This is a genomic window from Enterobacter sp. SLBN-59 (assembly GCF_024807915.1).
Lineage (GTDB): Bacteria > Pseudomonadota > Gammaproteobacteria > Enterobacterales > Enterobacteriaceae > Enterobacter > Enterobacter asburiae_B.
Genome location: NZ_JANUFI010000001.1, coordinates 4,418,051 through 4,475,721, shown reverse-complemented (window position 1 = coordinate 4,475,721; position 57,671 = coordinate 4,418,051). Strand labels below are relative to the sequence as shown.

Here is a 57,671-nt window from a genome sequence, read left to right as displayed (position 1 = left end):
ATCATCAAAGCGGCGCAGGAGGTGAAGTGATGCCTAACCCATTCGACGCGGTAATGTTCGTGCTGCTGGTCATCGGTGCACTTCAGGGCATGGGGTGGCTGCCATGGTGAGCAAACTCAAAGAACGTCGCCTGCGCCGCCTTAAAGCCGACGTGAACTGGTGGCGCGAGGAAGCAGAGGATTGCCGCTCACGCCTGCTGGAACTGGCCGGTGAAATCGACAGGCTCAAAAAGCTGGTTATTCGCGTGCCTATGCCGGTTCTCATGCCAAAGGAAATGGTCCACCAGCTCTATTACACCGAAACAAAAAGATGTCGTACCTGCAATGATGGGCTCCGTGGTGGTTGTTCATCATGCATTTTCTATAAAAGATAGCCGGGTGCAGCCGGTTAAGTGGAGAACAGCCATGGCCAAGTTGATGAAAGCGAGTCTGTGGGGAAAGCGAGAGTTTGAACCAGGCTCAGTTCCAGATAACAGAACTATCCGACGCTGGATTGAAAACGGTAAGCTTCAGGGCCGTATCGTAGATGGTACGATCCTTGTTAGCTCCTCAGAGAAATGGGGCGTTGACTCAATGATCAGTGAAAGAGTTCGTCAGTTAATTCAAGAGGATTAACATGGCCGCAAGACCACGTAAAAGGGAGAACCGCAATCTCCCTGATTTCCTGCTTTTTGATAAAGCTACCGGGCAATATCGTTTTACGCTTATAACCGGTAAGCGTAAAAGCATTGGAACTGATCGCGTAATGGCAATCGCCATTGCCAAAGAATATAACCTCAGAATGAGACCTGAAACGGTGCCGTCAGTAGAAAGCTTGATTAGAGACTCGGGCGGAATAAATGGCGAAGCTCAACCATTCAGTGACCATGTTGATCGAATTATGGCGCGCGCCGTTGCCGATGAAAAACCATCACCAAGCACCCTGGATGATTGGAATAATGACGTGCTCAGGGTAAAGGAATTTTTTACCGACATCCCGGCTTGTGACATTGAGCTTGAGCACGTGAACCAATTTATTAATCGGTACCATGCTGATGCATCCGCTAACGTTCAAAACAGAAAGGTAAGCTTTCTCAAAAAACTTTTCTCTTATGCAGTTGATGAATCATTAATGATGGATAACCCGGCAGCGCGTAAAAAAATGCGTCGTGTCGAAGAGAAGAAACGTAAACGTCTTCCTTTAGATATCTTCATTACCATGAGAAACGCAGCTAACCCATGGTTAAGAACAGCAATGGATTTAGCGCTGCAAACAACACACGCGCGGCTCGAAGTTTCGAGAATAAAATATTCGATAAGGGAACCGAAAAACGGTGTTTGTGGATGTGTGTGGCTGGACGAACCTGAAAACGGAATTTACGGTACTTTGTACATCCATCGCCAGAAGGTTCAAAAGAAAGAGGCATCACACGTAGCGATCCCAATTGGAGGGGAGCTGAAGAGGATTATTGACGATAGCCGGGATAGTGTTGCCAGCCCGTATGTCGTACACCGAATACCTGAACGAAATAACAAACGTAGTAAAGAGGTTTCACACCCTACTCAGGTAGCACCTGATTACCTTAGCCGTTCGTTCTCTGCATTACGTGACAAGCTGGGATTATGTGATCATCTTCCGTTGGATGAGCGGCCAACATTTCACGAGATAAGGGCACTGGCAGCGCATTTGTTTGATAGTCAGGGTATCGATCCTCAAGGGAGAATGGCCCATAGTGACGCCAAATCAACGAAGATTTATACCAGTAATCATATCGACTGGGTTATGGTCCCACACGGTGAGATCAAGGCAGGCTAGCTAATGGCGAAACTACCCCCTAACTCATTGATGTGTATAGTGCAGATAATGCATAAAAACCACTGTTTGTTTACACAGTCGAAAAGCTTACAAGCCAGTAGTGGTGCGGCTTAGAAGCATTTTACGCAGGTGTCATGGGGTGTCGGGGGTCGGAGGTTCAAATCCTCTCGTGCCGACCAAAAACATATTGAAAACCAGCCTGATGGCTGTTTTTTTTATTTCGCCTCGTCCGGCGTTTTGCGCAGATACACAAGCGTAGTCAGACAAATCACCGCTCCGGCATAAAACGTATATTCCGCGCCAAACGTTTCCCATATCGCGCCGGCTCCCACGCTGGCGATTAATAATCCCACGCCGCTGACCAGACTAAAAATACCGAAAGCCGTGCCGCGCAGATCGGGCGGTGCGGTTTTAGCGATCATTGCCGCCAGTAGTCCCTGGGTCATACCCATATGTATTCCCCAAAGCGCGACGCCTAAAATGACCCCCATCCAGTGGCTGCTCAGCGCCAGAACAATATCTGCACCAATCAGCACCATTAGCCCCCACTGCAGAAGCCGGGTGTGGCTCATGCCATCAGAAAGTTTGCCAAAAGGGTAAGCGGAAAGGGAATAGAGTACGTTCATGACCACCATCACCAGCGGAATAAGGGCCAGAGGAACGCCCGACTGCTGCGCACGAAGGACGAGAAAAGCCTCGCTAAACCGGGCAAGCGTGAACACTGCACCAAGGCCAATCACCCACCAGCACGCTTTACCCAGCCGCCTTAAATTCTCTCGTTTAATGGGGTTTGTGCGTTTATGTTCGAGGGGAGTTTTCGGCTCCTGAAGGCCAAAATAGAGCAAGGCAACTGAAAGCAGACCGGGGATAAGGGCTATCCAGAAAACAGTGCGAAAGTCGTTGTCCAGCAACAGCATTAAGCTTACGGCCAGTAATGGGCCAAGAAATGCGCCTGTGGTATCCATTGACTGACGCAGACCATATGCCGCACCACGCATTTCCGGCGGCGTGACGTCTGCAACCAGCGCATCCCGCGGTGCGCCCCGTAGCCCCTTCCCCGTACGATCTATCAGACGTGCGCCTAAAACCATCCCGGAAGAGGACGCTAATGCGAAAAGGGGTTTGCTTAACGCCCCCAGGCCATACCCTAGCAGGGCCAGCCCCTTACGTTGACCCAGGTAGTCGCTTATCGCCCCCGAAAAGACCTTAATAAAAAGCGCGGTGGCCTCCGCCAGCCCTTCAATCAGGCCGATAAACAGCACGCTCGTACCGAGGGTGGTCATCATAAAAAGTGGCAGCAGGCTGTGAATACTCTCTGACGAGATATCCATCAACATACTGACGCCTCCCACAACCCAGACGCCTTTGGGGATCTGGCTGAGCACTGGAAATCTGGAACGCATCTACCGCTCCTGCTTTAAAAACAGTTGCCTGAATGCTTACAGGATAGGATATCGCGGATTAAAAAAACCTGAGGAGAGTGGGATGAGACCATAAAAAAAGCCATCCGGCAGGATGGCTTAGTTATCGCAGGTCGACGCTTAATGCTTCTCACGTCCGCCCAGGAAGAAAATGCCCAGCGGGATGGCCAGCAGAACGGTGAACACCAGGCTGTAGACGAAGATCATCGCCGACTGCAGGACATACATGCTGGTTGTCCAGGCTGAGAGGGGAATATTGTACTGTTCGATAACGCCAACAATGGTTGCCCGCCCCACGCACGCGGCGGCAATCATAAATACGACCAGCAGCGCCAGGAGGAACTTGCGGCCTTCAGGCGTTTTCAGTTTTGCACGAACCATCTCTCTTCCCTTTTACAGATGAATAACAATATATAGGGTCTAAAAATAACACGAACTGGCACCTGACTCCACACCAGCACAAACAACCACTAAACAGGTAAATTAAAAGCGTATAACGCTACCCATAGTGAAAATGTAAGTAAATAACACCAGTCATTCATCGTTGTTATGTTAACCTGCGCAGGATCGTTTTGACATAAAGGAATGACAATGAAAAACGCACCTAAATTTGCCATCGCCCTCATCGCCGCCGCGTGCGTCAGCAGCAGCGCTTTCGCCAGCGAAACCCCAAAACAGCAGCCGCTGGAAAAAGTGGCTCCGTACCCGCAGGCGGACAAAGGGATGAAGCGTCAGGTGATTCAGCTGCCGGTTCAGCAGGATGAAGCGAACTTTAAAGTGGAACTGTTAATTGGCAAGACGCTCGAAGTGGACTGCAACCAGCACCGTCTGGGCGGTCAGCTGGAAAGCAAAACCCTGGAAGGCTGGGGTTACGACTATTACGTCTTTGACAAAGTGACCTCTCCGGTCTCCACCATGATGGCCTGCCCGGACGGCAAGAAAGAGAAGAAATTTGTAACGGCGTATCTGGGCGACAACAGTCTGTTGCGCTACAACAGCAAGCTGCCGATCGTGGTCTATACGCCTGAAAACGTGGAAGTGAAGTATCGCATCTGGAAGGCTGATGAGAACATCGGACAAGCCGTAGTACGTTAAAAATAAGTCGGGTGGCGGCTTCGCCTTACCCGACCCGGAAAGGGTGCGCTCTGGTGCCCTCACCCCAACTCTCTCCCACCGGGAGAGGGAGAAAACACTTAAAACGGTAACGGATGTTACCGTTTTGCTTTTACCTTACAGTGCGATATCCGCAACCGGTTTGTTTTCCGGCTGAGGCTTCAGCTCCGCTTTTGGCGCAGCATCCGCAGCCTGTGGCTTGATGTACTGCAGCTGCAGAACGCGGCTGGTGTATTCCAGCTCCTGCTCCGTCGCGCTCACGTTGCCGTTCAGCTTCGTGCCGTAGGATGGAATAATGGTTTTCAGCTTCGCCTGCCATTCCGGGCTGGCGACTTTATCTTTAAACACTTTTTCCATCAGGTGCAGCATGATTGGCGCAGCGGTAGACGCGCCCGGCGACGCACCCAGCAGCGCGGCGATGGTGCCATCCTTATCGCTTACCACTTCGGTACCCAGACGCAGCACGCCGCCCTCTTTCGGATCGCGCTTGATGATCTGTACGCGCTGACCCGCCTGCCACAGACGCCAGTCTTCTTTCTTCGCCTGCGGATAGTACTCTTTCAGCGCCTCGAAACGGTCGTCGTCAGAGAGCATCACCTGGCTAATCAGGTATTTCACCAGGTCGAAGTTATCCAGACCCACGTCCATCATCGGCTTGACGTTAGAGGTGGTCGTGGCGCTGAGCAGATCCCACAGGGAGCCATTTTTCAGGAACCTGGTGGAGAAGGTCGCGAACGGCCCAAACAGCACCACGCGTTTGCCGTCAAGCATACGGGTGTCGATGTGCGGAACAGACATCGGCGGTGCGCCAACGGAAGCCTGGCCGTACACTTTTGCCAGATGACGATTCACCACTTCCGGGTTATCGGACACCAGGAACTGGCCGCCCACCGGGAAGCCCGCGTAGTCGTCCGCTTCCGGAATACCGGACTCCTGCAGCAGCTTCAGCGCCGCGCCGCCCGCACCGATAAAGACAAATTTCGCCTTGATGACGTGCTCGGCTTCGTTGTTTTTCAGATCGGCGACGGTCACGCTCCAGCTGTTATCCGCGTTGCGCTTGAAGCCGCGCACTTCGGTGCTGAGCTGCAGGTTGAAGTTCTCTTTTTTCTTCAGAGACGTCACCAGCTGACGGGTAATTTCACCGTAGTTAACGTCGGTACCAATTTCGGTACGGGTCGCCGCCACTTTCTGGTTCGGGTCACGACCTTCCATGACCAGCGGAGCCCACTCTTTAATCTGCGCGTGGTCTTCAGAGTATTTCATCCCGCGGAACAGCGTGCTCTGCTGCAGAGCGGCGTAGCGCGCGCGCAGGAAGTTAACGTTCTGTTCGCCCCACACAAAGCTCATGTGCGGCACGGTGTTGATGAAGGAGTGCGGGTCGTGCATCACGCCGCTGTTGACCTGATGAGACCAGAACTGGCGAGAAACCTGGAATGCTTCGTTGATCTCTACCGCCTTCTCGATACTAATGGAACCGTCCTTTTTCTGCGGCGTATAGTTCAGTTCCATGAGTGCCGAATGTCCGGTACCGGCGTTATTCCATCCGTTCGAACTCTCCTGCGCCACGCCATCAAGGCGCTCGACCATGGTCATAGACCAGTCCGGCTGCAGTTCTTGCAGATAGGTTCCCAGCGTGGCGCTCATGATACCGCCACCAATTAAAAGGACGTCCGTTTCCTGCTCTTTTGGTGCGTCAGCTTTCGCCGCCATGGAGACGGTGTTAAGCCCCACGGCCAGAGAAAAGAGCATGGCAGTCATTTTTTTCATAATTTATGCCTTAGTGTAAAAGTGCTTGATGCGTGGAAATTGCAGGTGAAAAAAGCTGCGGGGGCACGGTAACAACTTTTAAATATTGTTTAAAGGTTACGAAATTATTGTAATTGTGAAATTTAATGATGGATTGTTTGTGAGGAATTATCGATGCGTCTGGTAAAGCGCGGTTTTACTGGATAGTATGTTGCGTTTTGCGATCGCGCGCACGGAAGCCTGCCCTAACCAGCGAACTGTTATGTCCCTACCCCATTCTGCTGTATCCCCCGAAGACCGCGTAGCCAACGTGTTGCGTTCCCCAAAGCGGCTGACGCGTGAAACGCTGGCAGGCGTGATTACCGCCCTGGCGCTGATCCCCGAGGTTATCTCATTTTCGGTGGTGGCGGGCGTTGACCCGAAGGTCAGCCTGATCGCCTCCGTGGTGCTGTGTCTTGCCCTGTCTGTACTCGGTGGTCGCCCGGCGATGGTCACGGCAGCGGCCGGGTCCGTGGCGCTGGTCATTGGCCCGATGGTGCATCAGCACGGCGTACAGTACATACTTCCCGCCGTGCTGATGGCGGGCGTGATTCAGATTCTGTTTGGCGTGCTGGGCATGGCAAGGCTGATGCGCTTTATACCCCAGTCGGTCATGACCGGATTTGTTAACGCCCTGGGCATTTTGATCTTCTTCGCTCAGGTCCCGCATTTCTGGAGCCGAAGCCCGCTGATTGTGGGCCTGTTCGTCCTGACGCTACTGATTGTGCTGTGGGTGCCGCGCTATATCAAAAGCATCCCTTCCCCGCTGATTGCGATTGTTGTGCTTACCTTGTTCACCGTTTCAACCGGTCAAACCCTGCCGACCGTGGGCGATGAAGGCTCCATGAGCGGCGGTTTGCCGGGCCTTACCGAACTTATGGTCCCGCTCAATGTGCAGACGCTGAGCATTATCTGGCCGTGCGCGTTGAGCATCGCCTTTGTCGGCCTGCTGGAATCCCTGCTGACGGCAAAGCTGGTGGATGAGCTGACCGCGACACCGTCAGGTAAACGCCGCGAAAGCATTGGACTAGGCGTCGGCAATATTCTGGCCGGTTTTTATGGCGGGATTGCAGGCTGCGCGATGATCGGACAAACCATCGTCAACGTGGAGATGGGGAAAGGTCGAAGCCGCATTTCAACGATTGCGGCGGGCATTGTGCTGCTGATCCTGGTGACGGCGCTCAGCGACGTGATGGCCAACATCCCGATGGCGGTGCTGGCGGGTATTATGGCGATTGTCGCCGTCAAAACCTTCAGCTGGCACAGCCTTCAGCCAGCCACGGTGAAAACGGCCCCGATAGCAGAAACGGTCGTCATGCTGGTCACCGTTGCCGCCACGGTATCAACCGGCAATCTGGCGATTGGCGTGCTGGGCGGGATTATCGTCATGGCACTCCTCCCCGCCCCCATTAAGCGTCGGCTTAAAGCAGAAAAATCGTCGCCAGCCCAAGAAAAATAAAGAAACCGCCGGTATCGGTGATGGCGGTGATCATCACGCTCGACCCCACCGCGGGGTCGCGCCCCAGTTTGGTCATCGTCAGCGGGATAATGACCCCCATCATTGATGCCACCAGCAGGTTCAGCACCATCGCCAGCATCATCACGCCGCCCAGGGCCATATCGTCGTACAGCCACCAGGTGATGCCGCCCATAATCCCGCCCCACACCAGGCCGTTGATCAGCGCCACGCCCATCTCCCTGAAGATCAGAAAGGCGAAGTTACCGGGCTGAATATTTTCCAGCGCCAGGGCGCGGACGATCATGGTGATGGTCTGGTTTCCGGTGTTGCCGCCGATTCCGGCCACAATCGGCATCAGCGAGGCCAGCGCCACCAGCTGAGAAATGGTGTGTTCAAACCCGTCGATCACGCGGGAGGCGATAAACGCGGTACACAGGTTAATGGCCAGCCACGCCCAGCGCGTTTTCACCGCCTTGCCGACGGAGGCATGGACGTCATCTTCGGCGCTGATCCCCCCGAGCGCGCGAAGGTCGTTGTCGGTTTCTTCGTAGACCACATCAACGATCTCATCGATGGTCAGACGCCCCATCAGTTTGCCGACTGAATCCACGACGGCGGCACTCACCAGGTCGTCACGTTCGAAGGTACGCGCCGCTTTCTCCGCGTCGTCTTCCGGGGAGAAGACCATCGGCTCGTTTTCCATCACCTCGCTCACCTTCCGCTGGGTGCTGTTGAGCAGGATGGTTTTCAGCTCCAGCTCGCCAAGCAGGGTTTTATCCCGGGAGGTGACAAACAGTTTATCGGTGTTGTCCGGCATTTTACCCAGGCGACGCAGATAGCGCTGCACGGTACCGAGCGTCACGTCCGGTCGCACCGTGATAACGCCGAACTCCATGATCGCGCCGACGCTGTTTTTCTCGTAGTGCATCACCTGGCGCACGCGCGCGCGTTCATCGGCAGGCAGCGACGCCAGCAGGCGGCCGGTCAGGTTTCGCGGCAGGTGCTGAACGAGGTAAATCTGCTCGTCGATATCCAGGGTTTGCAGAGCGTCGAGAATATCCCGATCGCTCATCTCGTCGATCAGGTCGTCCCAGACGTTTTCGGAGGCCTCAAGCAGCACCTGCCCGCGCTCGTGATCCTGCACCAGACGCCACAGGGCGTGGCGTTCTTCCGAGGGCAGCGCTTCAAGGGTATCCGCCAGATCCGGCGGGGGTAAATGAGCAACCAGCGCACCTACCTCAGCAATATCGTCGGCCAGGGTGCCGACATCATATTGCTCAGCCAGGGTGAGTTTGCCTAAAAGCGTAGAAGTGACCGCTTTATCGGTCGTGAGAAGCCAGATGAGTCGCGCGCGCTCCTGGTCACGCTGTCTGGCGCTGTTTTTCTTTAATACCGACATCAATCATAAATCCATTAAATGAGTTGGGGTTAAGCATAGCGCGGGGATATGTAAATAAGAATAAACAACGCGGCGGGATGGAGAAAAAAGCGGCATCGCGGCCACGATTTATCCCCTCTCCCAGTGGGAGAGGGCCAGGGTAAGGGCATCAGGCCGTGCGCGCTACCGCGTCACGCGAGGCCGCAACGCGCTCTTCACCGGTCAGCTCGCTCAGCTTGCCGTCACGCATCTCCAGCAGGCGGTCAGCATGAATGAAGTAGTGATCGTCGTGGCTGATGGCGAAAATGGTTTTGCCCATCTCCTGCATCAGCGGCAACAGCACCTGATAAAACTCGCGGCGGAAATGCGGGTCCTGATCGGCCGCCCACTCGTCCAGCAGGATAATGTCACGCTCTTCCGCCAGCGCCAGCAGCAGCGCCACGCGCTTTTTCTGCCCTTTGGAAAGCTTCAGGTTGAGGATCTTCCCGTCCTGTAACTCCAGCTTGTGCGACATCTGCAGCTGCGCCAGCCATTTTTCCACCAGCGCAGGATTGGCCTGTTGCCCTTCCGGCCCCAGGAGCCGATCGAACAGCCAGACGTCGGTAAACACCGCCGAGAAAAGCTTGCGGTAATCCTCGGGCTTCTCCGCGCTCAGCGCCCTGCCGTCCAGCAAAATTTCGCCAGACTGCGGCTGATAGAGTCCAGTCAGCAACATCGCCAGCGTAGATTTACCGCTGCCGTTGCCGCCAATGAGGAACAGCAGTTCACCGCGGCGGATTGTCAGGTTGACCGGCCCCACGGAGAAGGCGCTGTCCTGATAGCGGAACGTGACGTTACGCAGCTCCAGCGTCTGCCAGTTAGGGAAGGCCTGCGGGCGCGGGAATTCGGCTTTAAACGGCGCGAGATCGAATTTTTTGAGCTTATTAAAAGCCACCTGCGCACTCAGCAGGGTGGGCAACGCACCGACCGCTGAGAGCAGCGGCGTGCGTAAAAACAGCAGCGTCAGCGAGTAGGTTGCCGCGACGTTGGTGTCCGCCCAGCCCAGGCCGTTTGCCATCCAGAATACCAGGCCAATGGCACCCAGCATCATAATGTTTGACCAGTTCACGGCGCTCAGGTGGAAGGTGTCGGCGCGAATAATATGATGACGGTATTCGCGCGCGTCCGGGATATAGAGATGATTAAAAATATGCTCGGCGCGCTCGCGGTTCAGGGTGAGCTCTTTGCGCCCTTCCAGCACCGTCTGGTAATCGTTATAAAGTTTATCTTCGGTTTCGCGCAGCACCGCCATGTGTTTATAGACGCGCGACACCAGCATAAAGCCGCCCCAGATGGTAATGGCAATCCACAGGGCGGTCACCGCCAGCATTTTGCTGGAGAGCCAGGCGAGATAGGCAGCCGATCCAAAGGTCAGAACGATCCCCTGCACCAGCTCCGGCAGCCGAACGAACGCGATGGTGATGGCGCGCACGTCGCTGGTCAGCCCCGCCAGCAGGGATGCGCTGCCGAGCTGCTCAACGCGCTCAACCTGGGTGTCCAGGATCCGCTTGATAAACTCACTGCGCAAACGGAAAACGAAATGGTGCCCGAGCGCGGTCAGCGCCAGCTGGGAACCGAGCGTAACCGCCATCAACAGGAGCAGCAGGCCGAGAAACTCCGGCAGAACGGAGAGCGAGGTATCGACCATTTCAATCAACCGCACGTTAATAAACGCGATCAGGCCAATACCCAGCGCGGCGCTGGCGAGGCTTAACGCCATTACTGCAATGAAGGGCCAGCGATACTGACGCCAGACGAGGAGAAGTAGTTGCATGCAGGCAATCCGGACAATAAAAATCAGCCAGCAGTGTAAACTGCCCTGCGTGTACATCAAGAATAATTCTTATTTTAGTTTACCGTGCCCCGCCTGACGGAAGGTCAGGTTATAACGGTACTCGCCCGTGAGCGGGTGAACCCCGGGCTTCAGCGGCTGAATGCCGTGATAATACAGCCGCGACTCCCTGCCCCACACCACCACATCGCCATGTTCCAGCATTATGCGCTTGAGCGGGTCGTTGCGGCGTAATCCCCCAAACTGGAAGACGGCAGGCAGACCTAACGATACCGAAACGATAGGCGCGCGCAGATCGGGTTCATCCTTGTCCTGATGCAGCGAGAGCTTCGCGCCAACGGCGTAGCGGTTGATCAGGCAGGCGTCCGGCCGGAAGTCAGGATACTGCGCTGCTACGGCGGCCTCGTGGCAGAGAGCCTGAAAAACCGCAGGCATCGGGGGCCACGGCTGGCCGGTAGCGGGATCGTTCGGGGCATACAGATAGCCCCGCTCGTTCGTCGCCCAGCCCAGTTCCCCGCAGTTGGCCATGGCTACTGACATGGTGTAGCCGCCCGGCGTCACCATATGGCGAAACGGCGAAACCGCCGTCACCTCGTCGATACCGGCCAGCAGCGCCGCCGCACGGGAGAGCGCAAAGCGGCGCAGGATCACAGCCCCCGGCGCAAGCGGTTCCTGCCAGGGTTCAGCATCCGCAAAAAGATCGAGCATTATCCCTCCTGGCGTTTCGCCTCGCGTTTCAGTAATAGCGCTTTTCGCGCCGTCCCCCAACGGTAACCCGACAGCGCGCCGTCGTTACGAACCACGCGATGACAGGGGATCACAATCGCCAGCGTGTTTGCCGCACAGGCTCCGGCAACGGCGCGTACCGCACTGGGCTGGCCAATCGCCTGCGCCACCTGCTGGTAACTTGCCGTTTCGCCGCAGGGAATGTTGCGAAGGGCCTGCCAGACGCGCTGCTGGAACGCGGTTCCGCGAATATCCAGCGGCAGCGCAAGCGGTACGTCGCGATTATCGATACTGGCAATCACCTGCTGGACCCGCTGCGCGAAATCCTCTTCCAGCGGCGCATGCGCTGCTTTTGGAAATTGCGCGGCAAGCTCTTCGGCTAATTCTTCATCGCTGTCACCCAGCAGGATCGCGCAGATCCCCCGCTCGCTTTCTGCCACCAGACAGCGTCCTAACGAACAGTCGCTGATGGCATAACGCACCGCCACATCCCCTTTGCGGTACTGCTTCGCCGTCATGCCCAGCGCATCGTTGGCTTTACGATAATAGCTGCTGCTGTCGGGAAACCCCGCTGCCAGCACGGCGTCGGTAATTTTGTCTCCCTGTGCAAGCGCGGTGCGCAGGCGCTGGCCTCGCGCCGCCTGCTGCCAGGCTTTTGGCGTCATGCCGGTCACGGACTTAAACAGACGGTGGAAATGGAAAGGGCTCATGGCCACCTGCTGCGCCAGCCCCTCAAGGGTTAGCGTGGGATCCTGCTCCAGAAGACGGCAGGCGTGTTCCACTTTTGCCAGCTTCTGCTCCTGCGGATCGCGTTTGTCCGGCATGCAGCGCTTGCACGGGCGAAACCCTGCCTGTACGGCGTGGTGGGCATCGGGATAAAAGCGGACGTTTTTACGCAGCGCGTGGCGGGCACAGCATGACGGACGGCAGAAAATTCCCGTCGTCTGCACGGCGAAGACAAACCGCTCGTCAGCGCGCGGATCGCGGGCCAGCACGGCCTGCCAGCGATCCTCATCGGTAATAAAGGTCGGGTTTCTCATTATCGGCTCCTCATGTAAGCATACATAGAGCGTGCCTGAGCGCCAGTGATAAAAAACCCGTAACCTTGCTTTTTAATTTTTGTCGTGCACCAGGAAACTCTTGAACTGCGGCGAGCTCCAGGTTTTGAACCCGTCGCCCTCTTTGGTGATCATATAAACGGCCAGTCCTTCCTGGCGAACCACCTCTTTGGCTTTTTCCGGGCCGAGAACCATTAATCCGGTATCCCAGGCATCCGCTTCCAGCGCGGTGGGGGCAATGACCGTCACCGAGACCAGATTATGCGTGATGGGACGGCCGGTCTGCGGATCGATAACATGCGAAATACGCTTCCCGTCAAGCTCGTAATAGTTACGGTAGCTTCCGGAAGTACTGATGCCGTGACCGTTGATATCCACTATCGCCTGCACGGCATTTTGCCGATCGGTCGGTTTTTGAATCGCTACGCGCCACGGCTTATCGCTGGCGTTCATCCCCCGGCTGACTAACGCGCCGCCCACGGAGACCAGATAACGGGAAATGCCTTCCTGGGCCATCAGCGCAGCAAGATGATCCGCCGCATAGCCTTCCCCAACCGTCGACAGATCGACAAACAGATCGGGGATATCTTTTTGCAGGTACTGTTGCCCGTACTGATTGATCACCGTCAGATGCTGCAGCCCTGTCCGGGCGCGGGCGTCATCAATGGCCGCCTGTTCAGGCGTGGTCACCGGCTGTTTGTTAGGGCCAAATCCCCAGAGGTTCACCAGAGGTCCGACGGTCACATCCATCGCCCCGTTGGTTTTGTAACCCACGCGTATGGATTCGGTCACGATATCGGCCATCGCTTCGCTCACCGGCCACAGGGAGGTACTGGTGGAGAGATTAAAGCGCATCAGCGCCGAATCATTTTTATAGGTTGAGAGCAGCTGATCGTCGGCATCCAGCTGAGACTGGATTTTGCCGCGAAGTTCATCTGTGCGCGTTTTATCGAGGTTCATCACGCTGACGCGCCAGAAGGTGCCCATCGTTTTGCCTTCGAGCACCGTCGCGGCGGGTGCGTCGGTTTTCGCCACGGGTGTGGGATCGTTACACGCGGTCAGGAAAAAAAGCATAGCCAGAAAGCTGGCGCGTAAAAAAGTCATGTCCATTCATTATTATCCTCATGCCAGGGCGGCAAGAGTACACCAAAACGGGTGAGTTGTGAGAATCCGGGAAGCACAAAAAAGGGGCCATCAGGCCCCTTACGTCACACGGTGAAGCGATTAGAACTGGTAAACCAGGCCCAGCGCGACGATATCGTCAGTACCGATACCCGCCTGACGGGTGAATTCATTTTCATCAACCAGGTTGATTTTGTAATCCACGTAGGTAGACATGTTTTTGTTGAAGTAGTAAGTCGCACCAACATCAACATATTTCAGCAGATCCTGATCGCCGTAACCTTCGATGTCTTTTCCTTTAGACTGCAGGTAAGCCACGGATGGACGCAGGCCGAAGTCGAACTGGTACTGAGCAACCACTTCGAAGTTCTGCGCTTTGTTAGCGAAGCCGTAAGCGGTAGTCGGGCTGCTGCCGTTAGAGGTACCGAAACGGGTTGCGTTGTAGGTCTGGGAGTACTGCGCTGCCAGATAGATGTTGTTGGCATCGTATTTCAGGCCACCAGAATAGACTTCTGCGTTATCGCCATGACCGTAAACGCTTGCGCCGTTCTGATCGGCGGTACGTTTGGAGGAGGACATTGCGCCGCCCACGCTGAAACCTTCGCCCAGGTTATAGGTCACGGATGCACCGTAGCCGTCGCCGTTCTGTTTCAGCAGGCTACGGCCACCTACGTTTTCACCGCTTACGCTGCCGTTTTTACCCTGATACTGCAGGGCAAAGTTCAGACCATCCACCAGACCGAAGAAGTCCTGGTTACGGTAGGTCGCTACGCCGTTAGCACGGGACTGCAGGAAGTTGTCTGCGCCGTAGGTATCGCCGCCAAATTCTGGCAGAACGTCAGTCCAGGAGGTTACGTCGTAGATTACGCCGTAGTTACGACCGTAATCGAAAGAACCCGCGTCACCGAATTTCAGACCCGCGAACGCCACACGCGTCCAGGCATCGTTTTCGCTTTCGGAGGTGTTGCCCTGGATCTGGTATTCCCACTGGCCGTAACCGGTCAGCTGATCGTTAACCTGAGTTTCGCCTTTGAAGCCAAGACGCATGTAGGTCTGGTCGCCGTCGGCACCCTTGTCGTCAGAGAAATAGTGCAGACCATCGACTTTGCCGTACAGATCTAATTTGTTGCCATCTTTGTTATAAATTTCGGCCGCATTTGCTGCGCCTGCCACCAGGAGTGCTGGTACCAGGAGGGACAGTACTTTAACTTTCATTTTATTAACCCTCTGTTATATGCCTTATAATTGCCACTGCTTACTGGTTAACCCTCATTAACCAGTCGGCAATTTCATTCTCCTCAAAATTACAGAATAATCCAATGCGAATATGATACGAAAACTTTGAAGATGTTTCATTTATCTATCAACATGTTTCAAAATGTAAATATCAAGGAACTTTTACAAAGCACAAATAGCTTATAAAATTAGCACTTATAATCAAACGAAAAAATCACCACATAAATATCAGTAAGTTACAATAAAATCCGTTACAGCACTGAATGACAAAACAAGATCGCAGCTAATCTCTAAAATAACTCTCGCTATCATCATTAACTTTATTTATTACCGTCATTCAGTTTTGAATGTCTGTTTATCCCTAATTGAACCGGATGCTTCGCATTCGGTTTTTTTTTACCTTTCTTTACGTAACTTCTCTTTTTTTTGTGCTACCGCACCGTAATTGTAACGACTATTAACTAAATTCTCGTCGGGTATTCTTCGAAGTCCATAAATTGGTGCAAAAACTTAATTTCTTGTTAATTCGTGCTATTTATTGACGGAGTGGGTCGATTATTTGTACGCGCATGGCGAGTTTGTACATGTTTTCCGCACTCCCCGCCGCCGATATTGCCCGGAGAAAAAGTCGCCTCTTCCCGGACAGTCGAGCTGGAAATTCAGTTATTACCCTTTATACTGCCCTATCGCCACAGAGCACGACCATAACGGGTTAAAGATATCAATGAGTCAGACTGAAACTACCGCCCCGAGCAAATTCTCCCTCCTCCCCGGGAGCATCACCCGTTTCTTTCTTCTTTTGATCGTTGTGCTGTTAGTCACCATGGGGGTGATGGTACAAAGCGCGGTTAACGCCTGGCTGAAGGATAAGAGCTATCAGGTCGTTGATATTACTCATGCCGTGCACAAGCGCATAGACACCTGGCGCTACGCCACCTGGCAGATTTACGACAATATCGCGGCTGCCCCGACCTCCTCATCCGGGGATGGACTTCAGGAAACGCGGCTTAAGCAGGATGTCTATTATCTCGAAAAACCGCAGCGTAAGACCGAGGCCCTTATCTTTGGCTCTCACGACAGCGCGACGCTTGAGATGACGCAGCGTATTTCGACCTATCTGGATACCCTCTGGGGTGCCGAAACGGTACCGTGGTCGATGTATTATCTGAACGGTCAGGATAACAGCATGATCCTGATCTCAACGCTGCCGTTAAAAGATCTCTCGTCCGGCTTTAAAGAGACAACCGTGGGCAGCATCGTCGATTCCCGCCGGGCAGAGATGCTGCAGCAGGCGAACGCCCTTGATGAACGTGAGAGTTTCTCTTCCCTGCGTCGTCTGGCCTGGCAAAACGGCCATTATTTTACCCTGCGTACCACGTTCAACCAGCCCGGACATCTGGCGACGGTAGTGGCCTTCGATTTACCGATTAATGATTTAATTCCGCCGGACATGCCGCTCGACAGCTTCCGCCTGGAGCCAGACAGCAGCACCCAGAACATGCGTGCGGCGTCCGACAAAGAGGCCGCAGAGAGCGTATCGATCTCCTTTAACGGCTCGAAAATCGAAATTGCCTCATCGCTGAACTCGACCGGTATGCGCCTGGTGTGGCAGGTACCGTTTGGCACGCTGTTGCTCGACACCCTGCAAAATATCCTGCTGCCTCTGCTGCTGAATATCGGTCTGCTGGCGCTGGCCCTGTTTGGCTACAGCACCTTCCGTTTCCAGACGGGTCGTCAGAGCGACGCCTCTGCGGTTCCGGCTGGCACCAGCAATGAGCTGCGCGTATTGCGTGCACTGAATGAAGAGATTGTTTCCGTGCTGCCGCTTGGGGTCCTGGTTCACGACCAGGAAGCGAATCGTACGGTGATGAGCAATAAAATTGCCGACCATCTGCTGCCGCACCTTAACCTGCAGAACCTCACCACCATGGCGGATCAACACCAGGGGGTGATTCAGGCAACCATCAACAATGAACTGTACGAGATCCGTCAGTTCCGCAGCCAGGTGGCTCCCCGCACGCAAATCTTCATTATTCGCGACCAGGATCGCGAAGTGCTGGTCAATAAAAAGCTCAAGCAGGCACAAAGGCTGTATGAGAAAAACCAGCAGGGGCGCGCCGCATTTATGCAGAACATTGGCGATGCCTTCAAGCAGCCGTTAAAAACTCTGGCGACCCAGGCGGCGGCGTTAAACACCTCTGAAAGCCACCAGCTTGCCTGCCAGGCCGATTCGCTGGTCAGAATGGTTGATGAGATCCAGCTGGCGAACATGCTGGAGAATGATTTCTGGAAGGGAACGCCAGCCCTCTTCTCCATTCAGGATCTGATCGATGAAGTGGTGCCTGAAGTGCTGCCCGTCATCAAGCGCAAAGGGCTGCAGCTGCTGATCAATAACAATCTCCCTGCGAATGACGAACGCCACGGCGATCGCGAAGCGCTGCGCCGCATTCTGCTGATGATTATTCAGTATGCCGTGACCACCACGCAGATCGGCAAAATCACCCTTGAAGTCAGCACCGAGGAGTCGGCAGAAGACCGTCTGACGTTCCGCATCCTGGACACCGGGGAAGGCGTCACAACGAGCGAAATTGATAATCTGCACTTCCCGTTCCTGAATGACACGCAGAGCGATCGCTACGGCAAGGCCAATGCCCTGACCTTCTGGCTGTGCGATCAGCTGGCGCGTAAGCTCGGCGGCCACCTGAATATCAAAGCTCGTGAATCCCTCGGCACCCGCTATTCTCTGCACGTGAAAATGGCGGCCAATCCGCAGGAAGAAGATGAGGAACGTCTGCTGGATGATGTCGTGGTGATGGTCGACGTGACCTCGAACGAGATCCGCAATATTGTCGTTCGTCAGTTAGAAAACTGGGGAGCGGCCTGCATCACGCCGGATGAAAGACTTGCAAGTCAAGAATTTGATCTGTTTTTAACTGATAATCCGTCTAATCTTACTGCCTCCGGCTTGCTTTTAAGCGATGATGAGTCAGGCGTGCGGAAAATCGGCCCTGGCCAGCTGCGCGTCAACTTTAATATAAGCAATGCGATGCAGGAAGCTGTACTACAACTAATAGAAGAGCAGCTGGCGCAGGAAGAGATAACGGAGTCACCGTTAGGCGGCAATGAAAATGCCGAGCTTCACGCCAGCGGATACTATTCACTCTTTGTTGATACAGTACCAGATGATGTTAAGCGGTTGTATACTGAGTCCGCTGCGAATGATTTTGCAGCGCTGGCACAGACAGCACACCGGCTTAAAGGGGTGTTTGCCATGCTTAATCTGGTTCCCGGCAAGCAGTTATGTGAAACGCTGGAACATCTAATTCGTGAGAAAGATGCCTCTGGCATTGAAAAATACATCAGCGACATTGACGCCTACGTCAAAAGCTTGCTGTAGCAAGGTAGCCTTATACATGAACAATATGAACGTAATTATTGCCGATGACCATCCGATTGTACTGTTCGGTATTCGCAAATCACTTGAACAGATCGAGTGGGTGAATGTAGTCGGTGAATTTGAAGACTCTACAGCACTGATCAATAACCTCCCAAAGCTTGATGCACACGTGCTCATTACCGATCTCTCCATGCCTGGAGACAAATACGGTGATGGGATCACGCTCATCAAATACATTAAGCGTCACTTCCCGGATATCTCGATCATTGTTCTGACCATGAACAACAACCCGGCGATCCTGAGCGCGGTGTTGGATCTGGACATCGAAGGGATTGTGCTGAAACAGGGCGCCCCGACCGATCTGCCAAAAGCGCTCGCTGCGCTGCAGAAAGGCAAGAAGTTCACGCCTGAGAGCGTCTCTCGTCTGCTGGAAAAAATCAGCGCGGGTGGCTACGGTGACAAACGCCTGTCCCCGAAAGAGAGTGAAGTTCTGCGCCTGTTCGCAGAAGGTTTCCTGGTAACCGAGATTGCCAAGAAGCTGAACCGCAGCATTAAAACCATCAGCAGCCAGAAGAAATCAGCGATGATGAAGCTGGGCGTGGACAACGATATTGCTCTGCTGAACTATCTCTCCTCCGTTACGCTGAGCGCAACGGACAAGGATTGATCCCGGACGGGTGTGTGGCCTGATGCCCTCACCCCGTCCCTCTCCCACGGGAGAGGGTGAAAAAACGAAAAGGCCCTTACGGGCCTTTTTTATATTCTGGTTTTTCTCACGCGATCCGCGTAAATCGACAACGTCTGCTTCAGCACGTCCAGCGTCACCGGTTTCGACAGACAGCTGTCCATGCCTGACTCCAGACAACGCTGTTTCTCTTCCGCCAGCGCGTTCGCCGTTACGCCCACTACCGGCAGCGTCAGGCCAAGCTGTCGGATGCGCTGCGTCAGACGGTAGCCGTCCATGTTTGGCATGTTGACGTCGCTAAGCACGATATCAATATGATTTTTACTCAGCACATTCAGCGCATCCACGCCGTCATTGGCGGTTTTGCACTGGTAGCCCAGCGATCCAAGCTGGTCAGCCAGCAGGCGACGGTTAATCGGATGGTCATCCACCACCAGAATCATCATATCGTCATTCACCGACGCCAGAGACTCCGGTGACGGCAATCCGCCCGCGCCGTCGCGCTCTTCCAGCTCCACTTTGTAGATGCGCGCCAGCAGGCTCAACAGCTCGTGCGGCGTTGCAACACTGTGTACCCATTCCCCGGGCGCGCGCTCGACAGGAATGCCGATGTGGCGACGGCAGAAGAGCACCGACCCTCTCCCCTGCCACGGTTGCTCCGGCATCTCGTCGGCGATCAGCACATCGTCCACATCCGGTGTTTGACCTTCATAGAGACACACCCTGACTCCACTGTGGGCAAGCAGCGCCGTCAGGTAGTCATTCAGCGAGGCGTTATGCACCGCCAGCCAGCAGCGCTTGTCGCTCAGACCGTCCAACGTCGCTTTTGCCGGATACTGCGCCGAATAGAGCGGAATACGGATGGTGAACTGGCTGCCCATACCGGGCTCGGTATCCACAGAGATATCGCCGTCCATCATGCTGACGAGCTTCTCACAAATCGCCAGCCCCAGTCCGGTGCCCTGGAAGTTACGCTGCACGCCGGTCCCGACCTGGAAGAACGGGTCGAACAGGCGGACCACTTCCTTCGCCGGGATGCCGACCCCCGTGTCGCGCACGCGAATGCTCAGGTAATCCCCCGCCCGGCAGACGTGCAACACGATACAGCCAACGTCGGTGAATTTGATGGCGTTGCTGAGCAGGTTAGAAATGACCTGCTGCAGGCGCATCGGATCGCCGTGCAGCGTCAGCGGCACGTCAGGTTCAATAAAGCAGTAGAGCCCCAGCTGTTTACGCACCACCAGCGGCAGATAGTTGGCGCTGATGTGGTTCATCACCTCGCGCGGCGAGAACTCCCGCGGTTCGATTTTCAGCTGCTCAGACTCAATTTTAGAGAAGTCGAGAATATCGCTGATGATTTTCAGCAGCAGGCTGGAGGAGTTGTTCATTGCCGTCACCAGCCTGTCGACCCCTTTCGGCAGCTCTTTGGTCTGCAGCAGGTCGAGGTTACCGATGATCCCGTACAGCGGCGTTCGCAGCTCGTGGCTGACGGTGGCAAGGAACATGGATTTCGACTGGCTGGCCTGCTCCGCGGCCTGCGCCATCTCCTGCAACGACTCTTCCATCTTCACGCGCGCGGAGACATCCACCAGCACGCAAATCGCCACGTTTTCATTGCGATAGCGGGAATGCACAAAGCTGATCTGCAGGTTGGTGTGCGTGCTGGTGAGCACGTCGACAAAGTTAACCTGCTGACCGCAGATAATTTGCGTCAGCCTCTGTCGATCTTCGTGCGTCAGCATGTTCAGGTAGTTATGCGCCAGCTCGTTACTCAGGATGTTGGTTCCGTCCTGGGTACGCAGAATGCAGATCCCCACCGGCGCCGACGCGACAATCTTCCGGTTAAACTGCTCGTGTTCCTCCAGCCGCTGGGCGTCGCTTTCGGCCGGAATAAAGATTTTCCGCTCATACATGCGCGCCAGGGTAAACAGCGCCCCGCCCGCGATCAGGTTCAGCAGAATCGCATTCATGATGAGAATACGTATCCGCTCAAGCACCATATCCACCGGCAGCGAATAGACAATACTCAGCGACGAAGGCGGCAGGCTCTTCTTCAGCACCAGCTCGCGGAAGCCAGAGGTATAGCCAAACCACGACCGCTCCTGCATCCAGTGAGGTTCAACGTTTAACCGGTTATCCGGCCCGGCGAGTGAGATCAGCTGATGACCGTTTTCATCCAGAATGGTCACCCCCATAGGCAGGCTGCCCGGAGTGAAAAAGTTTTCCATACGAATGGTCTGCTCAATCCCCAACAGCGCCTGCAGGCGATTGCCCAGATACACCGGCGTCAGGGCATAGAAATAGCCCACGCCCGGTCGCGGGCCCTGGCTAACCCAGAAGATGTTATTCCCGCGCTCGTCCTGCGGCGCATTGCGGTATTTCACAATACGTTCATGCAGGCTTTTCAGCGCATCGTCACGCTCAACGGGCACGTCGCGCAGGCCAAAGTCAGCCATGCAGAGATTTTCACTGCCAATCAGGAATACGCGGTTCAGGTCATAGGCGGCGGAGAAATTGTCGCGCCAGTAGCGCATAAACCAGGCAAGGGATTCCAGCGACCCGCGCCAGGTATTGCTCATGGTGGAGCAATCGGAATCCGGGAACAGCGGCTGGAAGTCCGGGACTTCGGTTTTGTCGTTACGCCCGCGAAGCGCAAGAATGCCGTTTTCCGCCGTCAGACGATTTTCGGCAATATACTTCAGCTCCTTCATCACGTCAGACGTTCGCTGAATGTAGCGCTGGGCCTGGTCGGAGCTTAAGTTAAACTCCTGGCGGATCTCCGCTTCTTTCTGGTGTAGCGCGTTAACGATGTAAAACACCGAGAACAAGGCCACCAGCAGCCAAAGCAAGAGCGCCAGCGCCCGAAACAGATAGCGAGAAACTTTCAGCGTAGTACGAAAGGAGACGAGGTATTTCAAGGGGGCGAGGCTCCGCCGTCGGGGTCAAAAGAATGTGGTTAAGGTAGCGGTAAACGCGCCAGGTCGCAACGTTGACTTATCTGCTTGTGCAAAAGAAAAGGGCCGGAATCCGGCCCTTTTTTGCATCAGGAGACATTACTCGTCAGCGTCATCCGCTACGTCATCGTCGGTGTCGGCTTCCGGCGCGATATCATCATCGCCTTCCGCAACGCTACCGTCGATGGAATCGAGCTCTTCGTCATCCACCGGCTCAGCAACGCGCTGCAGACCCACCACGTTTTCATCTTCCGCTGTACGGATGAGGATCACGCCCTGGGTGTTACGCCCCACCACGCTGATCTCAGAGACGCGGGTACGCACCAGCGTACCGGCATCGGTGATCATCATGATCTGATCGGCATCGTCTACCTGCACCGCGCCCACAACGGAACCGTTGCGCTCGGTCACTTTGATAGAGATAACGCCCTGCGTGCCGCGAGACTTGGTTGGGTATTCCCCTTCCGCCGTACGTTTACCGTAACCATTCTGCGTCACGGTCAGGATAGCCCCTTCACCGCGCGGAATAATCAGAGAAACAACGCTGTCTTCGCCAGCCAGTTTGATACCACGAACGCCCGTAGCGGTACGACCCATTGCACGAACGGCGTTCTCTTTAAAGCGCACCACTTTACCGGCCGCAGAGAACAGCATCACCTCATCAGAACCGGAGGTCAGATCCACACCGATCAGCTCGTCGCCTTCGTTCAGGTTCACCGCGATGATCCCGGCGGAACGTGGGCGGCTGAACTCGGTCAGCGCGGTTTTCTTCACGGTACCGCTGGCGGTCGCCATAAAGACGTTCACACCCTCTTCGTACTCGCGTACCGGCAGGATGGCGGTGATACGTTCATTCGCTTCCAGCGGCAGCAGGTTAACGATTGGACGGCCACGCGCGCCACGGCTCGCTTCCGGCAGCTGATAGACTTTCATCCAGTACAGACGACCGCGGCTGGAGAAGCAGAGGATCGTGTCATGGGTGTTCGCCACCAGCAGGCGGTCAATAAAGTCTTCTTCTTTAATGCGTGCCGCAGATTTACCTTTACCCCCACGACGCTGTGCTTCGTAGTCGCTCAGCGGCTGATACTTCACATAGCCCTGGTGAGACAGGGTGACCACCACGTCTTCGCGGTTGATCAGATCTTCAATGTTGATATCAGAGCTGTTCGCGGTGATTTCGGTGCGGCGCGCATCGCCGAACTGATCGCGGACCAGCTCCAGCTCTTCACGGATCACTTCCATCAGACGCTCTGCGCTGCCCAGGATATGCAGCAGTTCAGCAATCTGTTCCAGCAGCTCTTTGTATTCGTCGAGCAGTTTCTCGTGCTCAAGGCCGGTCAGTTTCTGCAGACGCAGATCCAGAATCGCCTGAGCCTGCTGTTCAGTCAGGTAATACTGACCGTCACGCACGCCGAACTCAGGTTCCAGCCACTCAGGACGGGCTGCGTCATCGCCCGCACGTTCCAGCATCGCGGCGACGTTACCCAGATCCCACGGACGGGAAATCAGGGCGGCTTTCGCCTCCGCCGGGGTTGGCGCACGACGGATCAGTTCGATGATCGGGTCGATGTTGGCCAGCGCAACCGCCAGCGCTTCAAGGATGTGCGCACGGTCGCGCGCTTTGCGCAGTTCGAAGATGGTACGACGGGTCACCACTTCACGGCGGTGACGCACGAACGCGCTCAGGATCTCTTTCAGGTTCATGATCTTCGGCTGACCATGGTGCAGCGCAACCATGTTGATACCGAAGGAAACCTGAAGCTGAGTCTGGGAGTACAGGTTGTTCAGCACAACCTCACCCACCGCGTCGCGTTTGATCTCAATCACGATGCGCATACCGTCTTTGTCAGACTCGTCACGCAGCGCGCTGATGCCTTCAACGCGTTTTTCTTTTACCAGCTCGGCGATTTTTTCAATCAGACGCGCTTTGTTCACCTGATACGGGATCTCGTGAACAATGATGGTTTCACGGCCGGTTTTAGCGTCCGCTTCCACTTCGGCGCGGGCACGGATGTAAATCTTGCCGCGGCCGGTGCGGTACGCTTCTTCAATACCGCGACGACCGTTGATGATCGCCGCCGTTGGGAAGTCCGGACCTGGGATGTGTTCCATCAGCCCTTCAATGCTGATGTCTTCATCGTCGATATAGGCCAGGCAGCCGTTGATCACCTCGGTGATATTGTGCGGCGGAATGTTGGTTGCCATACCGACCGCGATACCGGACGAACCGTTAACCAGCAGGTTCGGGATCTTGGTTGGCATCACATCAGGGATGCGCTCGGTGCCGTCGTAGTTATCGACGAAATCAACGGTCTCTTTTTCCAGGTCGGCCATCAGCTCATGAGCGATTTTCGACATACGGATTTCCGTATAACGCATCGCCGCAGCGGAGTCGCCGTCGACTGAACCAAAGTTACCCTGACCATCTACCAGCATGTAACGCAAGGAGAATGGCTGCGCCATACGAACGATGGTGTCATACACGGCGGTATCACCATGCGGGTGATATTTACCGATAACGTCACCGACGACGCGGGCAGATTTTTTATAGGCTTTATTCCAGTCATTGCCCAATACGTTCATGGCGTATAGTACGCGACGGTGTACCGGCTTAAGGCCATCGCGGACGTCCGGCAGCGCACGGCCAACAATGACCGACATCGCATAGTCCAGATAGGAGCTCTTCAGCTCTTCCTCGATGTTAACCGGTGTAATTTCTCTCGCAAGGTCGCTCATCTAACCGCTATCCCTCTACTGTATCCCGGATTCAAAGGTCGCAAATTATAACACAGCCGAGGTGATTGAGGTAAACCTATACGCTTTATTCACGGGGATTGCCTGATATACTCCTTTGTCTTGCTAAATAAGGAGTAAAAGCGCCCATGAATGCCGAAAAATCCCCGGTGGCTCACAACGTTGACCACGAAGAGATTGCCAAATTTGAAGCGGTGGCGTCCCGCTGGTGGGATCTCGAAGGTGAGTTCAAACCGCTGCATCGCATTAACCCGCTGCGTCTGGGCTATATCGCGGAGCGTTCCGGCGGTCTGTTCGGTAAGAAAGTGCTCGACGTCGGCTGCGGCGGCGGCATCCTGGCTGAGAGCATGGCGCGCGAAGGGGCGAATGTTACGGGCCTGGATATGGGCTTTGAACCGCTGCAGGTTGCCCGCCTTCACGCGCTGGAGTCCGGCATACAGGTGGAATACGTGCAGGAAACCGTGGAAGAGCACGCGGCAAAACACGCTCATCAGTACGATGTGGTGACCTGCATGGAGATGCTGGAGCACGTTCCCGATCCGCAGTCGGTGGTGCACGCCTGTGCAAAACTGGTGAAACCGGGCGGCCAGGTCTTCTTCTCAACCATCAACCGTAACGGTAAAGCCTGGCTGATGGCTGTTGTCGGCGCGGAGTATGTGCTGCGCATGGTGCCGAAAGGGACGCACGACGTGAAGAAATTCATTAAGCCTGCCGAACTGTTAGGCTGGGTTGACCAGACGTGGCTCAAAGAGCAGCACATCACCGGCCTGCACTACAATCCGCTGACCGATAAATTCAAGCTTGCACCGGGCGTAGATGTTAACTATATGTTGCATACCACCGCCAAAAACGACTAACGTCATTCGTTATTCTTATAAAGATTGCGCGACATCATGTTGCGCAATTCTGACCTCCCGTTGAAGAAATCAGCACTCGATCAAATTTTGAATTTTTTTTCTTAATTATTGACATGTCTTCCAGGCCTTACGGTACGAGGACTTAGCCTTTTTTACCCTTTCACAACCTCAATTTAACGCCAAAATCAACCCTTGTGCTGAAAAGATTCGATACTAGAATACTCACCATATAGCGTTTTTCTTATCGCAAACCCCCTACATGTAGTATTTATCCACAGAGTTAGTCACAAGACGGATCTGTGGATAAACGGGGGATATTTTTTATTTCACGGACAGGTAAAACCCACATGAATCAGAGTCTGCTGGTGACAAAGCGCGACGGTACTACCGAGCGTATCAATCTGGACAAAATCCATCGAGTTCTCGACTGGGCAGCAGAAGGACTGAACAACGTATCTATCTCCCAGGTTGAACTGCGTTCCCACATTCAGTTCTACGACGGCATCAAAACGTCTGATATCCACGAAACAATCATTAAAGCAGCGGCAGACCTCATCTCCCGCGAAGCACCGGATTATCAGTACCTCGCTGCACGTCTGGCGATTTTCCACCTGCGTAAAAAAGCCTACGGCCAGTTTGAGCCGCCGAAGCTTTACGATCACGTCGTGAAAATGGTTGAGCTGGGCAAATACGACACGCATCTGCTGGAAGACTATACGGAAGAAGAGTTCGAGCAGATGAACGGGTTTATCGATCACTGGCGCGACATGAACTTCTCCTACGCGGCGGTGAAGCAGCTCGAAGGCAAATACCTGGTTCAGAACCGTGTAACCGGTGAGATCTACGAAAGCGCCCAGTTCCTCTATATTCTGGTGGCCGCCTGCCTGTTCTCTAACTACCCGCGTGACACCCGTCTGGAATACGTGAAGCGTTTCTACGATGCGGTATCCACGTTCAAGATTTCTCTGCCGACGCCAATCATGTCTGGCGTGCGTACCCCAACTCGTCAGTTCAGCTCCTGCGTACTGATCGAGTGTGGTGACAGCCTGGATTCCATCAACGCCACCTCCAGCGCGATCGTGAAATACGTCTCCCAGCGTGCCGGTATCGGCATCAACGCCGGTCGCATCCGTGCGCTGGGCAGCCCGATTCGCGGCGGTGAAGCGTTCCACACCGGCTGTATCCCGTTCTATAAACACTTCCAGACGGCAGTAAAATCCTGCTCTCAGGGCGGCGTGCGCGGCGGTGCTGCGACCCTGTTCTACCCGATGTGGCACCTGGAAGTGGAAAGCCTGCTGGTTCTGAAAAACAACCGCGGCGTGGAAGGCAACCGCGTGCGCCATATGGACTACGGCGTGCAGATCAACAAGCTGATGTACACCCGTCTGCTGAAAGGCGAAGACATCACCCTGTTCAGCCCGTCAGACGTTCCGGGCCTGTATGACGCGTTCTTTGCCGATCAGGACGAGTTCGAGCGTCTGTACAACAAATACGAAAAAGACGACAGCATCCGCAAGCAGCGCGTGAAGGCGGTAGACCTGTTCTCCCTGATGATGCAGGAACGTGCCTCTACCGGCCGTATCTACATCCAGAACGTGGACCACTGCAACACCCACAGCCCGTTTGATCCAGTAGTTGCGCCAGTGCGCCAGTCTAACCTGTGCCTGGAGATCGCCCTGCCGACCAAACCGCTGGAAGACGTGAACGACGAAAACGGTGAAATCGCGCTGTGTACGCTTTCCGCGTTCAACCTGGGCGCAATTAAGAGCCTGGACGAGCTGGAAGAGCTGGCGGTGCTGGCGGTTCGCGCGCTCGACGCTCTGCTGGACTACCAGGATTACCCAATCCCGGCCGCTAAACGCGGTGCAATGGGCCGCCGTACCCTGGGTATCGGCGTGATCAACTTCGCCTACTGGCTGGCGAAAAACGGCAAGCGTTACTCCGACGGCAGCGCTAACAACCTGACGCACCAGACGTTCGAAGCGATTCAGTACTACCTGATGAAAGCCTCTAACGAGCTGGCGAAAGAGCAAGGCGCGTGCCCGTGGTTCAACGAAACCACCTACGCGAAAGGCATTCTGCCAATCGATACCTACAAGAAAGACCTGGATGCGATCGTCAGCGAACCGCTGCATCTCGACTGGGAAGGCCTGCGCGAGTCCATCAAGACCCATGGCCTGCGTAACTCTACGCTCTCTGCCCTGATGCCGTCCGAGACCTCTTCGCAGATCTCTAACGCCACCAACGGTATTGAACCGCCGCGCGGCCACGTCAGCATCAAAGCGTCGAAAGACGGCGTGCTGCGTCAGGTGGTACCGGATTACGAAACGCTGGGCAACAACTACGAGCTGCTGTGGGAAATGCCGAACAACGACGGCTACCTGCAGCTGGTGGGTATCATGCAGAAGTTTATCGACCAGTCGATCTCTGCCAATACCAACTATGACCCGACGCGCTTCCCTTCCGGCAAGGTACCGATGCAGCAGCTGCTGAAAGACCTGCTCACCGCCTACAAATTTGGCGTGAAAACGCTGTACTATCACAACACCCGTGACGGTGCGGAAGACGCGCAGGACGACATGGTACCGTCAATTCAGGACGATGGCTGCGAAAGCGGCGCATGTAAGATCTAATGAAGGGCGGGGATATCCCCGCCTTTATTTCGTAAGACAGGACACACTCATGGCATATACCACCTTTTCACAGACGAAAAACGACCAGCTCAAAGAGCCGATGTTCTTCGGCCAGCCGGTCAACGTGGCACGCTACGATCAGCAAAAATATGACATCTTCGAAAAGCTGATTGAAAAGCAACTCTCCTTCTTCTGGCGCCCGGAAGAAGTGGACGTCTCCCGCGACCGTATTGACTACCAGTCGCTGCCGGATCACGAAAAACATATCTTCATCAGCAACCTAAAGTACCAGACGCTGCTGGACTCCATTCAGGGTCGTAGCCCGAACGTGGCGCTGCTGCCTCTGATCTCCATTCCTGAGCTGGAAACCTGGGTGGAAACCTGGGCGTTTTCCGAGACGATCCACTCCCGCTCTTACACCCACATCATCCGCAACATCGTGAACGATCCGGCGGTGGTGTTTGACGATATCGTCACCAACGAGCAGATCCAGAAGCGCGCGGAAGGCATTGCCCACTACTACGACGAGCTGATCGAGATGACCAGCTACTGGCATTTGCTGGGCGAAGGTACGCACAACGTGAACGGTAAAACCATCACCGTGAACCTGCGCGCGCTGAAAAAACAGCTGTACCTGTGCCTGATGAGCGTTAACGCGCTGGAAGCGATCCGCTTCTACGTGAGCTTCGCATGCTCCTTCGCCTTTGCAGAGCGCAAGCTGATGGAAGGCAACGCCAAAATCATTCGTCTGATCGCCCGCGATGAAGCCCTGCACCTGACCGGTACCCAGCACATGCTGAACCTGCTGCGCAGCGGGACGGACGATCCGGAGATGGCGGAAATTGCCGAAGAGTGCAAGCAGGAGTGCTACGACCTGTTCGTGCTGGCGGCTCAGCAGGAGAAAGAGTGGGCAGACTACCTGTTCCGCGACGGCTCCATGATTGGCCTGAACAAAGACATTCTGTGCCAGTACGTTGAGTACATCACCAACATCCGCATGCAGGCTGTCGGTCTTGACCTGCCGTTCCAGACGCGCTCTAACCCGATTCCGTGGATCAACACCTGGCTGGTGTCCGATAACGTGCAGGTTGCGCCGCAGGAAGTGGAAGTCAGCTCTTATCTGGTCGGTCAGATTGATTCTGAAGTCAACACCGACGACCTGAGCAACTTCCAGCTCTGATGTCACGCGTCACGCTACGTCTTTCCGGCACTGAGGTACTGTGTCGGGAGGAGCACCCTTCTCTGCTGGTGGCGCTTGAGGCGCATCAGGTAGAAGTAGAGTACCAGTGTCGTTCCGGCTACTGCGGCTCCTGCCGCTGCCGTCTGGTCGCCGGCCAGGTGGACTGGCTGACCGAGCCGCTGGCCTTTATCAACGAAGGGGAAATTTTGCCCTGCTGCTGCCGGGCAAAAGGCGATATCGAGATCGAGATGTGATGTTGTCCTTATCCCCTCTCCCGGTGGGAGAGGGTTAGGGTGAGGGTATCAGGCCGCAGAGCCTGATTGTCGGGTGGCGGCTTCGCCTTACCCGACCTGCCAAACCTACTTCCGGTGAACGAATTCGACCGCTTTATCCGGGAAATCCGTAAACAGTCCGTCCACGCCCGCCTGGTTATACAACACCTCATAAAGCTGATTCACGTCCGTGGCATACGGCGGCAGCTGGTCTGCACGCACGGTATACGGATGCACCTGCATCCTGCTGGCGTGCGCCTCTTTCACCATCGCCGTCAGCTTCACGTGGCCCGGCGCTGAGCCTTCCGCCACCAGCATGTGGTAATCCGGCCCGATGCCGTCGGCGTACTGCGCAATCTGCTTCATCGCGCCCGGCTTAAACATCCAGTCGTAGCTGTAGTTCACCCACTTGCCGTCCGGCTGCTTCTCCTGGGTTTCATTCCAGTCGGTATAGGCAATCAGCTGCACCAGATTGAGGTTCATCCCCATCTTCGGCTCCAGCTCGGTTTTGATGCGCTTCAGCTCGGCGGCGTCAAAACACTGCAGGTAGACTTTGTCCTTCTTGCTGGTGTAGCCGTACTGTTTCAGCACCTCCAGCGTCTTCGCGGCAATGTCTTTGCCTTCCTGATGGTGGAACCACGGCGCTTTGATCTCCGGGTAGATGCCGATATTTTTACCGGTTGAGTGGTTCAGCCCCTGAACAAACTCAATCTCTTCCTGGAAGGTATGGATCCGGAAGTCAGATTTGCCCATCGGGAAACGTCCCGGATAGACCTGCACCTTCTTGCCGTTTTCAATCTCAAAGCCTTCGGTAAACTTCAGGGAACGGATCTCCGCCAGCGTGAAATCAATGGCGTAGTAGCGACCATCTTTGCGCGCGCGGTCCGGGAAACGCTCCGCCACGTCCGTCACGCGGTCCAGATAGTGGTCATGCAGGACGACCAGCTGGTCGTCCTTGGTCATTACCAGATCCTGCTCCAGATAATCCGCGCCCTGGGCATAGGCCATCGCTTTCGCCGGGAGCGTATGCTCCGGCAGATAGCCGCTGGCGCCGCGGTGGGCGATAACGATTTTATCCGCCGCCAGCGCGGAGCCTGTCATCAGGCCCGCCAGCAGCAGGCCGGTTGTTACGTAAGATAATTTCATCGCAATGCTCCTTATTGACGACGCGCCAGCACTTCCGCGTGGTGACGTTTCTCACCGATCATGACCACAATGAGCAGCAGTACCGCCAGCACGCTGCCGCCGATCATCACCATAAACCCGCCGTCCCAGCCGAAGAAGTCAACGGTGTAGCCCACGATGGCGCTCGCCGCGACCGAACCGCCCAGGTAACCGAACAGACCGGTAAAGCCTGCCGCCGTGCCTGCCGCTTTTTTCGGTGCCAGCTCCAGCGCGTGCAGACCGATCAGCATCACCGGACCGTAAATCAGGAAGCCGATGACGATCATGCAGGCCATGTCTACTGATGGGTTGCCCGGCGGGTTGAGCCAGTAAACGACGGTCGCGATGGTGACCAGGGTCATAAAGAACACGCCCGTCGCGCCGCGGTTGCCTTTAAACACCTTGTCCGACATCCAGCCGCAAAGCAGCGTGCCCGGGATCCCGGCATATTCATACAGGAAATAGGCCCAGGAGGACTTATCCAGCGCGAAGTGCTTCACCTCTTTCAGGTAGGTCGGGGACCAGTCCAGAATGCCGTAGCGCAACAGGTAAACGAACACGTTCGCCACCGCGATGTACCACAGCAGCTTGTTCGGCAGGACGTACTTCATGAAGATCTGTTTTGCGGTCAGCTCTTCTTCGTGCTCCTTGCTGTAATCATCCGGATAGTCGTTTTTGTACTCTTCAATCGGCGGCAGGCCGCAGGATTGCGGCGTATCGCGCATCAGCGCGAAGGCGATAATCGCCACGACGATGGCGCCAAAGGCAGGCATATAGAGCGCAGCGTGCCAGTCGTTGAACCAGGCCATCCCCAGCAGGAACAGCAGCGGCGGAATACCGCCACCGACGTTATGCGCACAGTTCCACACCGACACGATACCGCCGCGTTCCTTCTGCGACCACCAGTGCACCATGGTACGTCCGCACGGCGGCCACCCCATCCCCTGGAACCAGCCGCAGAGGAACAGCAGCACGAACATGACGGCGATGCTGGAGGTTGCCCACGGCACAAAGCCCATGAACAGCATGACCGCAGCCGCCAGGATCAGGCCGGCGGGCAGGAACACGCGCGGATTCGAGCGATCCGATACCGACCCCATGATGAATTTGGAAAAACCGTAGGCGATTGAGATCCCCGACAGCGCGAACCCCAGATCGCCGCGGGAGAAGCCCTGCTCCACCAGATACGGCATGGCGAGCGCGAAGTTTTTACGTACAAGGTAGTACGCCGCGTACCCGAAGAAGATCCCCAGGAAAATTTGCCAGCGCAGACGGCGGTATAGCGGATCAATTTCTGCCTCTGGCAGACGCGCCCTGTGCGGCGCAGGTTTGAAGATACTGAGCATAACAGCCTCCGTGGCCTTGAATTGAATGGGCAGGTGGCTCGCACCTGAATTCCAGAGGCGGGGATGTTAAGAAATCACGGTGATTGTTACTGTGAATCAACGCACAGATTGTTACAGAAATATGACAGAATGCGCAAAAAAGCGCATGAAATCACGTTCCACTTTCGAATTTCGCGCGTTTATGTTCGAAATCAAACAAACCACACTATTGGTATGGCTAAATGATAAAAAAACGAACATAGAGGGTAAACAATGACCATTCACGATCCTCGCTACAGCGATGTGATAATCATTGGCGGTGGCGCAACCGGCGCCGGGATCGCACGCGACTGCGCCCTTCGCGGCTTAAGCGTCACGCTGCTGGAGCGCCACGATATCGCCACGGGCGCAACCGGGCGTAACCATGGTTTGCTGCACAGCGGCGCGCGGTATGCGGTTACCGACGGTGAATCCGCACGCGAATGTATTGCTGAAAACCAGATCCTCAAGCGTATCGCCCGCCACTGCATTGAGCCGACCGACGGCCTCTTTATTACTCTTCCCGAAGATGACCTCGCCTTTCAGGACACCTTTATTACCGCCTGCACTGCGGCGGGCATTCAGGCTGAGGCCATGGACCCGGCGCTGGCGCGGCGGCTGGAACCGTCGGTTAACCCGGCGCTTATCGGCGCGGTGAAAGTGCCTGACGGCACCGTTGACCCCTTCCGCCTGACCGCCGCCAATATGCTGGACGCCCGCGAGCTTGGCGCGAACATTCTGACCGGGCACGAAGTGACCGGGCTTATCCGGGAAGGTCATCGCATCTGCGGCGTGCGGATCCTTGATACGCAGTACAACGAACACAGCGAGCTGTATGCCGCCGTGGTGGTCAACGCGGCGGGGATCTGGGGGCAGCGCATCGCGGAATACGCGGACCTGTCGGTACGCATGTTCCCGGCAAAAGGCTCGCTGCTGATCCTCGACCACCGCATCAATAACCACGTGATCAACCGCTGCCGCAAACCGTCCGACGCCGATATCCTCGTCCCGGGCGACACCATTTCGTTAATCGGTACCACCTCAACCCACGTCGACTACAGCGAGATTGACTACAACCGCGTGACCGCCGAAGAGGTCGACATCCTGCTGCGCGAAGGGGAAAAACTGGCCCCGGTGATGGCGCAGACGCGTATTCTGCGCGCCTACGCGGGCGTGCGTCCGCTGGTTGCCAGCGACAACGACCCGAGCGGACGTAACGTCAGCCGGGGCATCGTGCTGCTCGATCACGCCGAACGCGACGGCATGGACGGGTTTATCACCATCACCGGCGGCAAGCTGATGACCTACCGCCTGATGGCCGAGTGGGCGACCGATGCCGTCTGCCGCAAGCTGGGCAATACCGAACGGTGCGTGACGGCAGAACACCCCCTGCCCGGCTCGCGGCAGTCCACCGAAAAAACGCTGCAAAAAATTATCTCCCTGCCCGCGCCGCTGCGCGGATCCGCTATTTACCGCCACGGCGACAGAACGCCGCAGTGGCTCGGTGAAGGACGCCTGAGCCGCAGCCTGGTGTGCGAGTGCGAAGCCGTCACCGCCGGTGAGGTGCAGTACGCGGTGGAGAGCCTGACGGTCACAAGCCTGCTCGATCTTCGTCGCCGCACCCGCGTGGGAATGGGTACCTGTCAGGGCGAGCTGTGCGCCTGTCGTGCCGCCGGGCTGCTGCAGCGTTTTCATACCACCACCGCCACCCAGTCGCTCGATCAGCTCAGCGCCTTTTTAAACGAGCGCTGGAAAGGCATTCAGCCTGTCGCCTGGGGCGATGCCCTGCGCGAAAGCGAATTTACCCGCTGGGTCTACCAGGGGCTTTGCGGTCTTGAGAAGGAGCAACGCGATGAAATTTGATACCGTAATCGTCGGCGGCGGGCTGGCAGGCCTGCTCTGCGGCATCAAGCTCACGAAGCAGGGGCTGCGCTGCGCCATTATCACCCGGGGCCAGAGCGCCCTGCACTTCTCGTCGGGCTCGCTGGATCTGGTGGACGAAGCGTACCGCGATAAGCTCCCGCCGGAGCATCCGTATCACCTGATTGGCGCCCAGCATATTGACCGCTTTGCGCTGGAAGCCGAAGCGCTGCTGGCGGACTGCGGCGCGCGTCTGAAGGGAAGCGCCCGGCTCAATCACCAGCGCGTCACGCCGCTCGGCACCCTGCGCTCTGCCTGGCTCAGCCCGGAAGAAGTGCCCGTTGCTCCCTTCAATGCCGCGCGCGTGCGGGTCGTGGGCATTAGCGGCTTTCTGGATTTTCAGCCCCATCTCGCGGCAGCGTCGCTCTGTCGCCAGGGCGTTAACGCCGAAACGGCAGAGATAGAGCTGCCTGAGCTTGATGTCCTGCGCGACAACCCGAGCGAGTTTCGCGCGGTGAATATCGCCCGTTTTCTGGATAACGAGGACAAATGGCCGCTGCTGTATGACGCGCTCAGGCCCCTCAGCGACAGCTGTGACGCCCTGCTGATGCCCGCCTGCTTTGGTTTACGCGACAACCGGCTCTGGCGCTGGCTCTCGGATCGTCTGCCCTGCTCGCTCGGCCTGCTGCCAACCCTGCCCCCTTCCGTCCCCGGCATTCGCCTGCACACCCAGCTCCAGCGCCAGTTTGTCGCGCTGGGCGGCGTGTGGATGGCGGGTGATGAGGTGAAAAAAATCACCCTGACCGACGGCGCGGTGAGCGAAATCTGGACGCGCAACCACGACGATATTCCGCTTCGCGCGCGCTTTACGGTTCTGGCAAGCGGCAGCTTCTTCAGCAACGGGCTGCTGAGCAGCCGGGAGGGGATCCGGGAAGCCATTATGGGGCTGGATGTTCGCCAGCGTGCCTCCCGCGCGGACTGGTATCAAAGTGATTTCTTCTCGCCGCAACCCTGGCAGCAGTTCGGCGTGATTGTCGATAACCAGCTACATCCGCAACTTTCAGGTAAGCCCGTCAGTAATCTTTTTGCCATCGGCTCGCTGCTGGGCGGGTACGATCCGATTGCCCAGGGATGCGGTGGCGGGGTCTGCGCCGTCACGGCGCTGTATGTGGCAGAGCAGATTAGCCAGCGCACGGAGGCTGAACAATGAACGACACCCGTTTTGAAAGCTGCATTAAATGCACGGTGTGTACCACCGTCTGCCCGGTGAGCGGCGTGAACCCACGCTATCCCGGACCAAAGCAGGCCGGGCCGGACGGCGAGCGTCTGCGGCTGAAGGACGGCAAGCTGTACGACGAGGCGCTGAAATACTGCATTAACTGCAAACGCTGCGAAGTCGCCTGCCCGTCGGATGTGAAAATCGGCGATATCATCCAGCGCGCCCGGGCGCGCTACAGCACGCAAAAGCCGACGCTGCGTGACGCTATTCTGAGCCACACCGACCTGATGGGCAGCGTCTCGACGCCCTTTGCCCCCATCGTGAATGCCGCGACCTCTCTCAAACCGGTGCGCCAGCTGCTGGATGCCACGCTGAAGATAGACCATCACCGCAGCCTGCCGAAATATTCTCACGGCACCTTCCGCCGCTGGTACAAATCCGTCGCGGCGGAGCAGGCGCAGTACGCCGACCAGGTGGCCTTTTTCCACGGCTGCTATGTGAACTACAACCACCCGCAGCTGGGCAAAGATCTGCTGAAGGTGATGAACGCCATGGGAACGGGCGTTCAGCTACTGAACAAAGAGAAGTGCTGCGGCGTACCGCTGATCGCCAACGGGTTTACCGATAAAGCGCGCAGGCAGGCTCAGAGCAATGTCACGTCACTGCGCGAAGCGATTGTCGATAAAGGTATTCCGGTGCTGGCGACCTCGTCCACCTGTACCTTCACCCTGCGCGATGAGTACCCGCATCTGCTGGACGTGGATAATACCGGCCTGCGCGGGCACATCGAGCTGGCGACACGCTTCCTGTGGCGCAAGCTCGATAGCGGGCAGACGTTGCCGCTGGGGAAATTGCCCCTGAAAGTGGTGTATCACACGCCGTGTCATATGGAGAAAATGGGCTGGTCGCTCTATACGCTTGAGCTGCTGCGGTTAATTCCGGGCCTGGAGCTGACGGTGCTGGATTCGCGCTGCTGCGGGATTGCGGGAACCTACGGCTTTAAGCGTGAAAACTACGAAACGTCGCAGGCGATTGGCGCCCCGCTGTTCCGTCAGATTGAAGAGAGCGGCGCGGATATCGTGGTAACGGACTGCGAAACCTGCAAGTGGCAGATTGAGATGTCCACCAGCAAGCGCTGCGAACATCCAGTCACCCTGCTGGCGAAGGCGCTGGGCTGAACACGGCCGGGGCGAAACGCCCCGGCCAAGGTTTTACTCCACGAACAGCGACTCGACAACGTTAATCCAGCCGTGCTCGCTGGCAACCTCTTTGCCATTCAGCCAGCGGCGCAGCATGTTCAACGCCATCATGGCGCAAACCTCCTGACGCACCGCCAGGCTGTGGCGGGTAATGCTCATTTTTACCCGCAGGGCCCAGGTGCCTTCCGGCGTCGCCAGCGCGAAGTTAAGGTGTTCCTCATCCAGCCCCCCGACAAACAGCGCCAGACCGGCAAAATGCTTCACCCTTCTCTCGGAAGCCCAGCGGGCGGTCTGCGCCAGGGTCTCCTGCTGGAACGGCACCACTTCGCTGGCCAGCAGCGGCGCGTTGACGCGCGACAGCTGCAGCGCCAGCAGGCCACCGGTGAACTGCTCGCTTAAGGTCACGCTCAGCTGACGCGACTGCAGATGCGTCGCAATCTGCGTGGGCAGCCCTTCCGTCCCTTCAAAGATCAGGCTTTCGCCCGCCACGCGCTGCACCTCGGGCCACAGGGCCAGCATCGCCTCTTTCTGTTCGGCCGGACCTGTCAGCTTGAGCTCAATGATCGGCATGGAGGAGCGGTAGCCCATGGAGACGCCCGGCGGCAGCGGGAGAGGGTCAAGGCTCTGGGCCAGATCGCTTTCCGAGCGGCCAAAGGTGGTCAGACGCAGGCACAGCGGCGGTTCAGGCAGGGTAAAACGATCGCGAAGGCGCGGCAGGATTTGCTGCTCGACCATCACTTTAAATTCTGAGGGCACGCCCGGCGTGAAGAACATCAGGCAGCGGTTCAGCTGCATGGCAAACCCGCACGCGGTACCCACCGGGTTATCGACCAGCTCGGCGCTGGCGGGAATTTCAGCCTGTTTGCGGTTGCTGGGGGCCATGACGCGACCACGTTCGGAGAAAAAGCGCTCCATCTGCGAAAGCCACGCCTCGTGCAGCACCAGCCCTTCGCCTTTTGCGGTCGCGGCGGCCAGCGCGCTGAGATCGTCACCGGTGGGGCCGAGTCCGCCATTCACAATCAGCACGTCACAGTGTTCGCTGCGCTCGCGCAGAATAGCGACCAGCGACTCAAGATTGTCGCCCACCGTATTGCGGCGCGTTAACGGTAATCCTTGCTCAAAGAAAAGATCGGCAAGCCAGGCAGCATTGGTATCAATAATTTGTCCATGCAGCACTTCGTCGCCGGTGGATAACATCTCCACGTTAATCATTATGTTCTCCCGCTTATTTGGTCAAAACACTATAGCGCAAACGCGGGGTGGAGAAGAGAGAAACTGGCGCGACAGAACGCCGCGCCGGAGTGATTAGAAGCCTGCGCTGACGCCCACGTACGGGCCGTCGGCCAGCGCGTTGTCGCGGTTGCCGTCTTTGCCGGCCAGGTTCAGATAGCGATAGCCCGCTTCGATGGTAATCGGACGCATGATGGTCCAGCGCGCGCCGGCGTTGGCCTCTTCATAGCTTTCGATACCGCTTGAGAGGGAGTCCGGCGAATAGTAGTACTCACCAAACAGGCCGAAGCTGTCGCCAATTTTCCACTGCAGGCCGCCGCCCACTGCCGCCGCGTACCCTTCGTCACCGTCATTTGGGTTGGTGTAGATACCTTTACCGCCGACGGTGGCCAGGAACGGGCCAAGAGGAACGTTCAGACCCAGGCCGAGGCTCGCCGCGTCGCCGTCGTCATCGTTATGCGTCCAGCCGCCGGTCATTGCCAGACCGGAAGTCTCGGTACCCATGCCAAAGCCCAGGTGGGTATAATCCTGACCCGCCGAGCCGTTAATGCTGATGGCGTTAGCCGCCGCAGATACAACCATCAGGCCGAAGCCCACGAATGCCACTTTTTTCATTGTCGTGATCCCGCACAATTATTATAAAGAAGTCCCAAAACCGCGAGATTTTAACCGGAGTCTCCCGGGGATCAAGCACTCTGCGTGCGGCAGGTCAGTAGATTGTAATTATTTGAAACGGCTATTATCCCTTCAGCGAAGCGTTCACCCACTGCTGCAACGCGCGGCGCGAGACTTTAATGCCGCCATTTTTGAGTTCGGTCGGCAACAGCAGCCAGCGGACGGGTTGTTCAAAACGCGCCACCTTATCCCTGACCCAGTCAGGTAAACAGGTGATATCCGTTCCCGGCTCGCACTCCACCACCGCCACCGGACGCTGTCCAAACTCGGCGTCGTCCAGCGGGACGATAAACACCTGGTTAATCTGCGGATGGCGGGCGATAACGCGCTCAAGGCTTTCCGGCTGGATCCCTTCTCCGCCGCTAAAAAAGAGGTTGTCCATGCGGCCCAGGATCGTCAGGCGGCCGTCATGCCATTCCCCGCGATCGCGGGTAGCGAACCATCCCTGCGCGTTGGTCAGCGGAACCAATTCGCCGTTCCGCCAGTAGCCTGAGGCCATACTCTCTGCCCGGATCCAGACTTCACCGTCAACCACCTGCACCTCTCTGCCCGGCAGCGCATAGCCTACGTCCGGCTCGCCGTCCGCCGCTTTCGCGCAGACGGTAGAGGCAAACTCGGTCAGGCCGTAGCCGCAGAAGGTGTGAATACCCTGCTCGCGCGCCTGCTGCGTCAAGTCAACAGGGATGGCGGCCCCGCCCAGCAGCACCGCTTTCAGTGCGACAGGCTGACGGGTATTAAGCAGGCGCCAGAGCTGGGTCGGTACCAGCGAAGCGTGCGTACAGCCGCGCAAAGCCTGCGCCAGCGGCTGTTTCTCGCGCACGGTTAACCGCGCGCCGGCCTGCAGCCAGCGCCATAAAATCCCCTGGCCGGAAACGTGAAACAGCGGCAGCGAAAGCAGCCAGTCGTCGTCTTCGCCGTAGGGCATCAGCGCCAGCACGCCGCGCGCGCTGGCGAGATGGGCGTCGCAGGTATGCACCGCCGCTTTCGGCAGCCCGGTAGAGCCGGAGGTCAGCGTCATGGACGCCAGCCGCGCCGGCTGCCACGCAACGCGATATTCCCCCGCGCGCTCGCGCATGCTCAGGGCAGGAAGACCGTCGCAGGTACCGTCCAGCACCAGCGCAAAGCGCAGCGTCATCTGCGGGAGCAACACGTCCAGCAGCGGGCGCGGCAGCTGCGGATTGACGGGAAGAATGCGCGCCCCGCACTGGAGCAGCGCCAGCCACGCCAGAAGGGTTTGCGGATGATTATGGGCCAGCAGCAGCACGCCGTCGCCCTCCTCCACGCCCTGCAGGTGAAACTCTGCCGCAAGACGGTCGACGCGGGCGCACAGCTGTTGCCAGCTGAGCACCTCGTCGTTCAGCCTGAGGGCCGGTTTATCAGCAAACTGCGCGCGCCAGTGCCGCCACGGCCAGTCGGTAAAACTCATAACAACGGCTCCAGCGCCGCGACGTTGAGGCACGGCAGCGCGCTGTCCGGCCACCTGCGGATAAGCTGAGCCTGCATCAGGTTCAGCGTGTCGAGGCCAGGGATCGTATCCGGCGTTAGCCAGGCGGCAATGCGCGCCAGCTGGGTCAGCCCAAGGCTGGACTCAATCGACGAGCTGATGACCGCCGTCAGCCGTGAGGCATGCGCTGCCGCGACCTGCTCTCGCACCTTCGCCAGGCTGCCGGTCAGCGTTGGTTTAATCACTACCGCGCTGACGCCGGGCTCGGCGACAAATTCAAAATCGTCCTCGCGCAGGCTTTCATCCCAGGCGATGGCAATCCCCGTTTCGCGGGCGAACGCGCGCGAATCGTCGCGGGTTTTGCACGGTTCTTCGAGGAAGGCAATGCGGCTGCGGTACGCCGGGTTGACGTACTTTGCAAACTGCTGCGCCTTGAGCGGCGTCCAGGCGCGGTTAGCGTCCAGACGCAGATGAAGGTCGGGGATCGCCTCCAGCAGCAGGTTGGCGACCATGCCGTCGCGCACCGCTTCGTAAAGACCGACTTTAATTTTCGCCACTTTCTCGCCCGGCATGGCGGTGAGCAGCGCGAACAGCTCGTCAGGATCGCCCGTACAGAGCGGTGCCGCGCGGTAGTTAGCCTCTTCAGGCAGGCAGCCGTCGAGCTCCGCCAGCGCGCAGCTGATGCCAAAAGCCGCGGAAGGCACGTCCGGCAACGCCGGATCCGCGCCCTCACGCCACGCGTCTGCCCACGCCAGCAATACAAACTGCGCGTCATCCAGCGACTCCAGGCTAAAGCCCGGCAGCGGCGAAATTTCGCCCCAGCCTTCCCGCTCGTCCTGCTGCAGATGCACGAAGAAACCGTCACGGGTTTTTAACCGCCGTTCACGCAGCACCACGCCCGCGTCCATCGGTATCTGCCAGCGGTAAACCTGCGCGCGACGCATTACGGGTTCCGTTTGTATTTGCTGAAGTCCGGCTGGCGTTTTTCGTTAAACGCGTTGCGCCCTTCCTGACCCTCTTCGGTCATGTAGAACAGCATGGTGGCATTGCCCGCCAGCTCCTGCAGACCCGCCTGACCGTCACAGTCGGCGTTGAGAGCGGCTTTGAGGCAGCGCAGCGCCATCGGGCTGTTTTGCAGCATTTCGCGGCACCAGCGAACGGTCTCTTTTTCGAGATCGGCAATCGGAACCACGGTATTCACCAGGCCCATATCCAGCGCTTCCTGAGCGTTGTACTGACGGCACAGGAACCAGATTTCACGGGCTTTTTTCTGCCCGACGATGCGCGCCATGTACGAGGCGCCCCAGCCGCCGTCGAAGGATCCCACTTTCGGACCGGTCTGGCCGAAGATGGCATTTTCTGCGGCGATGGTCAGATCGCACATCATGTGCAGCACGTGACCGCCGCCGATGGAGTAGCCCGCTACCATCGCCACTACCGGTTTCGGACACGTGCGGATCTGACGCTGGAAATCGAGGACGTTCAGGTGGTGGGTACCCGCATCGTCCTGGTATCCGCCGTAGTCGCCGCGCACTTTCTGATCGCCGCCGGAGCAGAACGCTTTATCGCCTTCGCCGGTCAGGACAATCACGCCGATGTTATCGTCGTAGCGCGCATCCGCCAGAGCCTGAATCATCTCTTTCACGGTCAACGGACGGAAGGCGTTACGCACCTGCGGACGGTTGATGGTGATTTTGGCAATGCCGTCGGTAGATTTGTGGTAGCGAATGTCGGTGTAGCCTTCGGAGCAGTCCTGCCATTCAACCGGGGCGTAAAGCATGTTTTCATCAGGGTAGATCATAGAGTGTCCTTTATTCGATAACGCAGTATCTGAGCCAGACTCGCGATAACCGCATCGGGGTTTTCCCGGTGGGCGTTGTGTCCGGCGTCTGGAATGGCATGGCGAACGGCGTTCACTTCCGCGGCAAGGGCCGCGAACTTCTCATCCCGTTCGCCATAGAGATAGTCAAAAGAGAAATCGCGTGCGCTAAGCGCGGCACGCAGGTCAGGCTGCACGGCCAGCGAGGTCGTCTCAAGCATCATCGCCAGCGTCGCGCCGTTGTTCTGGCTTCGCAGGGTAATAAGCGCATCGCGCTGGGCGTCCGTGAGGGAGGCGAACACGGGCTGTTGGTACCAGTCAGCGAACACCTTCTCCAGCGGTTCGGTGCGAAAACGCGTTGCCCAGCGGCGGTCGGACGCCAGCCGCGCATTTCGCGCATCGGCATCCTGCAGGCCCGGATGTCCACCTTCAACAATCACCCCGAGCAGCCCCTTCGGCTGCTGGCAAGCATGGAACATCGCAATGCGGCCGCCGAGGGAGTACCCGATGAGCCAGAATTTAAGTATGTTGTAACTAAGAAGGGTTCGGGTGAGCAACGTGCTCATCTCGTCAAACCCCGTCACGCCCAGATTCCGGGATCCACCGTGACCCGGCAAATCCAGATACAGCCGGGGATAATCGCTGAGCCCTTCACCGACCCTCTGCCACTCGCGGCGGTCGCCTGAAAAACCGTGCAAAAAGACCAGCCAGGGATAGCCGGGTTTGCCAGCCTGCTGCACGCCAGAGAGGATCACAGCTGGCTCACCTGCGCCAGCAGGCTTTGCAGAGCCTGGGCACCGTCAGCCTCGTTCACCACCAGCTCAATCAGCGTCGCGCCCGGCTGTTTCCAGGCGCTGCTTAACGCCGCGTCCAACTGTTCCCAGCTTTCCGGGCGATGGTATTTCAGGCTAAACATCGCCGCGGCGTGTTCGAACTGCACGTTCTGCGGCATCAGATAGAAGCGCTCGCGCTCGCTCTGCGGCGTTGGCAACAGGGAGAAAATCTGCCCGCCGTTGTTGTTGACCACAATCAGCACAAACGGGGCTGACGCCTGACGCAGCAGCGCCAGCGCGTTGAGATCGTAGAGCGCGGAGAGATCGCCCACGATCGCCAGCGTCGATTTCGCGCTGGCGCGCTGCACGCCCGCCGCCGTGGAGATCAGCCCGTCGATGCCGCTGGCACCGCGGTTGCTGTACACCGGGTAGCCCGCGGGCAGCTTCGAGAAAGCGTCAATCAGCCGCACGACGAGGCTGTTGCCGACAAACAGCTGCCCCTGTTCAGGCAGGTACTGGCGAATGCGGTGCGCCAGCCCAGCTTCGCTAAACGCTTCGCAGTGCGCTTTGGTCAGTTCCCACGCCTGGCGCGAAAGGTCCGGTATAGCCACCGCCCAGGGCTTGCGTTTCTCAGCCGGATGAAGCGTCAGCCAGGCGTCGATACTGCTGACCAGACGACGGCCGCGGTGGTGCGCCGGGTCAAGCCGTCCTTCCAGCGAATCCACCAGCCAGTACTCTTCCGGCGTGCAGGTGGCCTGCCACTGCAGTAACCGTTTGCCGGTCAAACTCGATCCAAGCTGGACCACAATCTGCGCCTGCGCCAGTTCGGTGACCGCTTTCGCATTACCCAGCCAGAGGTCGGCGCACGGCAGCGGCTGACCGGTCTGGGAAAGCACGTCGCCAATCAGCGGCCAGCCGAGGGTTTGCGCCCATTCGGCGACCAGCTTGCCTTCGGCGGCGCTCATGCGCCCGGCAATCACCACGCCGCGCTTCTGCCGCCAGAAGAACCAGTCGCGCTGTTTCGCGCTCTCAAGATGCGTCTGCTCGCGCAGCCACGGTTTTTCACTCAGCCACCAGTCGCCGAGGGACTGCTGCCAGTCAAGACCGGTGTCGTCCAGCTCGCCGTAGAGCGGCTCGGCAAACGGGCAGTTGATATGCAGCGCCCCGCTGCGCAGCGTCTCCATGGCGTGATCGACAGTGGAGACCAGCCAGCTTGCCGGAATATCCTGGGTGGGACGCGGTAACGAAATCGTCTGCGAAGGATGCGAAGAAAAGAGCCCCGGCTGGCGAATGGCCTGATTGGCGCCGCAGTCGATAAGCTCAGGGGGACGATCGGCCGTCAGTAAGATCAGTCTTTCACCCGTTAACCCGGCTTCTATCAGGGCCGGATAGAGGTTCGCCACGGCGGTACCGGAGGTGACGATCACCGCCACAGGTTCTTTGCTGACTTTCGCCAGACCCAGCGCCAGATGGCCGAGGCCGCGTTCATCAAAGTGGGTGTGGTAAATCAACGCCCGGTTTTCTGCGGCCGCCAGCGTCAGCGGCGTTGAGCGAGAACCCGGTGCAATACACACGTGCCTGACGCCATGGCGCGTCAGGGCTTCAAGGATCACCGCCGCCCAGCGTCGGTTAAAAGAACTTACTGACATGAGATTGTCCGGTATCAAGAATGCGACACAGTATAAATAATAGAAAAAATTGGAATTTTGATATGAATCGGGATTGCGCGAATCTGTATTAATCCCTTAGGAGCAGAGAGCGCAATCCGGCGGCTTTATTTTCAATCTCCTGCCACTCCTGCTCCGGGTCAGACCCGCTGACAATACCGGCACCGGCGTAGAGCCGCAGGGAGTCCTCCTGAACGCGCGCGGAGCGCAGCGCCACGCAGAACTCACTCTGTTCGGGGGATAAGTACCCGGCCGAACCGGCATACCACTCGCGGTTAAAGGGTTCAACCTTCTGGATGAACTCGCGCGCGGGCTGTCGGGGTAATCCGGCAACGGCCGCGGTCGGCTGTAACATGAGCAGACACTGCTCGTCGTCGGCCTGTTTCAGCTCGGTCCAGATACAGCGGCGCAAATGCTGCACCTTACGCAGGCGTACCACCTGGGGCGGCAGTACCTCAAGCGTCTGCGTAGAGTGCCGAAGACGCTGGCAGATATCTTCCACCACCAGCATATTTTCGCGCTGGTTTTTATCATCGTTCAGCAGCCACTCGCCGAGACGCTGCGCCTGGCTATCATCGGTATGGCTGGCGACGGTTCCCGCGAGCGCTTCCGTGCGCAGCAGCTTGCCGCGCCGCCGCCAGAGACGCTCGGGCGTAGAGCCGAGAAACGCGTTGCGGGCGTCGAATACCATGCAGAAATGATAGCAATGTAAATTGAGGGCGCGGCTGGCGGCCATCAGCGCGACAGGGTTAACGCGCTGTGTGAACTGCAGATCGCTTGCCCGGGCGAGCACAACCTTTTCAAAATCACCGCGCGCGATGGTCTCCGTCGCCCTGCGGATAAGCTTCAGCCATTCGGCCTGCTGCGGCTGATGGGTTTCGTGCTCAACATGCACGGAGAGCGGACGGATAGATCTCGCAGGACGGAGCCGCTGTAAAAAATCCTGCGCGACGCGGGCATCCTCCACAAGCGAGCGGTCGCTCCAGAGCTGCAGGCGCAGCGTGGCGTGGCCGGCGGTACGTCGCCAGAGCAGTCGCGGTAAAAAGAGGCTCCCCTGTTCGGGATTAAAGGCGTTCAGGCCGCAGATGCGAGTATCTTGCGCCGCATTTTGCTCGCGCAAAAACTGCGAGGCTAATGCCAGAGAGGAAAATTGGTTGACCGCCCCCAGCGCGGCCAGCTCTTCATCGCCGTTACGCTGCTGCCAGTAAAACTGTGGATAACACTGCTGCTCGCCCAGCCAGGCGAGGGGATCGAAGGCGTCGTTTAACGGGAAAGAGACGTCGAAATGACGTATGCCGGGTGCTGCGGGTAACGCTTGCGATAGCTGGGTACGCAGTTGCTCCAGCGCGAGGAAAATCGAATTCACGCGAACCTCTCCCTGTTAAAACCTCGTATTATACGGGGTACTGGCCATAAATAGCAGTACCCACGTATAGGGAGTGGTTAAGCGGCTTAACGACGGGCTAACAGCAGCCCCAGCACCAGCCCAACGGCAGCACCCACCCCAATACCCTGCCACGGTTTTTCATGCACGTAATCATCGGCACGATACACCGCTTTTTTGGCACGGTAGTAGTAAGTATCTGACGCATGGCTGACGCGGTTTTTCACTTCATGCAGCGCCTGCTCGGCACGGGCTTTTAGCTCAATATATTTCTGATCGGCAGGGTCGCCGGAGGAACGTAACACCTCTTCCAGCGTTTCGCTCAGCAAGGCCAGGTCGTCGTCGATACGGGTATCCCAGGATTGAAATGACATATTTTTCTCCATGTTAGTACACCAGTCCGCTAACTATAGCCAACGAGATGCCATTACGCCTGTTTCACTTCTCGCGCCATGCCGACGTGCGGAATGCCATCTTCATCGTATACCTCCGTCACTGGCGCAAAGCCAAAGTGCCCGTAAAAGGATTGAAGATGCGCCTGCGCGCCGAGGTATAACGCCTTGTCCGGCCACTGTTTCCGGCACGCCTCCAGCGTTTTTTCCATCAGCTGATAGCCCAGTTTTTCCCCTCGCGCTTTGCCGCTAATGATGACGCGGCCAATGACGACGGGCTCAAAATCGTCTTCGCTTTTCAGAATCCTCGCATACGCCACCAGCTCGTTATCCCGCCAGCCGAGGATATGGCGGTTCTCACCGACAAGGTCATCGCCATCGATGTCCTGATACGGGCAGGTCTGTTCCACAACAAACACTTCACAGCGCAGCTTCAGCAGGGCATAAAGTGAATGAACGGTGAGTTCGCTATGATGTAAATCTTGCCACTGGATCATGTCAGTCTCCTTCCTGGGGTTCATCACGTTATACTAAACACCTCCCCGTTCGGCAAAGGGCTGATTGCGTTATGGAACTGATTTTTCTGGGTACGTCCGCTGGCGTGCCAACCCGCTCACGAAACGTGACGGCGATCCTGATGGATCTTAAGCATCCCACCCGCGGCGGGCTGTGGCTGTTTGACTGCGGTGAAGGGACGCAGCATCAGCTGTTACACACCGCTTACCACCCCGGCAAGCTGGATAAAATTTTTATCACCCATCTACATGGCGACCACCTGTTTGGCCTTCCCGGCCTGCTGTGCAGCCGCTCGATGGCCGGTAACGCCAACCCGCTGACGATTTACGGGCCAGCGGGTATTCGTGAATTTGTCGAAACTACGCTGCGCCTGAGCGGGTCATGGACAGATTATCCGCTGGAGGTCGTTGAGATTACCGAAGGCCTGGTTTTTGATGACGGGGATTATCGGGTTACCGCTCAACCGCTCAATCATCCTGTGGAGTGCTATGGCTACCGCATTGAGGCGCATGACAAACCCGGCGCGCTGGATGCCGCCGCGCTGATGGCCGACGGCGTAAAACCCGGGCCGCTGTTCCAGCGTCTGAAGCACGGAGAGACCGTCACGCTGGAGGACGGACGCGTCATTAACGGCCAGGATTATCTCGCCGCACCGCAGCCCGGCAAAAAACTGGCGATTTTTGGCGATACGGCCCCGTGCCCAGCGGCGCTCACGCTGGCCCAGGGCGTGGACGTCATGGTGCATGAAGCGACGCTTGAAACGGCAATGGAAGAGAAAGCCAACAGCCGGGGCCATAGCTCCACGCGTCAGGCGGCGCAGCTTGCCCGTGACGCGGGCGTCGGGCGGCTCATCGTCACCCACGTCAGCTCGCGCTACGACGCGCGGGGATGCGCAAGCCTGCTGGCAGAGTGCCGCGCGCTGTTCCCGGAATGTGAGCTGGCCGAAGATTTCGCTCAGGTTAGCGTTTAGTCCTTCATTTTTCCCTGAGGATGCCGATAACGATTAAAAGGTCAGCATTTCTCTCGAGGGTAGAATGGATAATTTCCAGAAAGATATTGATGACAGGGCGAATCTGACCCTGTCGAACCGTTTTGAACTGTTGCTGTTCCGTCTTGGCACCTCTCTGAACGAAAATAAATCCGAGCTGTTTGGCATTAACGTCTTTAAGCTGCGTGAAATTGTGCCGATGCCGGAGTTCACGAAACCCGCCGGGATGAAGTCACCGCTGATGGGAATGGTGAATATTCGCGATCAGGTGATCCCGGTGATTGACCTGGCCGCCGTGGCGGGCTGTAAGCCCACCACCGGGCTGAACATCCTGCTGATCACCGAGTATGCGCGCAGCGTGCAGGCGTTTGCCGTGGAATCGGTTGAGAACATCATGCGTCTGGACTGGAAGCAGGTGCATGCGGCGGAAACCGCCGTCAGCGGTCGCTACATCACCAGCATTGCGTGTCTTGACGAGAAGACCGATACCAACGATCTGGCGATGGTGCTGGACGTTGAGCAGATCCTGTATGACATCACCCCGGCCAATCACGATCTGCACGCCACGAACCTGAAGACCACCAAATTCCATATCAAGCCGGGCGCTGTCGCCATCGTCGCGGAAGACTCCAAAGTGGCGCGCTCGATGCTGGAAAAAGGTCTGCAGGCCATGGAGATCCCGGCACAGCTGCATATCACCGGCAAAGACGCGTGGGAAAAAATCGGCGTGCTGGCGGCGCAGGCCCAGGCTGAAGGGGTTCCCATCACCGATAAGATCGCTCTGGTGCTGACCGACCTCGAAATGCCGGAGATGGACGGTTTTACGCTGACGCGCAAAATCAAAACCGACCCGATATTGAAGGACATTCCGGTGGTCATCCACTCTTCCCTGTCCGGCAACGCCAACGAAGATCATATTCGCAAGGTGAAGGCGGACGGGTACGTCGCGAAGTTTGAACTGAACGAGCTGTCGTCGGTGATTGAGGAAGTGCTGGACCGCTCGATGAAGAAGATTGACGGGCCGTTGATTAGCCGGAAGCAGCTGGCTTAGTCGGGTGGCGCTACGCTTACCCGACCTACAAAACCCGTAGGCCCTGCAAGCGTAGCGCCGCTGGGCAAACCATAAAAAAACCCGCCGAGGCGGGTTTTTTCGTTACGTGCGGGCTGGTGCCCTCACCCCATCCCTCTCCCACTGGGAGAGGGCGCAAACATTAAAAAAGGCAACTTTCGTTGCCTTTTTGCTTTCACCTTACATCAGCGGCATCGCTCGCTGCACGATATCAATCAGCGGCTGCGGATAGATACCGAAGATCAGCACCAGCAGTGCGGAGATAAGCACGACGATACCCCCGGCGCTGTACTGCCAGTTGGTTGGGGCATCACGGTTGAGCTGCTGAGGCGCGCTCAGGTACAGGCTCACGGCAACGCGCAGGTAGTAGTAGAGACCAATCGCGGAGCCGATAACCACGCCCGCGGTCAGCCACCACAGGTGCGCCTGCACACCGACGGCCAGCACGTAGAACTTACCGATGAAGCCAAGCGTCATCGGGATACCTGCCAGAGAGAGCATCATCACGGTCATTACCGCGGACAGGATCGGACGATGCCAGAACAGACCACGGTAGGAGAACAGTGAATCGGCATCCGGGCCACGGTACGGGCTGGACATCAGGCTCACCACGCCGAAGGCGCCGAGGCTGCTGAACAGGTAACCGGCCAGATACACGCCCACGGTTTCCATCGACATCTCGCCGCTCTGCAGCGCAATCAGCGCCACCATCAGGTAGCCCAGATGAGAGATTGACGAGTAGCCCAGCAGTCGCTTGATATTGGTCTGGCTCAGCGCCATCAGGTTACCGAAGATGATGGAGACGAACGCGATAATGCCCAGCACCACGCGAACCGCTTCGCTGTCACCCACAGGCGCGTACAGGAACAGACGCATGACCACACCGAAGATAGCGATTTTGCTCGCCGTCGCCAGGAAGGTCGACACCGGAGCCGGAGCACCCTGGTATACGTCTGGCGTCCACAGGTGGAACGGCACCAGAGAGAGTTTAAAGCCGAGACCAACAATCATCATGCCCAGACCCGCCAGCAGCAGCGGCTCATGCAGCATGCCGTCACCGAGGCTCTTGCCGAGCGCCATGAAGGAGAGATTACCGGACTGTGCGTACAGCAGCGCAATACCAAACAGCAGGAACGAGGACGCAGCAGCAGACAGAATGGTGTACTTGATGCTTGCTTCCAGAGAGCGCTTCTGACGGAAGGCGTAACCAATCAGGCCGAACAGCGGCAGAGAGATCAGCTCAATACCGAGGAACAGCGCGGCCAGGTGGTTCGCATTCGCCAGCAGAATGCCGCCCAGCGCGGCAATCAGAACCAGCAGGTAAAACTCTTCTTTGTTGTCGTTGTAGCCTTCGAGCCACGGGTACGCAAAGGTACAGGTTGCCAGGCTCGCCAGCAGCACCAGACCGGTATACAGCATGGCGTAACCGTCAACGCGCATCAGCGGGGTGACGTCCATTGCCCCACCCTGGCCAACAAACCAGAGAGAGACTAACGCGGCGTTCAGGCCGATGACCGACAGCGTGGCATTCAGGAAGTGATTGCGTCGCCACGCAATGGAGAGCATCACAACCACCACCGTCAATCCGACGATCAGCAGCGGTAGCAGCGCGATCAGTTGTTGTGGAGTTATTGTCATGGCGAATTACGGCCTTGTAGTAGAAGCAGAATTAACAAACCACTGCTGGATGTTACCCATCGCGCTATGCGAGGTATCCAGAATCGGCTGCGGGAAGAAGCCCAGCAGCACCAGCAGTACGACCAGCAGCAGGATGATGAACAGCTCACGCAGCGACATCCCCGGCAGTTCTTGTGCAGCAATTTCGCTCTTCGCTTTACCGAAGTAAGCGCGGTGCAGCATCGCCAGCGAGTACACGGAAGCGAACACCAGACCAAAGGTGGAGATCACGGTAATCACCGGTACCACTTTGAAGCTGCCGAACAGAATCATAAATTCGCCGACGAAGTTACCGGTACCCGGCATCCCCAGGGTAGCAACCGCGAAGAACATAGACAGCGCTGGCAGCCACTTAATTTTGCTCCACAGACCGCCCATCATGCGCATGTCGCGGGTATGCAGACGTTCGTACAGCTGGCCACACAGGATGAAGAGGCCGGCTGCGGACAGACCGTGCGCAATCATCTGGATCACCGCGCCCTGGTACGCCAGCTGGCTGCCGGTGTAGATAGCAATCAGCACGAAGCCCATGTGGGAAACGGAGGTGTAGGCAATCAGACGCTTGATGTCGTACTGCGTGAAGGCCATCCAGGCACCGTAGAAGATACCGATCACACCCAGCCACATGGCAATCGGTGCGAACTCAGCGGAGGCATTCGGGAACAGCGGCAGTGCGAAACGCAGCAGACCGTAGGCCGCCGTTTTCAGCAAGATGCCCGCCAGGTCAACGGAACCCGCCGTTGGTGCCTGAGAGTGCGCGTCTGGCAGCCAGCCGTGCAGCGGAACGACCGGCATTTTCACCGCGAACGCGATGAAGAAGCCCAGCATCAGCAGGTATTCAACGCCGTGGGACATTGGCGTCTTCAGCAGATCTTCGTAGTTGAAGGTCCAGGTACCGGTGGCGTTGTGGTGAACAAACACCAGCGCCAGAATGGCAATCAGCATCACCAGACCACTCGCCTGGGTATAGATGAAGAACTTGGTTGCCGCCGTGATACGCGTTTTACCGTCGGACGCCTTGTGGCCCCACAGCGCGATCAGGAAGTACATCGGCACCAGCATCATCTCCCAGAAGAAGAAGAACAGGAACATGTCGATGGCAAGGAACACGCCGATCACGCCGCCCAGGATCCACATCAGGTTCAGGTGGAAGAAGCCCTGGTATTTTTCGATTTCTCGCCAGGAGCAAAGTACCGCCAGAACGCCGAGCAGACCGGTCAGCACCACCATCAGCAGCGACAGACCGTCAATCGCCAGGTGGATCGTAATGCCGAAACGCGGGATCCACGGCAGGATGAACTCAGACTGCCACTGCGGAATGCCCGCAGACTGGGTCAGTGAGTAACCGCCCTGCAACCACAGTTGCAGGCCAAGCGCGAGCGTCAATCCCATGGTGATCAGCGCGATCCAGCGCGGCATCTTCACGCCAAAGCGTTCGGTCTGCCAGCACAGGAAGCCGCCGATGAAGGGAATTAATATTAGCCAGGGTAGTAACATGGCGATTTTTATTCCTTGTTAAAGTCCTTAAGGGACCGATTTTCAACAAATTCGACAAAATTCACGCGTTAGTGCGGTTTGTGGTGTCGGGTGGCGCTCACGCTTACCCGACCTACGGTCTCGTAGGCCCGGTAAGCGCAGCGCCACCGGGCAAAACCACTATCGCAACACCATCAGCAGCGCCAGCACGACAACCGCACCGATGCTCATGGACGCCACATACCAGCGCAGGTAACCGTTCTCGCTGTACAGCAGGCCTTTACCTGCAAAGCGGGAAAGGATCGCCGGGATATTCATCAGGCTGTTCAGTGGGTCACGCTTCAGCAGCCACGCAATGCCCAGGAACGGCTTAACGAAGATCATGTCGTACAGCCAGTCGAAGCCCCACGCGTTGTACCACCAGGTGCCCAGCAGACGGCCCGGCGCACTGTTGGCAACGGCAGTCACCAGCGTACGTTTGCCCAGCCACAGCCATGCTGCAATCAGGATGCCCGTGATAGCGACCACACCGGAGGTGATTTCAAGCGTCAGAACGCGACCATGCTCAAGCTCGGTGGTGTCTGGCAGTACGCCCTGCAGCGGTGGCACAATCATCGCGCCAACGAAGGTGGACAGTACCAGCAGCACAATCAGCGGCAGGTGGTGGGTAATCCCCTTCCCTGCGTGAGCGTGAATTTGTTCTTTACCGTGGAATACGATGAAAATCATACGGAAGGTATACAGGGAGGTCATGAACGCACCGACCAGTCCCGCAACCATCAGATTGATATGACCATTCGCCATGGCACCCGCAAGGATTTCGTCCTTACTGAAGAAGCCCGCGGTGATCAGCGGCAGTGCCGCCAGCGCCGCGCCGCCCACCAGGAAGCAGACATACACCAGCGGAATGGACTTACGCAGTCCGCCCATCTTGAAGATATTCTGCTCGTGATGGCAGGCCAGAATCACGGAACCGGATGAGAGGAACAGCAGCGCTTTAAAGAACGCGTGCGTCATCAGGTGGAAAATCGCTGCGTCCCACGCCTGAACGCCCAGCGCCAGGAACATATAGCCAATCTGGCTCATGGTGGAGTAAGCGAGAACGCGTTTGATGTCGGTCTGCACCAGCGCGGCAAAGCCTGCCAGCACCAGCGTGACCGCACCGACGATACCCACCAGATGCAGAATTTCCGGGGTCATCAGGAACAGGCCATGGGTACGCGCAATCAGGTAGACACCGGCGGTCACCATGGTTGCGGCGTGGATCAGCGCGGAGACAGGGGTTGGACCCGCCATCGCGTCGGCCAGCCAGGTCTGCAACGGCAGCTGCGCGGATTTACCCACGGCACCACCCAGCAGCATCAGCGTTGCCCACCACAGCATATTGTTGCCTGCAGCGAAGTGCGCCGGCGCCAGTTCCACCATTTCGCGGAAGTTCAGCGTGCCCAGTTCGTTGTAAAGAATGAACAGCGCGAAAGCGAGGAAGACGTCACCCACGCGGGTCACGACGAACGCTTTCATGGCCGCTGCGCCATTCTTCGGATCGGTGTAGTAGAAACCGATCAGCAGGTAAGAACACAGACCTACGCCTTCCCAGCCCAGATACATCAGCAGCAGGTTATCGGCCAGCACCAGAACAACCATGCTGGCGATAAACAGGTTGGTGTAGGCGAAGAAGCGGGAGTAACCCTCTTCACCGCGCATATACCAGGAGGCGAACATGTGGATCAGGAAGCCCACGCCGGTGACCACGGAGAGCATGGTCAGCGAGAGGCCGTCCAGCACCAGGTTGAAGCCGATATTGAAATCACCGACCGACATCCAGGTCCACAGCGGCACGCTGAAAGGCTGACGCCCGTTGTTAATGAAGTCGATACCCGCATACGCCGTCACCAGCGCAGCCAGACCGATGGAGCCAATGCCCACGGTCGCAGACAGATTCTCAGACCAGCGGCCGCGAGAAAACGCCAGCAGCACGAAGCCAATCAGCGGAAAAATAATGGTTAAGGCAAGCATGTTCATCCACGCAACTCACTTACTGAATCGATGTTCAGGTTCTGGCGGCGACGATGGAGCTGCAGCAACAGCGCCAGGCCAATACTCGCTTCGGCAGCCGCGAGGCTGATGGCGAGAATGTACATCACCTGACCATCGGTCTGGCCCCAGTAGCTTCCGGCGACCACGAAGGCCAGCGCGGAGGCGTTAATCATGATTTCCAGACCGATCAGCATAAACAGCAGATTGCGGCGGATAACCAGACCGGTCAGACCCAGAACGAATAAAATCGCAGCGAGGATCAGTCCATGTGTTAAGGGGATCATGCGCGCTCCTCCGTTTTTCTTTTCGCGCGGTCGTCAGTGCGGTTGCTCAGCACCTCGCCAGCACGCTCTTCGCGGCCAACGTGGAAAGCAACAACCAGACCTGCCAGCAGCAGCATTGAGGCCAGTTCAACCGCCAGAACGTATGGGCCAAAGAGGGTAATACCGACCTCTTTAGCGCCGATCGGCGTGCCGTCGATGCCCTGATCGTTGACGCCCAGAATGGCGTAAACAATCACCGCCAGCATGATGGCCGACAAAATTGCCGGGCCAATCCACACCTGCGGTTTTAACCACTGACGTTCCTGCTCAATTTCAGAGCCGCCCAGGTTCAGCATCATCACCACGAACACGAACAGCACCATGATGGCCCCGGCGTAGACGATGATTTCCAGCGCACCGGCGAAGTGCGCGCCCAGTGCGAAGAACACCCCGGAAATGGCCAGCAGCGAGATGATTAAGTACAGCAGCGCATGCACCGGATTGGTGTGCGTAATCACTCGCAGCGTAGCCAGGATGGCGATAAGGCCACAGATATAAAAAGCGAATTCCATTGCCCTCTCCTTACGGTAACAGGCTCTTGACGTCGATAGGCTTAGCTTCGTTCTCTGCTTCGCCCTTATCTTTGCCGTCGATTGCCATACCCGCCATCCGGTAGAAGTTATATTCCGGGTATTTGCCCGGACCGGAAATCAGCAGATCCTCTTTCTCGTACACCAGGTCCTGACGCTTGTACTCACCCAGCTCGAAGTCTGGAGTCAGCTGAATCGCCGTGGTTGGGCACGCTTCTTCACACAGACCGCAGAAGATGCAGCGTGAGAAGTTGATGCGGAAGAACTCAGGGTACCAGCGGCCGTCTACCGTCTCTGCTTTCTGCAGAGAGATACAGCCGACCGGACACGCTACCGCACACAGGTTACAGGCAACGCAGCGCTCGGAACCGTCCGGGTCGCGCGTCAGCACGATACGGCCACGGTAGCGCGGCGGCAGATATACCGGCTCTTCCGGGTACATCCGGGTTTCGCGTTTGGCAAACGCGTGCAGGCCGATCATCCAGATACTGCGTACCTGGGTACCAAAGCCTACCAGTAATTCTTTTAAGGTCATGGTCTATAGCCCCTTATGGCTGCTGCCAGAGAATGACAGCCGCCGTTACCAACAAGTTGACGAGCGTCAGCGGCAGGCACACTTTCCAGCCGAAGGACATTACCTGGTCATAACGCGGACGCGGTAACGCTGCGCGAATCAAAATGAACATCATCATGAAGAACGCGGTTTTCAGCGCGAACCAGATGAACGGCGGTAAGAACGGGCCATGCCAGCCACCGAAGAACAGCGTTACCATCAACGCGGAAATGGTGACGATACCGATGTACTCGCCCACGAAGAACAGACCGAATTTCATACCGGAATATTCGATGTGGTAACCGTCGGCCAGTTCCTGTTCGGCTTCTGGCTGGTCAAACGGGTGACGGTGACACACCGCCACGCCCGCGATAGCAAAGGTAATAAACCCAAAGAACTGCGGGATAACGTTCCAGATGTCAGCCTGGTTATTGACGATGTCGGTCATGTTGAATGAACCGGCCTGCGCCACCACGCCCATCAGGGAGAGACCCAGGAACACTTCGTAGCTCAGCGTCTGCGCGGAAGCACGCATCGCACCCAGCAGCGAGTATTTGTTGTTACTGGACCAGCCTGCGAACAGCACCGCGTAAACCGCGAGGCCTGCCATCATCAGGAAGAACAGAATGCCGATGTTCAGGTCAGCGACCACCCAGGTCGGGCTGACCGGAACGATAGCAAACGCCAGCAGCAGCGAGGTGAAGGCGATCATCGGTGCCAGAGTAAAGATCACGCGGTCCGAGAAGCGCGGGATCCAGTCCTCTTTAAAGAACATCTTGATCATGTCCGCGACCAGCTGGAGTGAACCACCCCAGCCCACGCGGTTCGGTCCGTAACGGTTCTGGAACAGACCGAGCAGACGACGTTCACCAAAGCTCATGAACGCGCCGCAGGTGACCACCACCAGCAGGATAACAATCGCTTTCAGAATGCTCAGCAGGATGTCGATAAGATCCGGCGTTAACCAACTCATGCTTTTGCCTCCTGCAGATTATCAAGACGCGCACCCGCCAGAACCGGCGCAATGCCAGGCATACCCATCGGCAGACCCACCTGCCCTGCTGTCAGACCTTCGGAGATAATCAGCGGCAGGCTGATTGTCTGGCCGTCATAGCTAAAGGCAATGTTTGCGCCCGCGTTTACGCCAAGCTTCGCGGCATCCGCCGGGTTAAGCTTGATGTAAGGCTGAGGCATGCGGGTCTGGAAGACCGGTGAACGCTGGGACAGCTCGTCGCTACCGAACAGATGGTAGTACGGCGCGATACGCCAGTTACCTTCCTGCGCCTGGAAGCTCGCCGGTACGGCGGTGAAGAAGTCCAGACCGGTTTCGGAGGCTTCAATCAGACGCACGCCCGGATCGCCGTGACGCAGGGAGCCACCCACTTCAGCCTGGAACTTGTTCCATGCCTGCGGGGAGTTCCAGCCTGGCGCCCATGCGAATGGGATTTGCGAACGCGGCGCAGACGGCTGGTTGTTCCCTTCCATAGAGAAGGCGAACATGGTGTCTTTATCCTGCGGCTGGCGCGGTTCGTGCACGCTGATATTGGCGCGCATCGCGGTACGGCCGCTGTAACGGTGCGGTTCACGCGCCAGTTTCTGGCCGCGAATGCGGAAGCTTGCTTCAGGCGCGGCATCTTTAATGCCTGCCAGCTGAGGCAGTTTTTCCACTACCGCGTCGATAACGTGGTCGAGCTGCGTCCAGTCCACTTCACGGCTCTGCACGGTGCTGTGCAGGGAGTGCAGCCAGCGCCAGCTTTCCAGCATCACGGTGTTGCTGTCGTAGTACGCCGGGTCGTAAACCTGGAAGAAGCGCTGTGCGCGGCCTTCGTTGTTAATAACCGTACCGTCGCTTTCTGCGAAGCTTGCCGCAGAGAGCACCAGGTGCGCTTTGTCCATGATCGCGGTGCGCTGATGGTCAATGACCATCACCAGCGGCGCTTTGGAGAGCGCGGCGTCAACGCGAGCGGCAGAGGCGTGGCGATGCAGGTCGTTTTCCAGCACCACAACGGCGTCAGCGGCACCGGACTCCAGTTCGCTTAACGCTTCTTCCAGCGAGCCGCCACCGATCATGCCCAGACCGATGCTGTTTACCGCACGGGCAATCATGGTCACACCGACGTCAGCACCGCGGCCTTTCAGGGCTTTGGCAACGTTGGCTGCCGCCTGAATGATCTCCGCGCTACCGGCGTTGGTACCGGAAATAATCAGCGGTTTTTTCGCACCCGCCAGGGCCTGAACAATCACGTCAACCTTGTTTTGCAGGTCGCGATCCAGTTCAACGGCCGGCGAGCTGCTGTCCAGCGCGTGGGCAATGGCAAAGCCGAGGCGCGCCTGATCTTCAACCGGCGCGCAGTAAGTCCACGCGGCGATATCGTCCAGACGGGTGTTGTCGACGTTCGTCACAAACAGAGGATGCTTCGCGCGCTGGCCAATGTTGAGGATCGCCGCAATCTGCCAGTCAGCCACTTTCTGCGCCGCTGCCATTTCACGTGCTTTCCCCTTCACCGCCTGGCGAACCGCCAGAGCCGCGCGTGCGCCCGTCTGCGTCAGGTCTTCACCCAGCACCAGGACCGCATCATAAGATTCGATTTCGCGCAGCGCAGGGGTATGAATACCGCCTTCACGCAGCACTTTCAGTACCAGCTGCAGACGTTCCT

48 protein-coding genes (2 of these 48 running past the window's edge) are annotated in these 57,671 nt (G+C 57.3%); 17 read left to right on the top strand and 31 right to left on the bottom strand.

Translation table 11 applies throughout. The features are described from left to right. The 4 genes from M2422_RS21300 to M2422_RS21285 all read left to right on the top strand — a co-directional run. Positions 1 to 30: the end of a hypothetical protein gene (locus tag M2422_RS21300; protein ID WP_259142340.1), read on the top strand. Its footprint begins 183 nt before the window's first position; the window shows 30 of its 213 coding nt (coding positions 184–213); the start codon falls outside the window, past its left edge; it ends in the stop codon at positions 28 to 30. A 73-nt stretch (positions 31 to 103) separates the two neighbouring features. Further along, the gene (locus M2422_RS21295) at positions 104 to 373 is read left to right on the top strand and encodes a hypothetical protein (RefSeq protein WP_259142339.1); all 270 of its coding nucleotides are present in this window, start codon (positions 104 to 106) and stop codon (positions 371 to 373) included. A gap of 31 nt (positions 374 to 404) precedes the next feature. Next, positions 405 to 614, top strand: a complete 210-nt coding sequence (locus M2422_RS21290) for a hypothetical protein (RefSeq protein WP_259142336.1) — start codon at positions 405 to 407, stop codon at positions 612 to 614. A gap of 1 nt (position 615) precedes the next feature. Continuing rightward, complete coding sequence (locus tag M2422_RS21285) at positions 616 to 1,794, top strand: phage integrase Arm DNA-binding domain-containing protein (RefSeq protein WP_259142333.1); 1,179 nt, start codon at positions 616 to 618, stop codon at positions 1,792 to 1,794. 215 nt (positions 1,795 to 2,009) lie between these two features. On the opposite strand, the gene M2422_RS21280 is transcribed toward M2422_RS21285, so the two are convergent. Continuing rightward, positions 2,010 to 3,197 carry an MFS transporter gene (locus M2422_RS21280; RefSeq protein WP_064672867.1) on the bottom strand — a complete coding sequence of 396 codons (1,188 nt, stop codon included), beginning with the start codon at positions 3,195 to 3,197 and terminating at the stop codon, positions 2,010 to 2,012. Between the two features lie 138 nt (positions 3,198 to 3,335). Beyond that, positions 3,336 to 3,596, bottom strand: a complete 261-nt coding sequence (locus M2422_RS21275) for a DUF2534 family protein (RefSeq protein WP_008500962.1) — start codon at positions 3,594 to 3,596, stop codon at positions 3,336 to 3,338. Between the two features lie 210 nt (positions 3,597 to 3,806). Between M2422_RS21275 and eco the strand changes: the two genes are divergently transcribed. Then, positions 3,807 to 4,310, top strand: coding sequence for a serine protease inhibitor ecotin (gene eco / locus M2422_RS21270; protein WP_033146052.1), 504 nt, complete (start codon positions 3,807 to 3,809; stop codon positions 4,308 to 4,310). Positions 4,311 to 4,445: 135 nt separating this feature from the next. Here eco and mqo read toward each other — a convergent pair whose 3' ends face one another. Next, a complete protein-coding gene (mqo, locus tag M2422_RS21265; protein ID WP_064672868.1) occupies positions 4,446 to 6,095 on the bottom strand; it encodes a malate dehydrogenase (quinone) in 1,650 nt (549 codons plus the stop codon). A 187-nt stretch (positions 6,096 to 6,282) separates the two neighbouring features. On the opposite strand from mqo, the gene M2422_RS21260 reads away from it, so the two are divergent. Next, positions 6,283 to 7,572, top strand: coding sequence for a SulP family inorganic anion transporter (locus tag M2422_RS21260; protein WP_064672869.1), 1,290 nt, complete (start codon positions 6,283 to 6,285; stop codon positions 7,570 to 7,572). On the opposite strand, the gene mgtE is transcribed toward M2422_RS21260, so the two are convergent. From mgtE to M2422_RS21230, 6 genes are all read right to left on the bottom strand, one after another. After that, positions 7,535 to 8,971, bottom strand: a complete 1,437-nt coding sequence (gene mgtE, locus M2422_RS21255) for a magnesium transporter (protein ID WP_021241530.1) — start codon at positions 8,969 to 8,971, stop codon at positions 7,535 to 7,537. The two genes, M2422_RS21260 and mgtE, sit on opposite strands and share 38 nt — an antisense overlap. A gap of 148 nt (positions 8,972 to 9,119) precedes the next feature. Then, on the bottom strand, positions 9,120 to 10,763 hold the full coding sequence (locus M2422_RS21250) for a multidrug ABC transporter permease/ATP-binding protein (RefSeq protein ID WP_064672962.1): 1,644 nt from the start codon (positions 10,761 to 10,763) through the stop codon (positions 9,120 to 9,122). A gap of 69 nt (positions 10,764 to 10,832) precedes the next feature. Next, complete coding sequence (alkB, locus tag M2422_RS21245) at positions 10,833 to 11,489, bottom strand: DNA oxidative demethylase AlkB (protein ID WP_033146054.1); 657 nt, start codon at positions 11,487 to 11,489, stop codon at positions 10,833 to 10,835. Further along, entirely contained in the window at positions 11,489 to 12,547 is a 1,059-nt protein-coding gene (gene ada, locus M2422_RS21240) for a bifunctional DNA-binding transcriptional regulator/O6-methylguanine-DNA methyltransferase Ada (protein WP_064672870.1), read from the bottom strand. Before ada ends, alkB begins: the two co-directional genes overlap by 1 nt. Positions 12,548 to 12,619: 72 nt before the next feature. Then, positions 12,620 to 13,675, bottom strand: a complete 1,056-nt coding sequence (apbE, locus tag M2422_RS21235) for an FAD:protein FMN transferase ApbE (RefSeq protein WP_047060576.1) — start codon at positions 13,673 to 13,675, stop codon at positions 12,620 to 12,622. 114 nt (positions 13,676 to 13,789) lie between these two features. After that, positions 13,790 to 14,902 (bottom strand): porin OmpC, encoded by a 1,113-nt coding sequence (locus M2422_RS21230; protein WP_047060579.1) that lies wholly within the window; start codon positions 14,900 to 14,902, stop codon positions 13,790 to 13,792. Positions 14,903 to 15,647: 745 nt separating this feature from the next. Between M2422_RS21230 and rcsD the strand changes: the two genes are divergently transcribed. Together rcsD and rcsB are read left to right on the top strand one after the other, a co-directional pair. Beyond that, complete coding sequence (gene rcsD, locus M2422_RS21225) at positions 15,648 to 18,320, top strand: phosphotransferase RcsD (RefSeq protein ID WP_259142326.1); 2,673 nt, start codon at positions 15,648 to 15,650, stop codon at positions 18,318 to 18,320. A gap of 16 nt (positions 18,321 to 18,336) precedes the next feature. Beyond that, complete coding sequence (rcsB, locus tag M2422_RS21220) at positions 18,337 to 18,987, top strand: response regulator transcription factor RcsB (protein ID WP_003859405.1); 651 nt, start codon at positions 18,337 to 18,339, stop codon at positions 18,985 to 18,987. A gap of 89 nt (positions 18,988 to 19,076) precedes the next feature. Here the strand turns inward: rcsB and rcsC are convergent, their stop codons facing one another. Together rcsC and gyrA are read right to left on the bottom strand one after the other, a co-directional pair. Further along, complete coding sequence (rcsC, locus tag M2422_RS21215) at positions 19,077 to 21,923, bottom strand: two-component system sensor histidine kinase RcsC (protein ID WP_064672872.1); 2,847 nt, start codon at positions 21,921 to 21,923, stop codon at positions 19,077 to 19,079. Between the two features lie 135 nt (positions 21,924 to 22,058). Continuing rightward, positions 22,059 to 24,695: a DNA topoisomerase (ATP-hydrolyzing) subunit A gene (gyrA, locus tag M2422_RS21210; RefSeq protein WP_259142296.1), complete on the bottom strand. Its 2,637-nt coding sequence runs from the start codon at positions 24,693 to 24,695 to the stop codon at positions 22,059 to 22,061. A gap of 146 nt (positions 24,696 to 24,841) precedes the next feature. Between gyrA and ubiG the strand changes: the two genes are divergently transcribed. The 4 genes from ubiG to yfaE all read left to right on the top strand — a co-directional run bounded on the left by ubiG (position 24,842) and on the right by yfaE (position 29,637). After that, complete coding sequence (ubiG, locus tag M2422_RS21205) at positions 24,842 to 25,570, top strand: bifunctional 2-polyprenyl-6-hydroxyphenol methylase/3-demethylubiquinol 3-O-methyltransferase UbiG (protein ID WP_029740919.1); 729 nt, start codon at positions 24,842 to 24,844, stop codon at positions 25,568 to 25,570. A 347-nt stretch (positions 25,571 to 25,917) separates the two neighbouring features. Continuing rightward, positions 25,918 to 28,203 carry a class 1a ribonucleoside-diphosphate reductase subunit alpha gene (gene nrdA, locus M2422_RS21200; RefSeq protein WP_064672873.1) on the top strand — a complete coding sequence of 762 codons (2,286 nt, stop codon included), beginning with the start codon at positions 25,918 to 25,920 and terminating at the stop codon, positions 28,201 to 28,203. A 49-nt stretch (positions 28,204 to 28,252) separates the two neighbouring features. Continuing rightward, positions 28,253 to 29,383 (top strand): class Ia ribonucleoside-diphosphate reductase subunit beta, encoded by a 1,131-nt coding sequence (nrdB, locus tag M2422_RS21195; RefSeq protein WP_023312514.1) that lies wholly within the window; start codon positions 28,253 to 28,255, stop codon positions 29,381 to 29,383. Next, entirely contained in the window at positions 29,383 to 29,637 is a 255-nt protein-coding gene (yfaE, locus tag M2422_RS21190; protein ID WP_023294104.1) for a class I ribonucleotide reductase maintenance protein YfaE, read from the top strand. The genes nrdB and yfaE overlap by 1 nt, the downstream gene beginning before the upstream one ends. A 105-nt stretch (positions 29,638 to 29,742) precedes the next feature. On the opposite strand, the gene glpQ is transcribed toward yfaE, so the two are convergent. Together glpQ and glpT are read right to left on the bottom strand one after the other, a co-directional pair. Then, positions 29,743 to 30,801, bottom strand: coding sequence for a glycerophosphodiester phosphodiesterase (gene glpQ, locus M2422_RS21185; protein ID WP_064672874.1), 1,059 nt, complete (start codon positions 30,799 to 30,801; stop codon positions 29,743 to 29,745). Positions 30,802 to 30,812: 11 nt separating this feature from the next. Next, a complete protein-coding gene (gene glpT, locus M2422_RS21180; RefSeq protein ID WP_045888627.1) occupies positions 30,813 to 32,165 on the bottom strand; it encodes a glycerol-3-phosphate transporter in 1,353 nt (450 codons plus the stop codon). Between the two features lie 252 nt (positions 32,166 to 32,417). Here glpT and glpA point away from each other — a divergent pair, with 252 nt between their 5' ends. From glpA to glpC, 3 genes are read left to right on the top strand one after another with little or no spacing between them, the layout of a single operon-like run. Beyond that, positions 32,418 to 34,046: an anaerobic glycerol-3-phosphate dehydrogenase subunit A gene (glpA, locus tag M2422_RS21175; RefSeq protein WP_064672875.1), complete on the top strand. Its 1,629-nt coding sequence runs from the start codon at positions 32,418 to 32,420 to the stop codon at positions 34,044 to 34,046. Next, positions 34,036 to 35,253, top strand: a complete 1,218-nt coding sequence (gene glpB / locus M2422_RS21170) for a glycerol-3-phosphate dehydrogenase subunit GlpB (protein ID WP_064672876.1) — start codon at positions 34,036 to 34,038, stop codon at positions 35,251 to 35,253. The genes glpA and glpB overlap by 11 nt, the downstream gene beginning before the upstream one ends. Further along, positions 35,250 to 36,440, top strand: coding sequence for an anaerobic glycerol-3-phosphate dehydrogenase subunit GlpC (gene glpC, locus M2422_RS21165; protein WP_064672877.1), 1,191 nt, complete (start codon positions 35,250 to 35,252; stop codon positions 36,438 to 36,440). The genes glpB and glpC overlap by 4 nt, the downstream gene beginning before the upstream one ends. Before the next feature lie 33 nt (positions 36,441 to 36,473). On the opposite strand, the gene M2422_RS21160 is transcribed toward glpC, so the two are convergent. From M2422_RS21160 to M2422_RS21115, 10 genes are all read right to left on the bottom strand, one after another. After that, positions 36,474 to 37,673 carry a nicotinamide mononucleotide deamidase-related protein YfaY gene (locus M2422_RS21160; protein WP_064672878.1) on the bottom strand — a complete coding sequence of 400 codons (1,200 nt, stop codon included), beginning with the start codon at positions 37,671 to 37,673 and terminating at the stop codon, positions 36,474 to 36,476. A gap of 93 nt (positions 37,674 to 37,766) precedes the next feature. After that, positions 37,767 to 38,306 carry a YfaZ family outer membrane protein gene (locus tag M2422_RS21155; RefSeq protein ID WP_045354282.1) on the bottom strand — a complete coding sequence of 180 codons (540 nt, stop codon included), beginning with the start codon at positions 38,304 to 38,306 and terminating at the stop codon, positions 37,767 to 37,769. A gap of 124 nt (positions 38,307 to 38,430) precedes the next feature. Beyond that, positions 38,431 to 39,792, bottom strand: coding sequence for an o-succinylbenzoate--CoA ligase (gene menE / locus M2422_RS21150; protein WP_064672879.1), 1,362 nt, complete (start codon positions 39,790 to 39,792; stop codon positions 38,431 to 38,433). Next, a complete protein-coding gene (gene menC, locus M2422_RS21145; RefSeq protein ID WP_064672880.1) occupies positions 39,789 to 40,754 on the bottom strand; it encodes an o-succinylbenzoate synthase in 966 nt (321 codons plus the stop codon). Before menC ends, menE begins: the two co-directional genes overlap by 4 nt. Then, positions 40,754 to 41,611, bottom strand: a complete 858-nt coding sequence (gene menB, locus M2422_RS21140) for a 1,4-dihydroxy-2-naphthoyl-CoA synthase (RefSeq protein ID WP_023312524.1) — start codon at positions 41,609 to 41,611, stop codon at positions 40,754 to 40,756. Before menB ends, menC begins: the two co-directional genes overlap by 1 nt. Then, positions 41,608 to 42,384 carry a 2-succinyl-6-hydroxy-2,4-cyclohexadiene-1-carboxylate synthase gene (gene menH, locus M2422_RS21135; RefSeq protein WP_064672881.1) on the bottom strand — a complete coding sequence of 259 codons (777 nt, stop codon included), beginning with the start codon at positions 42,382 to 42,384 and terminating at the stop codon, positions 41,608 to 41,610. Before menH ends, menB begins: the two co-directional genes overlap by 4 nt. Beyond that, entirely contained in the window at positions 42,381 to 44,051 is a 1,671-nt protein-coding gene (gene menD / locus M2422_RS21130; RefSeq protein WP_248202540.1) for a 2-succinyl-5-enolpyruvyl-6-hydroxy-3-cyclohexene-1-carboxylic-acid synthase, read from the bottom strand. Before menD ends, menH begins: the two co-directional genes overlap by 4 nt. 88 nt (positions 44,052 to 44,139) lie before the next feature. Next, complete coding sequence (gene menF / locus M2422_RS21125) at positions 44,140 to 45,435, bottom strand: isochorismate synthase MenF (protein WP_259142280.1); 1,296 nt, start codon at positions 45,433 to 45,435, stop codon at positions 44,140 to 44,142. An 86-nt stretch (positions 45,436 to 45,521) separates the two neighbouring features. Next, a complete protein-coding gene (elaB, locus tag M2422_RS21120) occupies positions 45,522 to 45,827 on the bottom strand; it encodes a stress response protein ElaB (protein WP_008500219.1) in 306 nt (101 codons plus the stop codon). 53 nt (positions 45,828 to 45,880) lie between these two features. Further along, positions 45,881 to 46,342: a GNAT family N-acetyltransferase gene (locus M2422_RS21115; RefSeq protein WP_064672884.1), complete on the bottom strand. Its 462-nt coding sequence runs from the start codon at positions 46,340 to 46,342 to the stop codon at positions 45,881 to 45,883. A gap of 71 nt (positions 46,343 to 46,413) precedes the next feature. Here M2422_RS21115 and rbn point away from each other — a divergent pair, with 71 nt between their 5' ends. Together rbn and M2422_RS21105 are read left to right on the top strand one after the other, a co-directional pair. Next, positions 46,414 to 47,331 carry a ribonuclease BN gene (gene rbn, locus M2422_RS21110; RefSeq protein WP_064672885.1) on the top strand — a complete coding sequence of 306 codons (918 nt, stop codon included), beginning with the start codon at positions 46,414 to 46,416 and terminating at the stop codon, positions 47,329 to 47,331. A 64-nt stretch (positions 47,332 to 47,395) separates the two neighbouring features. Next, positions 47,396 to 48,400, top strand: a complete 1,005-nt coding sequence (locus M2422_RS21105) for a chemotaxis protein (protein WP_033146077.1) — start codon at positions 47,396 to 47,398, stop codon at positions 48,398 to 48,400. A gap of 198 nt (positions 48,401 to 48,598) precedes the next feature. On the opposite strand, the gene nuoN is transcribed toward M2422_RS21105, so the two are convergent. The 8 genes from nuoN to nuoG form a co-directional block, all read right to left on the bottom strand. Continuing rightward, complete coding sequence (gene nuoN / locus M2422_RS21100) at positions 48,599 to 50,056, bottom strand: NADH-quinone oxidoreductase subunit NuoN (protein ID WP_023312531.1); 1,458 nt, start codon at positions 50,054 to 50,056, stop codon at positions 48,599 to 48,601. A gap of 6 nt (positions 50,057 to 50,062) precedes the next feature. After that, positions 50,063 to 51,592 (bottom strand): NADH-quinone oxidoreductase subunit M, encoded by a 1,530-nt coding sequence (gene nuoM / locus M2422_RS21095; RefSeq protein WP_023312532.1) that lies wholly within the window; start codon positions 51,590 to 51,592, stop codon positions 50,063 to 50,065. Positions 51,593 to 51,751: 159 nt separating this feature from the next. Then, positions 51,752 to 53,593: an NADH-quinone oxidoreductase subunit L gene (nuoL, locus tag M2422_RS21090; RefSeq protein WP_064672886.1), complete on the bottom strand. Its 1,842-nt coding sequence runs from the start codon at positions 53,591 to 53,593 to the stop codon at positions 51,752 to 51,754. Then, on the bottom strand, positions 53,590 to 53,892 hold the full coding sequence (gene nuoK / locus M2422_RS21085; RefSeq protein ID WP_003861496.1) for an NADH-quinone oxidoreductase subunit NuoK: 303 nt from the start codon (positions 53,890 to 53,892) through the stop codon (positions 53,590 to 53,592). Before nuoK ends, nuoL begins: the two co-directional genes overlap by 4 nt. Next, positions 53,889 to 54,443, bottom strand: a complete 555-nt coding sequence (gene nuoJ / locus M2422_RS21080) for an NADH-quinone oxidoreductase subunit J (RefSeq protein WP_023312534.1) — start codon at positions 54,441 to 54,443, stop codon at positions 53,889 to 53,891. Before nuoJ ends, nuoK begins: the two co-directional genes overlap by 4 nt. 10 nt (positions 54,444 to 54,453) lie before the next feature. Further along, a complete protein-coding gene (nuoI, locus tag M2422_RS21075) occupies positions 54,454 to 54,996 on the bottom strand; it encodes an NADH-quinone oxidoreductase subunit NuoI (RefSeq protein ID WP_003861491.1) in 543 nt (180 codons plus the stop codon). Between the two features lie 13 nt (positions 54,997 to 55,009). Further along, on the bottom strand, positions 55,010 to 55,987 hold the full coding sequence (gene nuoH, locus M2422_RS21070; RefSeq protein ID WP_008500211.1) for an NADH-quinone oxidoreductase subunit NuoH: 978 nt from the start codon (positions 55,985 to 55,987) through the stop codon (positions 55,010 to 55,012). Further along, on the bottom strand, positions 55,984 to 57,671 hold the 3' portion of the coding sequence (gene nuoG / locus M2422_RS21065) for an NADH-quinone oxidoreductase subunit NuoG (RefSeq protein ID WP_069303116.1). It continues 1,036 nt past the right edge of the window; 1,688 of the gene's 2,724 nt are visible here — the last part of the coding sequence; its start codon lies off the right edge, out of view — the gene reads right to left on this strand; it ends in the stop codon at positions 55,984 to 55,986. Before nuoG ends, nuoH begins: the two co-directional genes overlap by 4 nt.

Coding starts and splice junctions, on each gene's coding strand:
- M2422_RS21160 (WP_064672878.1), bottom strand. CDS start 37,673: ATGATTAACGTGGAGATGTTATCCACCGGCGACGAAGTGCTGCATGGA.
- nuoL (WP_064672886.1), bottom strand. CDS start 53,593: ATGAACATGCTTGCCTTAACCATTATTTTTCCGCTGATTGGCTTCGTG.
- glpT (WP_045888627.1), bottom strand. CDS start 32,165: ATGCTCAGTATCTTCAAACCTGCGCCGCACAGGGCGCGTCTGCCAGAG.
- mqo (WP_064672868.1), bottom strand. CDS start 6,095: ATGAAAAAAATGACTGCCATGCTCTTTTCTCTGGCCGTGGGGCTTAAC.
- menE (WP_064672879.1), bottom strand. CDS start 39,792: ATGAGTTTTACCGACTGGCCGTGGCGGCACTGGCGCGCGCAGTTTGCT.
- ubiG (WP_029740919.1), top strand. CDS start 24,842: ATGAATGCCGAAAAATCCCCGGTGGCTCACAACGTTGACCACGAAGAG.
- rcsD (WP_259142326.1), top strand. CDS start 15,648: ATGAGTCAGACTGAAACTACCGCCCCGAGCAAATTCTCCCTCCTCCCC.
- M2422_RS21275 (WP_008500962.1), bottom strand. CDS start 3,596: ATGGTTCGTGCAAAACTGAAAACGCCTGAAGGCCGCAAGTTCCTCCTG.
- menC (WP_064672880.1), bottom strand. CDS start 40,754: ATGCGTCGCGCGCAGGTTTACCGCTGGCAGATACCGATGGACGCGGGC.
- rcsB (WP_003859405.1), top strand. CDS start 18,337: ATGAACAATATGAACGTAATTATTGCCGATGACCATCCGATTGTACTG.
- elaB (WP_008500219.1), bottom strand. CDS start 45,827: ATGTCATTTCAATCCTGGGATACCCGTATCGACGACGACCTGGCCTTG.
- nrdB (WP_023312514.1), top strand. CDS start 28,253: ATGGCATATACCACCTTTTCACAGACGAAAAACGACCAGCTCAAAGAG.
- rbn (WP_064672885.1), top strand. CDS start 46,414: ATGGAACTGATTTTTCTGGGTACGTCCGCTGGCGTGCCAACCCGCTCA.
- yfaE (WP_023294104.1), top strand. CDS start 29,383: ATGTCACGCGTCACGCTACGTCTTTCCGGCACTGAGGTACTGTGTCGG.
- nrdA (WP_064672873.1), top strand. CDS start 25,918: ATGAATCAGAGTCTGCTGGTGACAAAGCGCGACGGTACTACCGAGCGT.
- glpB (WP_064672876.1), top strand. CDS start 34,036: ATGAAATTTGATACCGTAATCGTCGGCGGCGGGCTGGCAGGCCTGCTC.
- M2422_RS21155 (WP_045354282.1), bottom strand. CDS start 38,306: ATGAAAAAAGTGGCATTCGTGGGCTTCGGCCTGATGGTTGTATCTGCG.
- M2422_RS21230 (WP_047060579.1), bottom strand. CDS start 14,902: ATGAAAGTTAAAGTACTGTCCCTCCTGGTACCAGCACTCCTGGTGGCA.
- alkB (WP_033146054.1), bottom strand. CDS start 11,489: ATGCTCGATCTTTTTGCGGATGCTGAACCCTGGCAGGAACCGCTTGCG.
- glpA (WP_064672875.1), top strand. CDS start 32,418: ATGACCATTCACGATCCTCGCTACAGCGATGTGATAATCATTGGCGGT.
- M2422_RS21260 (WP_064672869.1), top strand. CDS start 6,283: ATGTTGCGTTTTGCGATCGCGCGCACGGAAGCCTGCCCTAACCAGCGA.
- menB (WP_023312524.1), bottom strand. CDS start 41,611: ATGATCTACCCTGATGAAAACATGCTTTACGCCCCGGTTGAATGGCAG.
- gyrA (WP_259142296.1), bottom strand. CDS start 24,695: ATGAGCGACCTTGCGAGAGAAATTACACCGGTTAACATCGAGGAAGAG.
- nuoK (WP_003861496.1), bottom strand. CDS start 53,892: ATGATCCCCTTAACACATGGACTGATCCTCGCTGCGATTTTATTCGTT.
- glpQ (WP_064672874.1), bottom strand. CDS start 30,801: ATGAAATTATCTTACGTAACAACCGGCCTGCTGCTGGCGGGCCTGATG.
- M2422_RS21105 (WP_033146077.1), top strand. CDS start 47,396: ATGGATAATTTCCAGAAAGATATTGATGACAGGGCGAATCTGACCCTG.
- M2422_RS21290 (WP_259142336.1), top strand. CDS start 405: ATGGCCAAGTTGATGAAAGCGAGTCTGTGGGGAAAGCGAGAGTTTGAA.
- nuoJ (WP_023312534.1), bottom strand. CDS start 54,443: ATGGAATTCGCTTTTTATATCTGTGGCCTTATCGCCATCCTGGCTACG.
- menD (WP_248202540.1), bottom strand. CDS start 44,051: ATGTCAGTAAGTTCTTTTAACCGACGCTGGGCGGCGGTGATCCTTGAA.
- ada (WP_064672870.1), bottom strand. CDS start 12,547: ATGAGAAACCCGACCTTTATTACCGATGAGGATCGCTGGCAGGCCGTG.
- mgtE (WP_021241530.1), bottom strand. CDS start 8,971: ATGTCGGTATTAAAGAAAAACAGCGCCAGACAGCGTGACCAGGAGCGC.
- M2422_RS21280 (WP_064672867.1), bottom strand. CDS start 3,197: ATGCGTTCCAGATTTCCAGTGCTCAGCCAGATCCCCAAAGGCGTCTGG.
- nuoM (WP_023312532.1), bottom strand. CDS start 51,592: ATGTTACTACCCTGGCTAATATTAATTCCCTTCATCGGCGGCTTCCTG.
- M2422_RS21115 (WP_064672884.1), bottom strand. CDS start 46,342: ATGATCCAGTGGCAAGATTTACATCATAGCGAACTCACCGTTCATTCA.
- apbE (WP_047060576.1), bottom strand. CDS start 13,675: ATGGACATGACTTTTTTACGCGCCAGCTTTCTGGCTATGCTTTTTTTC.
- M2422_RS21285 (WP_259142333.1), top strand. CDS start 616: ATGGCCGCAAGACCACGTAAAAGGGAGAACCGCAATCTCCCTGATTTC.
- nuoH (WP_008500211.1), bottom strand. CDS start 55,987: ATGAGTTGGTTAACGCCGGATCTTATCGACATCCTGCTGAGCATTCTG.
- nuoI (WP_003861491.1), bottom strand. CDS start 54,996: ATGACCTTAAAAGAATTACTGGTAGGCTTTGGTACCCAGGTACGCAGT.
- glpC (WP_064672877.1), top strand. CDS start 35,250: ATGAACGACACCCGTTTTGAAAGCTGCATTAAATGCACGGTGTGTACC.
- eco (WP_033146052.1), top strand. CDS start 3,807: ATGAAAAACGCACCTAAATTTGCCATCGCCCTCATCGCCGCCGCGTGC.
- nuoN (WP_023312531.1), bottom strand. CDS start 50,056: ATGACAATAACTCCACAACAACTGATCGCGCTGCTACCGCTGCTGATC.
- M2422_RS21295 (WP_259142339.1), top strand. CDS start 104: ATGGTGAGCAAACTCAAAGAACGTCGCCTGCGCCGCCTTAAAGCCGAC.
- M2422_RS21250 (WP_064672962.1), bottom strand. CDS start 10,763: ATGCAACTACTTCTCCTCGTCTGGCGTCAGTATCGCTGGCCCTTCATT.